The organism is Actinoplanes auranticolor (assembly GCF_018332655.1).
GTDB lineage: Bacteria > Actinomycetota > Actinomycetes > Mycobacteriales > Micromonosporaceae > Actinoplanes > Actinoplanes auranticolor.
Genome location: NZ_BOQL01000080.1, coordinates 54,219 through 111,329, shown reverse-complemented (window position 1 = coordinate 111,329; position 57,111 = coordinate 54,219). Strand labels below are relative to the sequence as shown.

The following is a 57,111-nucleotide window of genomic DNA, read 5'->3' as shown; positions in this document are numbered from 1 at the left end:
CGTCGACGTCAACCTGGTCATCGACGCCTGCAACACCCAGCCGTACAGCCACATCCACCGGCCGGGGATCGCGGTCGGCGGGCACTGCATCCCGGTCTACCCGCGGCTCTACCTGTGGAACGACCCGTCGGCCACGGTGGTCCGCTCGGCCCGTGAGGCCAACGCGGCGATGCCGGCGTACGCGGTCGACCTGCTCGCCGCCGCGGTCGGCGACCTGAACGGGCTCGGCGTGCTGGTGCTCGGGGCCGCCTACCGGGGCGGGGTCAAGGAGACGGCGTTCTCCGGCGTCTTCCCGGCCGTGGAGGAGCTGCGCCGCCGGGGCGCGAAGCCGTACGTGTCGGACCCGATGTACTCCACCGCCGAGCTGACCGCGCTGGGCCTGCCGCCGTGGAACGGCGAGGAGCTGGGCGCGGCGGTCGTGCAGGCCGACCACGCCGAGTACCGCACCCTCACCGCTGCGGACCTGCCCGGCGTCAAGGTGATCGTCGACGGTCGCCGCACCACCGACCCGGAGCGCCTCGAGGGCATCCGCCGGATCGTCATCGGCGGCTGAGCCCACCCGCGGCGGAAAACCCATGCAAGTTCGTTAGATGAGCCCACTCCCGGGGCGGCCGCGGCCGCCCCGGGAAGCTCCGGCCTCGTCAGCCCCGCTCGATCTCGCGGCTGACGATCTCCCCGGTCTCGTCCACCCAGCCCTTGGGCCGGGCCGGGTTGCCGGCCACCAGCTGGTAGGGCTGGACGTCCTTGGTCACCACCGAGCCGGCCGCGATCATCGCGTACTCGCCGACCTCGATGCCGCAGATCAGCGTCGCGTTGGCGCCGATCGAGGCGCCCCGGCGGACCAGCGTCGGGGTGATCTTCCAGTCCGGGTTCTGCGCCCGGGGCCGCAGGTCGTTGGTGAAGACCGCGCACGGGCCGACGAAGACCTCGTCCTCGATCGTGACGCCCTGGTAGACCGAGACGTTGTTCTGAATCTTCACGCGGCTGCCCACGACGGCGTTGGCGTCGAGGTAGACGTTGCGGCCGATCACGCAGTCGTCGCCGACCACGGCGGACGAGCGCACGTGCGCGAGGTGCCAGACCTTGGTGCCGGCGCCCAGCGTGGCACCCTCCTCCACGTCCGCGGAGGGGTGCACGAACGGCGGCCGGGCGCTGCCGGCGTCGGTGTCATTGTGGGTGTGATCCATCAGTGCAGTGTGAGCCCTGAGGAGCACACAGCCGAAATCGGGGAAACAATTCCGGAATATCACCGGTGCTAACCTGGGCTTTCTCCTCTGGCGGATCTCGTACGGACGGCCTACGCACTTCTATGACCATGATCAGCGTCGTCGTTCCCACGTGGGGCGTGCAGGGTTATCTCGCCGAGGCGCTGTCCTCGGTTCTCGATCAGCAGACGGTGGACGCCGAGGTGATCGGCGTCGATGACGCGTCACCGGACCACGGCGGCGAGGTGCTCGACGAGCGGGCCGCCCGCGACTCCCGGCTGACCGTGGTGCACCTCGCGACCACCGGTGGCCCCGGCCCGGCCCGCAACGCCGGCCTGGAGCGCGCCACCGGTGAATACGTCTGGTTCGTCGACGGCGACGACCGGATCGTGCCCGGGGCGCTGGCCGCGGTGGAGGCGCGACTGCGCGAGGAGAAGCCGGACGTACTGGTCGTCGGGGCCGCGCGGGAACGGTGGAACAGGTCCGTGTCGGGCTGGCGTACGCCGGAGTCCGCGAGCACCGGCGCCGAGCCGACCCCGCGGCGGAAAACCGAGGCAAGATCGTCACTTGAGGCGTTGACCCGGCCGGCACCTCCGCTCGGCGCGCTGATCGTGCGGCGGCAGTTCCTGATCGACTCCGGCATCCGTTTCCGGCCCGGCTGGTACGAGGACGTCGCGTTCGCGTACGCGGTCCTGACCGAAGCCGGCACCGCCGCGACGTTCGCACCCGCCTGTTACATCCACCGGCTGGACCGCGACCGCTCGATCCGCACGACCCGCTCGCCCCGGCACGCCGACGCGGTCGCGCAGTACGACGACGCCCTGAGCCGCGCGCCGGTCGCCGGCGCCCCGCCGGAGCTGCGCCGGCGCGCGCTGGACCGGGCGGTGACCGAGCTGCTGGCGATCGTCGAGGACGATTCGCGGGTGCCGCACGCCGCCCGCCGGGCGATGTTCACCGCGGTGTCCCAGTTGCTGCGCAAGCACGAGACCGGTGGCGCCGCCGGGCTGCGGCTCAAGCTGCTCGCCGCCGACTCCTTCGCGGCCTACCGGGCGTTGCGCGGTGTGACCGGCCTGGCGCGCTCGGCCCGCCGGGTGCCGCGCACTGCCAGGGCGCGCCTGCGGAAGCCCGCCCTGCGCTGGTACTACAGGTGGCAGCTGCGCCGCCCCATCGACGAGAGCCTGGCCGTCTACGCCGCGTACTGGTATCGCGGTTACGCCTGCAACCCGGCCGCCATCTACGAGAAGGCCAGGGAACTGGCCCCCGGCGTCCGGGGCGTCTGGGTGGTCAAGCGGGGGCACCGGCCGTTGCCCGCGGGCGTCGAGCACGTCGTGGCCGGCAGCCGGGCGTACTACCGCACCATCGCCCGCGCGAAGTATCTGATCAACAACGCCACCTTCCCGCCGGAAGTGGTCAAGCGCCCCGGGGCCGTCCACGTGCAGACGCACCACGGCACGCCGCTCAAGACCATGGGCTTGGACCAGCCGAAGTTCCCGGCGTCCACGGCCACCTTCGACGCCGAGCGGATGCGCCGCAACATCGCCAAGTGGGACTTCAGCATCACCGCCAACCGGCACACCACCCTGCTCTGGGACCGGCAGTTCCCGATCCGGGGCGAGACGCTGGAGACCGGCTATCCGCGCAACGACCGGCTGGCCCTGGCCACCGAGCGTGACGTCGCGGCGGCCCGCGCCGAGCTGGGCCTCGCGCCCGGCGAGCGGGTCGTGCTGTACACCCCGACGCACCGCGAGTGGCACGCGACCTTCACCCCGGTGCTGGACGTCGACGCCCTCGCCGAGGCGCTGGGGCCGGACACCCGGGTGCTGCTGCGCGGCCACTACTTCTACGGTCTCGCCGGCTTCCCGCCCCTGCACCCGCGGGTCGTCGACGTGTCCGCGTTCCCCGCGGTGGAGACGCTCTACCTGGCGGCCGACGCGCTGATCACCGACTTCTCCTCGGTGATGTTCGACTACGCCGTGCTGGACCGGCCGCTGATCATCTTCGCGCCGGACTGGGAGATCTACCGGGCGGTGCGGGGCGTCACGTTCGACCTGGAGAAGGAGCACCCGGGCACGTTCACCCGCACGTTCGACGAGCTGGTGGCCGCGTTCCGCACCGGCCAGGTGGACAGCCCGGAGGCGGCCGGGGCCCGGGCCCGGTTCCGGGCGCGCTTCTGTGCCCTGGAGGACGGCCACGCCGCCGAGCGTGTGGTCCGGCGGGTGTTCGCCGATGTCTGAGCGGATCCCCGGGCTGGTCAGCGTCATCGTGCCGATCTACGACGTGGAGCCCTTCCTGCGCGACTGCCTCGACTCGCTGCGCGCGCAGACGTACCGCGACCTGCAGGTGCTGATGGTCGACGACGGCAGCACCGACGGGTCGGCCACCATCGCCGCGGAGTTCGCGGCGACCGATCCCCGTTTCGAGCTCATCCGGCAGGCCAACGCCGGGCTGAGCGCCGCCCGCAACGTCGCCGTGCCGGCCGCGAAGGGCGAGTACCTGGCCTTCGTCGACAGCGACGACGTGCTCGCCGCGCACGCGTACGAGCTGCTGGTGCACGCCCTGGCCGGCGGGGCGGACTTCGCCAGCGGTGCCGTACGGCGGTACTCCTCACGCGGGACGTACCGGGGCGCGCCGCACAACGAGGCGATCGCCGCCACCGACCTGAACACGCACGTCACCCGCCGGCCGGAGCTGCTGCGCGACCGCACGATCTGGAACAAGCTGTACCGCCGTGACTTCTACGACGCGCACCGCTTCGAGTTCCCGGTCGGCCGGCTCTTCGAGGACGTGCCGGTCACCGTGCCGGCGCACGCCCTGGCCCGCAGCGTCGCGGTCGTCAACGAGCCGATCTACTTCTGGCGGGTCCGCGAGGGCGCGGTCCGCTCGATCACCCAGTCCAACAACGACCTGCGCAACCTCGTCGACCGCTTCTTCTCGGTCAACCTCACCCGCGAGCTGCTCCGTGACGCCGGCCAGGACGAGCTCCTGCGGGTGTACGAGGAGCAGGCGATCTGGGACAAGCTCAGCAGCTATCTCAAGTTCCTCCCGGCGGCCTCGCCCGAGTTCCGCGAGACGTTCCTGGAGCTGGCCACCGCCTATCTCGCCGAGGTCGACCCGGGCGCGGTCGACCGGCAGCCCGGCAAGGTCCGCCGGCACTGGCAGCTGATCCGCGACCGCCGCCTCGACGAGCTGATCGAGCTCATCGATCGCGGCTTCCGCAAGCCGAAGGTGCCACCGCAGCGGCCGCTGGAGTCGGCCGTCCGCAGTCTCGCCTGGCGTGACGGCCGGCTGGAGCTGACCGGCTACGCCTATGTACCGGGCGGCCCGCCGCGCCGATTCGGCTCGCTGCGGTTGCTGTGGCTCTCCAGCGACGGCGGCCGGCGCCGGATCCCGCTGCGGGCCCGGGCCCACCGCGACCCGGGGGCGAATCCCGCCGAGCAGGCGGCGGGCTTCGCCGTCACCATCGATCCGGCGGTCATGCGCAACGGCAAGGTGTGGCGCAGCGGCAGCTGGACGGTCGCGGTCGCCGCCGCCCGCGGCATCACGGTCCGCCGCGCGGGCCTGCGGATGTCCGAGGGCTGGGCCGATCCGCTGCCCCGACGGCAGCTGGCACCCGGCGTCTGGGTCGCCCCGGTCGAAACCAAGGGCCGGCTGCGGCTGCGGATCAGCAAGTCGGACGGCTGGCTCACCGCGAGCCACCTCGACGGCGACGACCTGGTGCTGCGGGGCCTGCTGCGCAGCAGGCCTGCGGGCCCGGTCCGGATCGAGCTGAGCCGGGTCCGCGGCGTCGTCACGCACCGGGTGCCGGCCGAGGTGAGCCAGGTCCCGGACGGCTTCGCCTTCACCGCGCGCCTCCCGCTGGCCGGCATCGCCCTCGACGTCACCGACGACAACCACGCCGCCGGCCTCTACACCCAGCGTTTCCAGGTCGACATCGTGGTCCGGGACAAGCCGGTCCAGCTCGTGGCCGACGACGGCTACGAGCCGGTGCGGACCGTGCGGGGCACCGACGAGGTCTACACCGCCGTCTCGGCCGCCGGGCACGTCTTCCTGCGTACCCGGCCGGCCGGTCCGGTGGTGACGTTCGCCGGCTGGCGTCCCGACGGGGCCCTGGTGCTCAGCGGCGACAGCCCCAGCGACGTCGAGGGGGAGCTGCTGCTGCGGCTGCGCGGCCGCCGCAAGGACCTCAGCCTGCCGCTGCGGGTCGTGGACGGGCGCTGGCAGGTGGTCGTCGACCCCGCGGCGGTGCCCGGCCTGGCCGGACCGTTGCCGCTGTTGGCGGGCATGTGGGACCTGTCGTTCCGGTCCGCCGGGGTGCATCACCTGACCACCACCAGCCTCGGCTTCACCGGCGCGGTCCTCGCGGGCCTGCCGGCCTCGGCGACCGTCGCGGACGGGGTACGCACCGTGCTGCGATCGGCCGGTGAGGAGCGCACGGTCCTGGTCGTCGAGACACCCGAGCCGGACCCGGCCGAGCAGGACCGGCTGCGGGCCGCGTACGCCCCGCTCGCCACCCGGCCCGCCCTGCGGGACGCCGTGCTCTTCGACGCCGCGCCGGACCGCCGCTTCACCGACGATCCCGCCGCGCTGCTCGCCGAGCTGATCCGCCGGCCCCAGGCTCCGGTGGCCCGTTGGACGATCGAGCGCGGCCGGCCGGTGCCGCCGGGCGCCGAGCCGGTCACCCACGGCAGCGAGGCGTGGTACGCCGCCCTGACCACCAGCCGCTGGATCGTCACCAACGACGACCTGCCGCGCTGGTTCCGCCCGCGCGAGGGTCAGGTGGTGCTCCGGCTGGCCGGGGGCTGGCCGGTCGCCCGCTTCGGCGCCACGGCGGTCGGTCACCCGCTCGGCCGGGAACTGATCGAGCAGCTCGACTCCGACGCGGCGAGCTGGACCGCCCTCGCCTCCCCGGGCCCCTCGGCCACTCCGCTGCTGCGCCGGGAGCTGCGCTTCGACGGCCCGGTGCTGGAGTACGGGCGCCCGGGCGACGACCTGCTCACCACCCTGGACGCCGACGCGGCCCGGGCCGGGGTCCTCGACCGCCTGGGCCTGCCCGCCGGCACCCGCCTGGTCCTGTACGCCCCCACCCGGCGCCCGATGGACCTGCGCAAACGCGGCTGGAGCGATCCCGGCAAGCTGCTGGACCTGCCCGCTGTCGTGGCGGCCCTGCCCGCCGGCCACGTGCTGCTGGTCCGCCGGCATCCGGCCCTCGGCGACGACGTGCTCGGCCTGGTGCCGGGGGTGCTCGACGTCTCCGGACATCCACGGGTGGCCGAGCTGCTGGCTGCCGCCGACGCGCTGATCACCGACTACTCGGCGCTGCTGGCCGACTTCGCGGTCACCGGCCGGCCGACCCTGCTCTACGTTCCGGACCTGACCGAGTTCGCGGCCTCCCCGGGACTGAACGTCGACCTGGCCACCGTCGCCCCGGGACCGCTGCTACGGACCTCCGCCGAGGTGGTGGCGGCGGTGCGGGCCATCGACACGCTCGCCGCCGAACACGCGGGGGCCGCCAAGGCGTTCGCCGAGAGCCACGCGACCACCGGCGACGGCCGCGCGGCCGAACGGCTGGTCGACTGGTTGCTCGCCGCCGGAGGAAAGGGAGTGGCGGTGGAGGCGGCGTGACTGAGGCCACTATCGTTTTGCCATGACCTCCATCGCGCTCGCTGAGGAACTCCTCCTCCTCGCGTACGACGACCAGACCGGCAAGGCGACCGGTTCCCGCATCGGGCTCGACCTCGGGATGTCCGCGGCCGTGCTGGTGGACCTCGCGCTGGCCGGCCGGATCGCCTACGTGAACGGGAACCTGGTCGTCAACGACCCGACACCGATCGGTGACCCGATCGCGGACCTGGTGCTGGCCAAGGCCGCCGCGGACGAGCCGCACACCCCGGCCCAGTGGGTGCAGCGGCTGCGGCACAACCTGCGCAACCGGGTCCTGCAGGACCTGATCGACCGCGGTGTGGTCCGCGACGTGGACGAGACCCAGATGGGTCACATCCACGTGCACCGCTACCCGACGGCCGACCCCGCCTACGAGGCCGAGATCCGTAAGCGGCTGGCCGAGGCGCTGATCACCGACGCGCCGCCGGACGAGCGGACCGCGGCCCTGGCCACCCTGCTCGTGGCGACCCGGATGGAGCCCGCGCTGCGGCTGCCGCCGGAGGAGGCCGCCCGGGCCCACCAGCGGCTGGAGCAGATCGCCAGCGGCGCCGGCTTCTCCGGCACCATGAACCTCGAGGACTCGATCGTGCGCCCGAGCGTTGCTCTGGTGGTGGCCACTCTGAGCCGCGCGATCAGCGCGGCCCTGGGCGCCCCGAAGGTGATCTGACGCGGGACCGGGGCCCTGGCGGCCCCGGCCACCAGCGTTCAGGCCAGGCCGAGGGCGGCGGAGATCTCTGGGCGCAGCCCGCTGTCCATCGCGGCCACCGCGCGCGACCGGGCCGCGGCCAGGTCACCGTCGGTCACCGGCTCGACCACTTCCAGGTACGCCTTGAGCTTCGGCTCGGTGCCGGACGGCCGGATGACCACCCGGGCCCGCGCCGTGCGCAGAGTCAGCACGTCGGCGTCCGGCAACCGGTCCTCGACCTCGGTCACCGCGTCGCCGAGCAGGCTCTTCGGCGGGTCCTGCCGGATCCGGGCCATGGTGGTGGTGATCAGGCTCAGGTCCTCCACCCGCATCGAGACCTGCCCGGTGCGGTGCACGCCGAACTCAGCGTCCAGCTCGTCGAGGCGGTCGGCCAGGGAACGTCCCTCGGCCTTGAGCGTGGCGGCCAGATCGGCGATGGTCACCGCCGCGGTGATGCCGTCCTTGTCGCGGACGAGGTCCGGCGCGACGCAGTAGCCCAGCGCCTCCTCGTAGCCGTACGCGAGCCCCTCGGCGCCCCGGACGATCCACTTGAAGCCGGTCAGGGTCTCCGCGTACGGCACGCCCCGGGCGGTGCACAGGGCCCGCAGCAGCGTCGAGGAGACGATCGTGGTCGCGTACGTGCCCGGCACCCCGCGGCGGATCAGGTGGTCGGCGAGCAGCACCCCCAGCTCGTCCCCGCTCAGCGCCCGCCAGCTGCCCGGCTCGCTGCCCGGGATCGCGATGGCGCACCGGTCGGCGTCCGGGTCGTTGGCGATGGCCAGATCGGCGCCGGCCCGCCCGGCCAGGGCCAGCAGCAGGTCCATCGCGCCCGGCTCCTCCGGGTTGGGGAACGCGACGGTCGGGAACGCCGGGTCGGGCTCGGCCTGCTCGGCGACCACGGCCGGGGCGGCGAAACCCGCGGCGGCGAACGTCGCGGCGAGCACCTTGCCGCCGACCCCGTGCAACGGCGTGTACGCCACCTTCAGGTCGCGGGGACCGGCGGCGACGACGGCGGCCGCGCTGTCCACGTACCCCTGGACGATCGTCTCGTCCAGGACCGTGCCGGGCTCACCCAGCGGGACCTCGGCGACGTGGCCCACCGTCTGAATGGCGGCCTCGATGCCCGCGTCGGCGGGCGGGACGATCTGCGCGCCGGCCCCGGCCGGACCGCCGAGCTGAGCGCCCAGGTAGACCTTGTAGCCGTTGTCCTGGGGCGGGTTGTGGCTGGCGGTGACCATGACCCCGGCCACGGCGTCCAGCTTCCGCACCGCGTAGGCCAGCACCGGCGTCGGCAGCGGGCGGGGCAGCAGCAGGGCCGTCCGTCCGGCCGCCGTGGCCACCCGCGCTGTCTGCTCGGCGAAGTCGCGCGAGCCGTACCGGGCGTCGTAACCGATGATCAGCGGTCCCTGCCCGCCCTGTGCGCCCAGCCAGCCGATCAGGCCGGCCGCGGCGCGGGTGACCACCGCGAGGTTCATCCCGTTCGGCCCGGCCCGCAGCCGGCCGCGCAGCCCGGCCGTGCCGAAGGTCAGCGGGCCGGCGAACCGGTCGGCGAGCTCGTCGGCGCTCTCCGGCAGCCGCGCGAGCAGCTCCCGGAGCTCGTCACGCGCGGCCGGGTCGGGATCGTCGGCCAGCCAGGTCTCGGCCAGCCTGCGGAGATCGTCAGTTGCCATGCTCAGTGGATAGCACGGCCCGGCGGGTCAGCTCGACTTGAGGGTGAAGGTCTTCGCCATCTCGTCGAAGTACTGCTTGCTGTCGGCGAACTTCGCCTCGGTGGTGGTGAGGTAGAAGGAGTACATCTTGCCGTCGGTCGTGGTCTGCCGCCAGATCCCGTGCCGCATCGTGTCGCCCTCGCCGCAGGTGTACTCGAACTGGGCAGCGGGCAGCCCGGACATCTCGACGTCCGTCGTGCCCAGGTGATTGAACGGCTTCGGGCAGGCCTTGGACTTCTTCAGCGTGCCGGGCGCGGTGGTCTCGGCGAACTTGCGGGGTGCGATCGAACCCTTCTCGACCAGCACCCGGACCTTCGTCGACTTGTCCTCGGGGTCGATGTAGTCGACCCAGTTGCCGGTCGCGGCGCGCTCCCAGGCCTTCGGCACCTTGACCGTGACGGCCTTGTCACCCCGGTAGTCCTGGGTGGCGAAGGAGGCCGGGACGACCTGGTTGGCCGGGGGCGGCTGGTTGGGCGGGGTGCCCGGGTCCTCGTCGCCGCCCAGGGCGACGACCAGGACCAGCAGCAGGACCACGGCCAGCGCGCCTCCACCGGCGGCGAGCTGGGTGTTGCGTGGCCAGCCCTTCACCGTGGTGACGGCCCGGTCGGTCGTCCGCCGCACGGTGGCGACCGTGTTGTCGATCATCGCGCGGCGCTTGGCCGCCGGGCTGCTCACCACCGTGCCGGGCAGCGGGTCGCGGGCCGCGCGGGCGCCGTCCCACTGCCGGCGCGGGGGCAGCACACTGGTCTCGTCGCTCTCCGAGCTGCCACCGGATGGCGGGATAACGCTGGTCCGGTTGTTGTCCATCGGCGGCGGCGGGGGCGGATAGGCGCCGGTCGGCGCGCTGGCCGCGGTGGGCTCGGCGGCGCGGCGCCGGCCGCCACCACCGCTGCCGCCGGCACTGCCCTGCTTGAGCTCGGCCAGGCGTCCGGTCAGCGACTCGCCGGGGGCGAGCATCGCCCGGCCGCCGATCTGGCCGGACGGCTTGGGCTGGGCGGGCGGGATCGGCTGGGTCTCGGCCGCCGGCGGCCGCTGCGCCGGGACCACCGAGTACGGGTCCGTCATCATGTGCGGCGGGGCCTTGCTGGCCAGCGGGCCGGCCAGCTGCTGGCGCAGCATCGTGCGCGCGGTCGGCACGTCGAAGCGGCGGGCCGGATCCTTCTCCAGCAGGCCCATCAGCACCGGCGTCAGCGAGCCGGCGCGCACGGCCGGGGTCGGCGGGTCCTCGACGACGGCGTGCATCGTCTCGATCGGGTCGCCCTTGTCGAACGGCGGCCGGCCCTCGATCGCGGTGTAGAGCGTGACGCCGAGCGAGAACAGGTCGCTGGGCGGCCCGAAGTCGCTGCCCATGGCCCGCTCGGGCGAGATGAAGTGCGGCGAGCCGAGCACCATGCCGGGCGTGGTGAGCTGCACGTCGGTGGGCATCCGGGCGACGCCGAAGTCGGTGAGCACGCAGCGGCCGTCGGTGCAGATCAGCACGTTGGCCGGCTTCACGTCGCGGTGCAGCACGCCGTGCGCGTGGGCCACCTCGAGCGCGCCGAGCAGGGCGATGCCGATCTTGGCCACCACCCGCGGGTTGACCGGGCCGTCCTCGATCACCATGTCGGCGAGGCTGCGCGCCTCCAGCAGCTCCATGACGATCCACGGCCGGCCGTTCTCGTGCACCACGTCGTAGACCTGCACGACCGCCGGGTGCTGCAGGGCGGCCGCGGCGCGGGCCTCGCGCATGGTGCGCTCGTACATCGAGTCACGGTCGCTGGGGGCCAGGCCGGGCGGGAGGATGACCTCCTTGATGGCCACGTCGCGGCGCAGCAGCGTGTCCGCTGCCCGCCAGACGGTGCCCATGCCTCCGTGCCCGACCGCGGCTCGGAGGGTGTACCGCCCGCCGATGAGCGTGCCCGGGGCTGCGCGTCCGCTGGTCGGGGCGGAGTTGCCACCGCTCCACGTCGGAATCTGAGTCACGAAGATGCCACCGAAGGGGGTGTAGGGGGCTGTCGGCCAACTCCGCTATCTTGCCGGTTCCCACCCCTTTTCGGAAAGTCGCTGGATGGGTGTTCTGGGGAACTCGACCGTGGGTAGCCGACCTGTCGCGTAGGGTGGAACTTTTCGGACGCTGAGTGCAAAATCCCCTACCCCGTCCAACCACCCCGCCACCACCCTTGAACGGACTGAAGGCTCTTCCGGACTTAACGCTGCTTTAGGATCGCCCTTGTGAACGCAGAATCCGGGTTCGAGATCAAGCCGGTGTACCACCGCGGCGACGTGGCACCGGATGTCGACGAGCGGCTCGGCGAGCCCGGTGCCTATCCGTACACCCGGGGCGTCTATCCGACCATGTACACCCGGCGCCCGTGGACCATGCGCCAGTACGCCGGTTTCGGCACCGCCGTGGAGTCCAACGCCCGCTACCACCAGTTGCTGGCCGCCGGCACGATGGGCCTGTCCGTCGCGTTCGACCTGCCCACCCAGATGGGTTACGACTCCGACGACCCGATCGCCCACGGCGAGGTCGGCAAGGTCGGCGTGGCCATCGACTCGATCGACGACATGCGGGAGCTGTTCGCCGGCATCCCGCTCGACAAGGTCTCCACGTCGATGACGATCAACGCGCCCGGCTCGCTGCTGCTGTTGCTCTACCAGCTGGTGGCCGAGGAGCAGGGGGTGCCCGGCGCGGCGCTGACCGGCACGATCCAGAACGACATCCTGAAGGAGTACATCGCCCGGGGGACGTACATCTTCCCGCCCAAGCCGTCGCTGCGGCTGGTCGCGGACACGTTCGCCTACTGCCGCGCCGAGATCCCGAAGTGGAACACCATCTCCATCTCGGGCTACCACATGGCCGAGGCCGGGGCCACGCCCGCCCAGGAGATCGCCTTCACCCTGGCCAACGGCATCGAGTACGTGCGCGCGGCGATCGCCGCCGGGCTCGCCGTGGACGACTTCGCGCCCCGGCTGTCGTTCTTCTTCGTCGCCCGCACCACCCTGCTGGAGGAGATCGCCAAGTTCCGCGCCGCCCGGCGGATGTGGGCGCGGATCATGCGCGACGAGTTCGGGGCCGAGGATCCCAAGTCGCTGATGCTGCGCTTCCACACCCAGACCGCGGGTGTGCAGCTCACCGCCCAGCAGCCCGAGGTCAACCTGGTCCGGGTAGCGATCCAGGCGCTCGGCGCGGTGGCCGGCGGCACCCAGTCGCTGCACACCAACGCCTACGACGAGGCCCTCGCGCTGCCCACCCGGAAGTCGGCCCGGCTGGCCCTGCGCACCCAGCAGGTCCTGGCCTACGAGAGCGGCCTGGTGGACACCGTCGACCCGTTCGCCGGCTCGTACGTCATCGAGGCCATGACCGACGAGGTGGAGGCGGCGGCGACCGCGCTGATCGAGCGGGTCTTCAGCTACGGGTCCTCGGTGGACGCCATCGAGCAGGGCTTCCAGAAACAGGAGATCGAGAGCTCGGCGTACCGGATCTCCCAGCAGATCGACAGCGGCGAGCGGGTGGTCGTCGGGGTCAACCGCTTCGCCGGCGACGAGGAGGAGAAGTACGAACCGCTGCGCGTCGACCCGGCCATCGAGGCCGACCAGGCCGCGAAGCTGACGAGGCTGCGCGCCGAGCGGGACTCCGCGGCGGTCGAGGCGGCCCTGGCCGACCTGCGCAAGGCGGCCGAGGGCACCGAGAACGTGCTGCCGCCGATGCGTGCGGCCTTGCGGCTGCGTGCCACCGTGGGCGAGGTCTGCACCACGCTGCGCGGGGTGTGGGGCGTGTACCGACCCGTGGAACACTTTTAACTGCGTCACCTCCGGTAATTGTCATCCGTTGGAGGAGATGGCGCCCGCACAGCGCTCTTATCAGGGCATTGGTAACACAGCGCGAGACGATCAATACGGGAATGGCGTTGCACAGCGTCACCGGAACAGGTCTAAGCTTTCGCGCGTTGCGGAAACCGGTTCAAATGACGAGAGCGATAGAGAATCCGACGTGACGAGTGCATTGACCGTGCCCGACAGCTCACCGCAGGCTCCTTTCCCGGGGCCGCCGCCCGGCGCCGACCCGCTGCCCGGCCAGCTGGACCGCTGGCTGGCCGCCCGGGGCGCCGAGCTGGTGGCCATCCGGCGGCACATCCACGCGCACCCGGAGCCGTCGAACGCGGAGTTCGAGACCGCCGCCCTGATCGCGCGTGAGCTGGCCGTGGCCGGCCTCACCCCGCAGCTGCTGCCCCGGGGCAACGGCCTGATCTGCGACATCGGCGAGGGCGACCGGGTGATCGCCTTCCGCGCGGACCTCGACGCCCTGCCGTTGCAGGACACCAAGGACGTGCCGTACCGCTCGACGGTGGCGAAGGTCGCCCACGCCTGCGGCCACGACGTGCACACCACCGTCCTGCTCGGCCTCGGTCTCGCCCTGGCCCAGCTCAACGACCAGGGCGAACTGCCCGGCCGGGTCCGCCTGATCTTCCAGCCCGCGGAGGAGTTCGTGCCCTCCGGCGCCCCCGAGGTGATCGCCTCCGGCGCCCTCAAGGACGTCGTCGGGATCTTCGCGCTGCACTGCTACCCGCAGCTGCCGGCCGGCCTGGTCGGAGTCCGCTCGGGCCCGTTCACGGCGGCCGCCGACACCGTCGAGGTGCGCCTCTCCGGCCCCGGCGGGCACACCGCCCGCCCGCACCTGACCGCCGACCTGGTGCACGCACTGGGCCGGGTCATCGTCGACGTGCCCGCCCTGCTGGACCGGCGCGTCGACCCCCGGGCCGGGGTCTCCATGGTGTGGGGCGCGGTGCAGGCCGGCGAGGCGTTCAACGCGATCCCCGGCGAGGGTTACGTCCGCGGCACGGTCCGCATCCTCAACCGCGAAGCCTGGCGCGAAGCACCGGAACTGATCACCAAGCTGATCCGCGACGTGGTCGCCCCGACCGGCGCCGAGGTCGAGGTCAAGTACAACCGGGGCGTCCCGCCGGTGATCAACGACCGGATGGCCGCCGCGGTGATCGCGGGCGCGGCGGGTGCGGCCCTGGGCGCGGACCGGGTGGTCGAGGCCGAGATCAGCATGGGCGGCGAGGACTTCGCCTTCTACCTGGACAACGTCCCGGGCGCGATGATCCGGCTCGGCACCGGGACGCCGGGCTCCGAGGTCAAGTACGACCTGCACACCTCGAACTTCGACGTCGACGAGAAGTGCATCGGCTACGGGGTGCGGGTGATGGTCCACACAGCGTTGGCGGCCTTGTCGACGGGCGCTTTTTAGGATCCAACCTTATTGCCACGGTCCGTGCGGATAACTGACCGTCGCTCCCGCGGGGACCGGGCGAGGGTGGCCAATCGCCCAGCGGCTCATGAGCGGCCACCCTCACCCTGCCAGGTCCGTGCTTTCTGGCCTTACTCCCCGGACTTCTGCTCACCCTCGGGAGGGGCGTCCTTGCTGGTTGAAGGCGGCTGCTGGGGCTGAGGGCGGGGTGGGTAGGTCGGTGGCGGGCCGGCCATGGCGTAGGCCGGCATGCCTTGTGGCCGTGGGGTGAGGGCTGGGCGGCGGGCGCGGTTGCGGCGGTAGAGCCAGAGGATTCCCCAGGCCGGCAGGGCCAGGACGATCAGCCAGGGCAGGAGCCAGCCCAGCACGGTCAGGACGACCCCCAGTGATGCCAGCAGGCCGTTCCAGCCGTTCTGCAGACCGGCCAGGAAGCCGGGTGCGCCCTCTTCCTCCTCGACTGCCACGGCGTCGGGGTCCAGCAGGACCACTGTGATCGTCGACAGGGCGGTGAGGTCGGCCAGGCGGCGCTTCTTCGCCTGCAGGGAGGCCAGGTCCGCCTCGCGGGTGGCCACCTCGCGTTCCAGCATCACCAGATCGTTGAGGGACTTGGCCTGGGCCAGCAGCTTGCGGCCGCTGTCCACCCGGGCCTGCTGGGTGGCGATCCGGGCGTCCAGGTCGATGGTCTGCTCGGTGACGTCCTCGGTGTTGATGCCGCGCTGCTCCTCCTTGCCGAGCCCGGCCAGCTGGTCCACCACGGGGGTGAACTTGGCGGCCGGGACGCGCAGCTCCAGGGTGGCGTCCTGGGAGCCGGAACCGCTGTTGCGCTTGTCGCCGCTGATGAAGCCGCCGGCCCCGGTGGCGATGCCGGCGGCCCGGGCGGCGGCGATGTTCACGTCCTCGACGCGGACCGTGATGGCGCCGGTGTAGACGATCGAGCGCTGGTCCACGCGCAGGTCCGGTGCCTCGGCCGCCTGGTCCTTGCCACCCTCGGCGGCCTGCGGCGCGCGCTCGGCGGTGTCCGCCGCACCGCCGGCGGGGGCCTCGGCCGGCGCGCCCAGGTCGGGGGCGCTGCCGGCTGACGAGGCGTTGGTGTCCGAGCTGTCGCCGCTGCATCCGGCGAGAGCCAGTGTCACGGCCAGTCCGGCAGCGCCGAGCGCCGCGGTGATCCTTCGTCGAGCATGCATGGATACTCCGTTCCCCGTTGAGGTCTGCCCCCTGGGACGTGCGGCGCGCGGGAGCCGGTTCCGGCAGACTGCGTGATGAGCGGTCACGATTCGGCACCGGAGGGCTCACGTGCGCGTCACGAAGTTCACGCATTCCTGTCTACGCGTCGAGGGCGGCGGCGCCGTCCTGGTCGTCGATCCGGGCGCGTTCAGCGAGCGGTCGGCACTGACCGGGGCCGACGCCGTGCTGATCACCCATGAGCATTTCGACCATCTCGACGTCGACGCGCTCGCCGACACCGTGGCGCAGCGGCCCGACCTGCGCGTCTACGCCCACTCTGACGTGTCCGCCAAGCTGACCGCGTTCGCCGACGTGGTCACCGCGGTCGAGGCGGGCACCGAGTTCACCGCGGCGGGCTTCACCGTCCGGGCGTACGGCGGCCAGCACGCCGTGATCCACCCCGAGATCCCCCGGATCGTGAACCTCGGCTTCCTGATCACCGACGACACCGGCTCGGTCTACACCCCGGGCGACTCGTTCGCCGTACCCGACGAGCACGTCGACACGCTGTTCGTGCCGCTCAACGCGCCGTGGCTCAAGCTCAGCGAGGCCATCGACTTCGTCCGGGCGGTCCAGCCCGGCCGGGCGTTCGCGTTGCACGACTCCCTGCTCACCGAGACCGGCGCGCAGGTCTCCGACGGCCACCTCGAACGTCTCGGCGGCACCCGCTACGCCCGGGTCGCGCCCGGCACGACGCTGGACTGACGTGCCGACCAGCACCGAGGACGTGATCCGGGCGCTCTACGAGGCGCCGCCGGACGGTTTCGTAGCGGGCCGGGCCGCCGCGATCGCCGAGGCGAAACGGGCCGGCGACAAGGAGACCGCCAAGCGGCTGGCCGCGCTGCGCAAGCCGACCGTGGCGGCGTGGCTGGTCAATCTGCTCGCCCTGCGCCGCCCGGAGCTGATCGACGAACTGGTGGAGCTGTCCACCGCGCTGCGCTCGGCCCAGCGCAGCCTGCAGGGTGAGCAGTTGCGCGAGCTCTCCACGCAACGCCGGCAGGTGGTGTCCGCGCTGGTCAACGCCGCGCAGAAACTCGCCGTCGAGGACGACCCGGGGTTGCGCTCGGTGAAGCTGCCGATGGCCGAGGTCGAGGCGACGCTGACCGCGGCCCTGGCCGAGCCCGACATCGCCGAGCAGGTACGCAGTGGACGGTTGGTCAAAGCAGCCACGTACGCGGGTTTCGGTGAGGTCCCCCGTCCACGGTTGCGTCTGGTCACCGCCGACGAGCCGGACGAGCAGGAGGAGGACGACGAGGACGAGGAGGCGCCGCCGAACCCGTTCGCTGTCGCCGCGGAGCCCGAGCGCTCAGCGCGGCCCACGGCGCTGGAGGAGCGCAAACGCCGCGCGGCCGAGAAAGCCCGGCAGGAACGCGCGGAGCGGCGCCGTGAGCTGAAGCGCCGGCTGACCAGCGCCCGGGCGGCCGAGGCGAAGACGCGGACCCGCCTGGAACGCGCCGAGGCGGCCGAGCAGGAGGCCGCCCACGCCGTCGACGAGATCGAGGAACAGCTTGCTGAGCTGGAACGACAGCGGATCGTGGCGCAGGCCGAGGTGTCCCGCCGCAAGCTCGCGCGGCGTTCGGCGGAGCGTGACGCGTCGGCTGCCCGGCGTGAGGTCGGGGACGTCGAGGCGGCCCTCGAGGACCTCGACGCCGATGAACCGGATCAATAGGCCATTTTCACGAACCGGTCAGGGAGAGCAGAATCGCTCAGGTGACCCCCGAACAGGCAGCCGCCAACGCCAAGCCGGGACTCGCCAACCTCGTCGGGGCGTTCGCCGAGTCCCCGCAGACGCTGCGCCGTGCGCGGTTGATGGGGTTGTCCGGGTGGGCGTACCACGTGTCGGCCCGGGCCGGCGCGCTCGGCGACGTACGCCCGGAGACGGTCGGCGCGGCGATCGGCTTCATCGCCCCCGAGGCGGTGACCGACGGCTGGGAGGCCGCGGCCAAGACGACCCCGCCGGTGGAGGTGGCCACCTGGCACCTGCACGAGCTGTGCCGGTGGGGAGTGGACGAGCTCGGCGGCTTCCCGCGGCTGGCCCGGCTGCTGGAGCTGGCCAAGCGCGTGGTGGACGCCGTGGACGCCGCCGGCCTGACGCTGTTCGCGGCGTGGCGGGCGATGCCGGTGCCGGACGCCTCGGCCGGGGCGCAGGCCGCGGTGATGCTGCACCTGCTGCACGAGCACCGGCTCGGCGTGCACCTGGTGGCGGTCCGGGCCAGCGGGCTCACCCCGCTGGAGGCGATCATCGCGGGCCCCGACGGTGAGACGGACGCGGTGGCGTTCGGCTGGCAGCCGCCGTACCCGTCGCCGGGGCCGATCGTGCGGCGGCTGATGTGGGCCGAGTCGGTGTCGGACTCGCTGGCCGGGCAGGCGTACGCGTGCCTCGACCGGGCCGAGCGGATCGAGCTGATCGGCCTGCTCACCTCGCTGTCGCACCGGCTGAGCCGGTGAAAAACGCTTGGTGGGGCCGCGCGGCTGTGCTCAGATGCTCCGGTGACGGAACTGCCCGAGGGCTGGCGTACCCGCCGGCCGACGCTGGATGACGTGCCGGAGCTGCTCCGGATGGCCCACGCGAGTGATATCGCGGCGGTCGGTGAGCCGGACTTCACCGCCGAGGAGGTGCGCGCGGCACTGACCGCGCCGCACACCGACCCCGCCCGGGACTGCTGGGTGGCGCTGGATGCCGCAGGCGAAATCGTCGGTTGGGCGTATCCGGACAACCCCTCGGGCGGCGCGCGCGAGTTCATCGAGGTGTACGTGTGGCCCGAGCGTGGCGTGCCCGCGCTGCGCCCGCTGCTGGCCCTGATCCTCGACCGGGTCGTCGAGCGGGGCCGGGAGTTCGGTCACGACCCGTACACGGTCCGGGCGGGCGCGGTCCCGACCGAGCAGCGGTGGATCTCGGCGCTGACCGACGCCGGTTTCGTCTTCCGCAAGCAGCACGCGCGGATGACCATCTCCCTGAAGGAGAGCCCGGTCACCGTCCCGCCGCCGGCGCCAGGTGTCACCGTCCGGCCGCTGCGCCACGACGACGAGGCCGAGCTGCGCCGGTTCCACGCCACTGTCGAGGAGGCGTTCCGCGACAGCGATCACGACGCCACCGAATACGACACCTGGCGGCAGCAGGTCGCCGGCGAGGCCAGCGTCGCCTGGGACGAGTGGTTCGTCGGTGAGGTCGACGGCCAGTGGGCCGGGGTGCTGCAGTCCTCCGACTCCGGGGCCGAGGACAACGGCGGATGGGTGCGGTCGCTGGCGGTGCTGCGGCCGTACCGTCGGCGGGGTGTGGGTGCGGCTCTGCTGCACCGGGCGTTCGCGGCTTATGCGGCCAAGGGGCGCACGACGGCCGGCCTGGGGGTTGATCTGGCCAACCCGACCGAGGCCGCGCGGCTCTACCGCGCGGTCGGGATGCGGCCGCTCTACGAGGTCAACATCTACCAGCGGACGGTCTGAGACCTACAGCTCCGGCGAGGCGGTCCGGGTGGGCCGCTGGCGCAGCTCGGCCACGTAGTCGTCCGGCGCGCCGGCCTTCTCGGCCGCGTTGGCGATCTCGGAGAGATACCAGGCCGTCGGCATGCCGCCCTCGTAGCCGTCGAAGACGTAGACCCAGGCGCTGAACTCGCCCTCGAGCGTGGAGACACGCACGGTGAGCTTCTGGTACGCACCCGCGGTCACCCCCTCGACCTCGTCGAGCTGGGCGGCGTCCCACGGGTGGACGTCGTAGAGCGAGACGAAGACCCGGTCGCCCGGGGACTCCACGATCGTGGTGACCGCGCCCTCCCAGCCCATGTCGCCCTCGCCGGCGAATGTCAGGCGCCAGCCTTCCACCCACCCGACGCCGACCATGGGCGAGTGCGGGCAGTAGGCCCGCATCCGGGCTGGATCGAGATTGGAACCGTACGCGGCGTAGTGACCCACGGCGATGACGATAGCCCGGACGGCCGGTGGTGGAGAATACGAGGTGTGCGTGTCGGCACATCTGCGGCACGAAAGCGACAAAACACTCAATGGAGGTCGGAGTATCGTGAGCCGGATCGTGATCATCGGCGGTGGGCCGGGCGGGTACGAGGCGGCTCTGGTCGCCGCACAGCTCGACGCGGAAGTCACCCTCGTCGAGGCCGACGGGGCCGGCGGCGCTTGCGTGCTCTCCGACTGCGTGCCGTCGAAGACCTTCATCGCCAGCTCGGAAGTGGTCACCGGGTACAGGCACAACGAGCGCTTCGGCATCCGCTCGGCCGGCCTGGAGGGCGTGACGGTCGACGCCAAGGCGGTCAACGACCGGGTGAAGCAGCTGGCGCTGGCCCAGTCCGGCGACATCCAGGCCAAGCTGATCAAGGCGGGCGTGGACGTGGTGACCGGCCGCGCCCGGATGGGCGAGGACACGCTGGGTCACACCCACCAGGTCCTGATCACCCCGGCCGGCGGCGACGAGTACGCGGTCGACGCCGCCACCGTGCTGATCGCGACCGGCGCCACCCCGCGGGTGCTGCCCACCGCGGTGCCCGACGGCGAGCGCATCCTCGACTGGCGCCAGGTCTACGACCTCGACGAGCTGCCCAGCCACCTGGTGGTGATCGGCTCGGGTGTCACCGGCGCCGAGTTCGCCAGTGCCTACCTGGCCATGGGCGTGCAGGTCACGCTGGTCTCCAGCCGCGAGCGGGTGATGCCGCACGAGGACGCCGACGCCGCCATGGCCATCGAGCGGGTCTTCCGCGAGCGCGGCATGACCATCCTCAACCAGTCCCGCGCCGACTCGGTGGTCAGCACCGGCGACGGGGTGCTGGTCACGCTCTCCGACGGTCGTACGGTCGAGGGCTCGCACGCCCTGATGGCCGTCGGCGCCGTGCCCAACACCGCCGAACTGGGCCTGCGCGAGTACGGCGTGGACGTGGCCAACGGCGGCTACGTGACCGTCGACCGGGTGTCCCGCACCAACGTGCCCGGCATCTACGCCGCCGGCGACTGCACCGGCGTGCTGCCGCTGGCCAGCGTGGCCGCCATGCAGGGCCGGATCGCGGTCTGGCACGCCATGGGCGAGGCCGTCGCGCCGCTGCGCCTGCGGACGGTCTCCGCCAACGTCTTCACCGACCCGGAGCTGGCCACGGTCGGCGTCTCGCAGAACGACGTCGACGCCGGCAAGGTGCCCGCCCGCCAGGTCATGCTCCCGCTGACCGGCAACGCCCGGGCCAAGATGGCCGGCCTCAAGGACGGCTTCGTGAAGCTCTTCTGCCGCCCGGCGACCGGCCAGATCGTCGGCGGCGTGGTGGTGGCGCCCAAGGCCAGCGAGCTGATCCTGCCGATCACGATGGCGATCGAGAACAACCTGACGGTGGACCAACTGGCCCACACGATCACGATCTATCCGTCGCTGTCCGGCTCGATCGCCGAGGCGGCCCGCCAGCTGATGCTGCACGAGCTGCAGTAGGCGCTGCGGTCGGAGCGTTCCGGCCGCCGCCCGGCGTGGCGGCCGGGGCCGTCGGGGCCGCGGCCGAGGGCTTGGGGCCCGGCGGCTCGGGACCTGGCGGCCTGGACCCGCGAGCTTGGGGCCCGCGAGCTTGGGGCCCGCGAGCTTGGGGCCCAGGGTCGGGCCCGCGAGCTTGGGGGCCGGGGCTTGGGGCCGGGGCTTGGGGGCCGGGGCTTGGGGGCCGGGGGCTTGGATGGTCGGGGGCTTGGCGGCCGGGCGTGCGGTCAGTGCCGCAGGCGGACCGGGCGGTCCGGCGGCGACGCCTTCCCGGTGCTCGCCTGCTCGGCGTCCGGGCCCGGCGCCGGGGCTTCGCCGGCCGTGGCCGCGGCCTCGCCGATCTCCTCGGCGTTGTCCTTGCGGCCGCCGAAGAGGGCCAGGATCCAGCCCGCCGTGCCGAAGATGAGCGCGGCGCAGGCGGCGATCGCGAACAGCCGCCAGGCCGACTGGGTGATCGCGGTGCCGCCGACGTGGCCGACCAGGCCGCCGTAGGTCGCCCAGCACAGCGCCGCCCCGCCGTCGTAGATCACGAAGAGCTTGATCGGATAGCCGCTGCGGCCGGCGTGGTAACCCGCTGCCATCCGGCCGCCGGGAACGAAGCGGCAGAGCAGCAGCACCAGCGGGCCGGGCTTGCGCAGTCCCCGGGTGAACCGCTCGGCGGCGCGCCTGGTCTTCGACTCCGACTTCTCCGCGTGCTCGTGGCGGGGTGCGAAGCGTTGTCGCAGGGCGCTCAGCCGTCCGCTGAGCCAGTGCCCGCCGACGTGCCCGGCGGTGCGGCCCAGTACGAAGGCGATCGTGTCACCGGTGAACATGCCCAGGGCGCCGACCGCGATGACCAGCGGCAGGCTCAGGTTGCCGTACACGGTGAGGGCGCCGGAGGTGATCATGATGGCCTGGATCGGCACCACGGGGACCATCGCATCGACGGCGAGAAACCCGAAAAGCGCAAGGTACGCCCATGCCGGTGTTGCCATCACGGTCAACAAATCGGTCATCGGTCGGCCACCTCACGGCTCCAGGGCTCACGGCATTCTCCGTGGGCGCCCCTGAGAATGAGCTGAGTACAGGATGCTCCCTGATCAGGCCCGGTTAAGGGTGATGCCCGCCACGCTACGTGCTGGACGCGCCCCGCGTGGCCCGTGACGCGAGGCATTTCTGCCAATCTCTGGCGATCTAGGCATGGTTAGCCGCTTCTGGTGCGAGCCGTACCCGCGTAGCCTGGGTCCAGTCCCCGACACGCCGGGTCCCCCGTTCCTGGTGTCTCGGGCGAGCGGCGCCGGCCCGGCTGCACGCCGGGCTCGCTGCGCCAGGGCCGTCGGTAGGTCCCGTGCCGGCGGCCCGCCTCATGCCTAGCTGGGAAAACAGCCAACTGCATCCGGCTCAGGCCGTCGCCAGGCCGTCAGGGCCTTCCTTGGGCCGAAACAGGTCGTCGATCGCCTTTCGGGTACGACCCTCGCTGGCCGGCATCAAATGGGTGTAGTACCGCAAGGTGAAACCCGGGCTGGCGTGGCCGAGGTACTCCGACAGGGCCTTGATGCTCTCGCCCGCATCCAGCAACGACGACGCGTCGAATTGCCGCAAGGCGTGCATGCCGGTCGATCGGGACGGCGTAACACCCGCGCTCCGCAGGGCAAGGTGCCAGCTCTTTAGCGTTGAACGTGTTCCGGTTGATCGCGCTCCGTCGAGTCGTGGTGAACGCCAGTCGGACCGCAACCAGCTCGTTGCTGGCTGGGTTCTCCCACGGCAAGGTGACCCTGACCGGAGGGAACTCCTCGAGATGCCCACGGAGAAGGTCAGTCACGCTGTCCGGGAGCGGCACCCGGCGGTCTCGGTCGCTCTTGGGAAGCCCGAACACCAGACGATCCCGAACGATCTTGACTTGCCGGACGATGTGCAGCCAGCCGCCATCGAAGTCAACGTCATCGGGCGAGAGTCCGAGGATCTCGCCTTGACGCATGCCGCACCGGCGAGTGTCGCTTCTCGTTGTTCTGTTGATCCATCATCGCGCTGCCCTGCCCTTCGCCACATGCGAGCCCGTCAGCGAACGGCGCTCGCTTCTCATCTGATCTGGCGGATTCCGTACCGTATGCAAGATCGGATTGGCTGACGGTCCAAAGACACTTCGGAGCGTCACTGGACGTCCGGGGTAACAGGCTCAGCCGAGCTGATGCGGCGCGTTCTCGGGCCGAAAGCCACGGATAGCGGCCTCGATTCGCAGTCCCGCCCCAGTGACCACGAGCAGGCCCGCGACAATCAGGTAACCCCGGGGCGCGTTGACGGCAACGAAACCCGCTACCAGACCGGCCACTATGAACCATGTGCCAGGCGAAGCTCGACGACGTCGTTCCCGCGAACCTTCACTGGCGGCGTCGCAGCATGACCGTTACGGCGCCGGCGAGCGCGCCGAGCAGCGCACCGAGAAATCCAGTTCCGATCATCGCGTCGTTGGCTTCGTAACCGCCGTGGGCCAGCCACGCGAACACGGCACCGGCGGCGGCACCGATCAGACCACCAAGAACGATCACGACCGTGGCGTTCAACCATGCCTCCTCCGTCGTGATGACATCAGTACAGCCACACCGACCAGGCCGAGCCCGCCCGCCGCGACCAGTTGGACGACGTTGCCTGAGGACCGAGCCGATTTTACTACCACGAGCACCACCGCGGTCGGCTGGTTGTAGCCGCCTTGCGCGGTCAGCCGGATCTGATACTGCCCGGTCTCGGCTGCGATCACCTGGAAGGATCCGGTCCGCCCAGTGCCGACCGACCCGTACTCGGTGTGTTCCCGGTTCAGCCGGATCGGCCCGCCAGCCGTTTCCGCCGCCACGGTCACCGGGCGGTCTGCGCGCTCGCCGCGTCGGCTCAATGCGTACGCGAGATCGACGGGTTCACCCACCCGGGCGTCGATCTGGGCCGGTGCCGAGATAGCGAGTTGCTCGGGATCGGCCGCAGTGCGGTAAAGGCCACTCGCCGGCTCGATCCGGATGTCCTGCACCAGAGCGCCGCGGTCCTCCAAGGAAATCTCGAACGAGCCTGTACCGGCCCGGATGCCTTTGGTCTGCACATAGTTTTCGTACACCACGTCGGTCGTCTGATCCCGAGTGACCGTGTTCCGTGGCCCGCCAAGGTAACCGTCGTGGAAAACCCGTACGCCGTCGGCCTGGGATCGCAGGGTGACCAATGCCGCCGCGCCCCCGTTCACCGATGCAGTGACGCGGGCCGATCCCCGGTCGGCGCCGCCCTCCGCGAACGTCACCCTGAAGCGTAAGGCGAAGGTGAACCAGGTAGTGGGTCCCTGGGCCGCGCCCGACGGGAGCGTGACCGGGACGGTGACCGAGGTGCGTTTCCGGTCCAGGACAAGCTGTCCGGCCGGCACCGCATCGGCGGTCCAGGATTTCATGGTGGGCTCGGGCTCACCGAGCCCCTTGGAGGCCCTAGCGCCTCCAAGGGGTCCGGCGAGCACGAGGAGCTCTCTTGGATGAGGATGTGGGCGCGTGGGCCGGCATTGCCTAAGCCCAGCAGGCCGTCGCTTCGCGCTGGCTGGTGGACTCCGGCCGAGCTTGATCCTCAGGGTGCGGTACCCCTGTATCAGCAGCTCGCCGCCGTCATCCGGACGCAGATCGAGACTGGAGAACTGGTACCCAACCGGCCGATTCCCAGTGAGCTACGGCTCCAGCAGACGTACGACGTCTCCCGCGATACGGCCCGGCACGCCTTGAAGGTGCTCCGGGAGGCCGGGCTCGTGGTCACCGTTCGGGGCAAGGGCACCTACGTCACCGAACGGGAGTAGCCCCGTCCCCTCGGGCTTCTGGGATAGGGGTTGCCCTCCCGCCCACCGACGACCCAGGCGAAGCCGAACGGCGGACGGTCCCGTACCGGCGGCCCGCCCCGCACGGCCGCCCGGATGTGATGGCCGGCCGCAGGTGAAGTGGCCGTGACGACTGTTACCCGCGCGCAACGAGTCGCCCGTAGGGTCAGGCCATGGCGGATCTTTTCGAGGAGTACCGCCTCGGCCCCGGCTGGGACGAGATGTTCGGCGAGCTCGGCATGCCTCGCGAGACCTACGAGGCCCTGCACGCGACGCTGCAGCCGCTGTCGAGCGCTGAGCTGGGCGTTCGTGCCGAGGTGCTGGCCCGGGCCTTCCTGGACCAGGGCATCACGTTCGCGCTCAAAGGCGTCGAGCGACCCTTTCCCCTCGACATCGTTCCGCGGATCATCGCGGCCGCCGAGTGGCGCACGGTCGAGCTGGGCGTCGCGCAGCGCATCCGCGCGCTGGAGGCGTTCCTCGCCGACGTGTACGGCGCCGGCCAGGTGCTCGCGGACGGCGTGGTGCCGCGGCGGATCATCGCCACCAGCGCCCACTTCCTGCGGGCCGCGGCCGGGATCAACCCGCCCAACGGCGTACGGATCCACGTCGCCGGGGTCGACCTGATCCGCGACGAGCAGGGCGCCTTCCGGGTGCTGGAGGACAACGTGCGGATCCCGTCCGGGGTCAGCTACGTGATGGAGAACCGCCGGGCCATGGCCCAGGTGCTGCCCGAGGTCTTCGCCGCCACCCGGATCCTGCCGGTGGAGTCGTATCCGAGCATGCTGCTGCGGGCCCTGCGCGCGGCTGCCCCGGTCGGCGTCACCGAGCCCACGGTCGTGGTGCTCAGCCCGGGGGTCTACAACTCCGCCTACTTCGAGCACGCCCTGATCGCCCGCGAGATGGGCGTCGAGCTCGTCGAGGGCCGGGACCTGGTCTGCGTCGGCAACGACGTGGCGATGCGGACCACCGCGGGCGAACAGCGCGTCGACGTGATCTACCGGCGGATCGACGACGACTTCCTCGATCCGGTGCACTTCCGGGCCGACTCGGTGATCGGCGTGGCCGGCCTGCTCAACGCGGCCCGGGCCGGGCGGGTCACCATCGCCAACGCGGTCGGCAACGGCGTCGCCGACGACAAGCTGCTCTACACGTACGTGCCCGACCTGATCCGGTACTACCTGGACGAGGAGCCGTTGCTGCCCAACGTGGACACGTACCGGCTGGACGAGCCGGGCGTGCTGCAGGAGGTGCTGCCGCGCGTCGGTGAGCTGGTCCTCAAGCCGGTCGACGGGGCCGGCGGGGCGGGCATCGTGATCGGCTCGCAGGCCTCGGCGGCGGAGCTGGCCGAGGTCACCGCGAAGATCGTCGCCGATCCGCGGGGCTGGATCGCCCAGCGTGAGGTGAAGCTGTCGATGGTGCCCACGCTGATCGGCAACCGGCTGCGCGGCCGGCACGTCGACCTGCGGCCGTTCGCGGTCAACGACGGCGACAAGATCTGGGTGCTGCCCGGCGGCCTCACCCGGGTCGCGCTGCCCGAGGGCGCTCTCGTCGTGAACTCCAGCCAGGGCGGGGGCTCGAAGGACACCTGGGTGCTGGCCGACGCCGACGACACCTCACCGTTCGAGGTGCCGCACCTGGCGGCCGACCCGGCGCCGCTGCCCTCGGCGTCCAGCCCCGAGCCCGGCCCGGGCGCCGGCGCCGCCGACTCCCAGCAGCAGCAACAGCAGCAACAACAACAGGGGAGACCGCGATGCTGAGCCGGATCGCCGAGTCGCTCTACTGGATCGGCCGTTACGTCGAGCGCGCCGAGGACACCGCCCGAATCCTCGACGTGCACCTGCAGCGCATCCTCGCCGACCCGTGGACCAGCGAGGACCAGGCCTGCCGGTCGCTGCTCGCGGTGATGGGCATGCCGATGGAGGACGAGCCGTTCACCGCGGCCCGGGTGGTCGGCCTGCTCGGCCTGGACGAGCGCAGCCCCAGCTCGGTGGTCGGTGCGCTGGCGGCGGCCCGGGAGAACGCCCGCGGCGCCCGCGAGACGGTCTCCTCGGAGATGTGGGAATGCCTCAACTCCACCTGGCACGGCCTGCCCAACGCCCGCCGCCGGGTCGAGCAGCAGGGGGTGCACTCGTTCTTCCGCTGGGTACGGGAACGGTGCGCGGTGATGACCGGGCTGACCGACGCCACCATGAGCCGGGACGAGGGCTGGCTGTTCCTGGTGCTGGGCCGCAGCGTGGAACGGGTGGACATGACCGCCCGGCTGCTGCGTACGCACGAGCGGGCCGGCGGGAGCATTCCGTCGTGGCTGACGCTGTTGCGTTCCAGCGGGGCCTGGGAGACGTTCCTGCGGACGTACCGGGGATCGCTGGACGACCGCCACGCGGCGGAGTTCCTGCTGCTGGACCGGCTCTTCCCGCGCTCGGTCTTCGCCGCGCTCTCCACCGCCGAGGGCTGCCTCACCGACCTGGAGCCGGACCCGGGCCGGGCCGGCGTGGCCACCGACGCCCAGCGGATCGTCGGGCGCGCCCGCACCAACCTGGAGTTCCGCGGCGCGGACGAGCTGATCGACGACCTCGGGCCGGTGCTGGCCAGCCTGGAGAAGACGTGCTCGCAGGTCAACGAGGCCGTCTCGCGGCGCTACTTCCGGCAGACGACCGCGGTCAACTGGGTTCGGGGAGCGGTGGTGGCGTGAGTATCGCGTCGGTGGACAGCTGGCGGCTGAAAATCCAGCACCGCAGCGGCTTCGACTACGCCGGGCCGGTGTCGTCGTCCTACAACGAGGCCCGGATGTGGCCGCGCAACGAGACCCACCAGGCGGTGCTGGACGCCCGGGTGGAGGTGTGGCCGCCGGCGCGCACGTACCGCTACGAGGACTACTGGGGCACCGTGGTCACGGCGTTCGACGTCCATGCCCGGCACGAGGCGCTGACCGTCACGGCCACGTCCACGGTGGAGACGCTGCCGCCGGGTGACCTGATCGAGCAGGGCGAGGGCGCGGCCTGGGACGAGCTGGCGGTGCCGGAGAACGTCGACCGCTGGTACGAGCTGCTGCTGGGCACCAAGCGCACCGGCCTGAACGACGAGCTGACCGGGATCGCGGCCGACATCCGCGCGGCGCACGCGACCCCGCATGCCGCCGCCCTGGCCGTCTGCGAGTTCGTACGCGGCGAGGTCACCTACCAGCCCGGCGCCACGGGCGTGCAGAGCGACGCCCTGCACGCGTGGGAACAACGCAAAGGCGTCTGCCAGGACATCAGCCACCTGACCGTGGGCCTGCTGCGTGAGATGGGACTGCCGGCCCGGTACGTCTCCGGCTACCTGCACCCGAAGCCGTCGGCGGCGATCGGGGACAGCGTGGTCGGCCAGAGCCACGCCTGGGTCGAGTGGTGGGTGGGCCGCTGGACGGCCTTCGACCCGACCAACGGCGTGCCGGTGGGGGAGCGCCATGTCGTGGTGGGGCGGGGCCGGGAGTACGGCGACGTGCCGCCGCTCAAGGGCGTGTACGCGGGCCCGGCCAGCACCGGCCAGGGCGTCGAGGTGACGATCACCCGGCTTCGCTGACCCGGCTCCGGCGACCAGGGGATCGCCGGGCCGGTTTCCGAGCCGCCGCCGGACCGGCTTCGGGCCTGCCTGGGGCCGCCCCCGACGGCCGCGCCCCCGACGGCCGCGCCCCCGACGGCCCGGTGTCCGGCCGACGGCCTGGCTGTCCGGCGCTCAGGCAAGTGCGACGGTCAGCGCTGCGGCCACGAACACTGCTTGTAGAGCGGTGCGCAGCGGCAGTGGGGTGGCGGGCTTGCCGGCCAGCTCCACGTGGTGCCGGGCCGCGTGCACGTTGGCCGGGAACATCACCAGCATCAGCAGGGCCAGGCAGCCCGCCGCGAGGCGGTAGGTCGCCGGCAGCAGCAGTCCCGCAGCGCCGGCCAGCTCCAGGACGCCGGTGACCGTGACCAGTAGCTCCGGCCGGGGCAACCGCGGCGGGACCATGGCGACCAGGCTCGCCCGCCGGCCGAGGCCGAAGTGGGCGAGGCCGGTCAGCACGAACATCAGGGCCAGCCCCACCCGCAGCCCGGGCAGCCAGCCGTCGAGAGCGTCCACGCCGAGCAGGCCGAGCAGCCGGGCCAGCAGCGTGCCGGCGAACAAAGTGACCAGGGGTGCCATCGCATGTCCTCCAAACTTGTCAATGCCAAGATGCCTCGGCCGCCCCCATCTTGTCAATGGAAAGTTATGCTGACGACATGGCGAAGGAGAGCTACCACCACGGGGATCTGCGGCGCGCGCTGCTGGCGGCCGCCGCCGAGGCGATCACCGAGGAGGGCCCGGCGGCGCTGAGCCTGCGTGACCTCGCCCGGCGGGCCGGCGTCTCCCACGCTGCGCCGGCGCACCACTTCGGGGACAAGCGCGGTCTGCTCACGGCGCTGGCGGCGGAGGGCTTCGACCGGCTGGCGGCGGCGCTGCGGGAGACCCGCGGGGCGACGGGCAGCTTCCTCGAGCTCGGCGTCACCTACGTACGGTTCGCGACGACGCACCGGGCGCACTTCGAGGTGATGTGGCGCCCGGACCTCTACCGCGCGGACGACCCGGCGCTGCTGGCCGCGCGGGACAGATCGAGCGCCGCGCTCTACTCAGGAGTCGCGGATCTGCCCGACGGTCAGGCCGGCGGGGACGTGCGGGAGACCGGGCTGGCGGCGTGGTCGCTCGCGCACGGTTTCGCGACGCTGTGGCTCAGCGGCGCGCTCCCGGACATGCCCGAGCTGCCCGACGAAGCGGCCCGCGCCGTGCTCCGGCACCTGACCCCCGCCGGCTGAGCCGGTCAGGCGATCAGGCGATCGTCCGGTCGTTTGCTGGGCCGGTCAGGCGATTGCCCGGCCGCGCCGGCTGAGCCGGTCAGGCGATCTCGCAGATCGTCGTGCCGGCGGTCACGGTGCCGCCGACCTCGACCGACAGGCCCGAGACCGTGCCGGCGCGGTGGGCCGGCAGCGGCTGCTCCATTTTCATCGCCTCGACGACCACGATGACGTCGCCCTCCGAGACGGTGTCACCGTTCTGGGCGGCGACCTTGACGATGGTGCCCTGCATCGGGGCGGTCAACGCGGCGGCGCCGCCTGCTCCCGCGGCCTGGGCTCCGGACCCCGAACGGCGAGCATGGGGGCGGGCTGGGGTGACTGTGCGCGTACCGGAAAGGTTGGCCGGGAGGCGCACTTCCAGGCGCTTGCCGCCGACCTCGACCACGACGGTCTCTCGCTCTTGATCCTGGTCGGGCACGGGGACCGGGGTGAAGGCGGGGACGCCACCCGCCCATTCGGTCTCGATCCAGTTGGTGTGCACGGTGAAGTCCACGAAGGCCGGGTCGCGCACGACCAGGCGGTGGAACGGGAGCACCGTGGCCAGACCCTCGATGACCGTCTCGTCGAGCACGCGGCGGGCGCGTTGCAGCGCCTCGGTGCGGTCGGCGCCGGTCACGATGATCTTCGCCAGCAGGGAGTCGAAGTTGCCGCCGATCACGCTGCCGGCCTCGACGCCCGCGTCCACCCGCACGCCCGGGCCGGACGGCCAGGTCAGGCTCGTGACCTGGCCCGGGGCCGGCAGGAAGTTGCGGCCGGCGTCCTCGCCGTTGATCCGGAACTCGATCGAGTGCCCGCGCGGGACCGGGTCCTCGGTGAACGGCAGGCGCGCGCCGTCGGCGATGCGGAACTGCTCGCGCACCAGGTCCAGGCCGGTGGTCTCCTCGCTGACCGGGTGCTCGACCTGCAGCCGCGTGTTGACCTCGAGGAACGAGATGGTGCCGTCCTGGCCGACGAGGTATTCGACCGTGCCGGCGCCGTGGTAGCCGGCCTCGCGGCAGATCGCCTTGGCGCTGGTGTGGATCCGCTCGCGCTGGTCGTCGCTGAGGAACGGCGCCGGGGCCTCCTCGACGAGCTTCTGGTGGCGGCGCTGCAGGGAGCAGTCGCGGGTGCCGACCACGATCACAGTGCCGTGGGTGTCCGCCAGGACCTGCGCCTCGACGTGCCGGGGGCGGTCGAGGTAACGCTCGACGAAGCACTCGCCGCGGCCGAACGCGGCCACCGCCTCGCGCGTCGCCGACTCGAACAGCGCTGGGATCTCCTCGGCGGTGCGGGCGACCTTGAGGCCGCGGCCGCCGCCGCCGAACGCCGCCTTGATGGCGACCGGCAGGCCGTGCTCGCGGGCGAACGCGATGATCTCGTCGGCGTCCTTGACCGGCTCGGGCGTGCCCGGCACCAGCGGCGCGCCGGCGCGCTGCGCGATGTGCCGGGCGGTGACCTTGTCACCCAGGTCGCGAATCGCCTGCGGCGTCGGGCCGATCCAGGTCAGACCCGCATCCTGTACGGCCTGAGCGAAGTCGGCGTTCTCCGACAGGAAGCCGTAGCCGGGGTGGACGGCGTCGGCGCCACTGCGGGCGGCGACCTCGAGCAGCTTGTCGATGCGCAGATACGTCTCCGCCGCGGTCTCGCCCTCCAGCGCGTACGCCTCGTCGGCGAGCCGCGCGGGCAGCGCGTCCCGGTCGGCGTCCGCATAGACGGCGACGCTGGTCAGGCCCGCGTCCTTGCAGGCCCGGATGACTCGGACGGCGATCTCGCCGCGATTGGCGATCAGTACCTTGCGCACGGGCTGAGCCTATCGCCCGGCACCGCCGGGCCGCTCAGTCAAGTTTGGCTATTAACCTGTGAGATATGTCGGCGACCCGCATGATGATCCTCGGTCTGGTCCAGTGGATGCAGCCGGTGCACGGCTACGAGGTGCGCCGTGAGCTGCTGAGCTGGAGTGCCGACAAGTGGGCCAACGTGCAGCCCGGCTCGATCTACCACGCGCTGCGCAAGCTGGCCGAAGAGGAGTTGCTGCGCGAGGTGGCGACCGAGCAGGTCGGTGCGCGTCCGGCCCGCACGACGTACGAGATCACCGAGAAGGGCGTCGCCGAGTTCCAGTCGCTGCTGCGCGGCAACTGGTGGTCGATCGCCACGCCGCCGGATCCGTTCATGGCCGCGTTCTCGTTCCTGCCCGCCCTGCCCCGCAGCGAGGCCGCTGCGGCCCTGCGCAACCGCGCGGTCCAGCTCACCGCCGGCATCACGCAGCTGCAGACGCTGATCGGCGCCGACTGGGCCGACAACAAGCCGGTCTACGTGAGCTGGATGTGGGAGCTGTCGATCGAGCGGGCCGAGGCGGAGATCCGCTGGTGCGAGCGCATCGCGGAGCAGATCGAGAAGAACGAGCCGTACTTTCCGGCCGCCGCCAAGGACTCACCCGGCAGGAATGATCTCTGATTAATCAAGTTTGACTAGCCGCGCCGGCCGGTCCTACGCTGCCTCACGACCGGTGGCGGGCGGCCGCCTGCCGACAACTGGGGGTCACCATGATCGAAACGCGGGGGCTGCGGAAGTCCTTCATGTCCCGCCAGGGCCGCGAGAAGAAAACAGTCGACGCCGTCCGGGGCGTCGACCTGACTGTGGACGAGGGCGAGATCTTCGGCTTCCTCGGCCCGAACGGCGCCGGGAAGACCACGACGCTGCGCATGCTCGCCACACTCATCCAGCCCGACGGGGGCGAGGCCACCATCGCGGGCGCCGATCTGCGCAAGGACCCGGGCGAGGTCAGGCGCCGGATCGGGTACGTGGCCCAGGGCGGCAGCACCTGGGACGACTCCACCGCCCGCGAGGAACTGGTCCTGCAGGGCCGCCTCTACGGCATCTCGAAGTCCGTCGCCACCGAACGGGCCAACCGCGTGCTGGAGGGTTTCCAGCTCAGCGAGTACGCCGACCGCAAGTGCAAGACCTACTCCGGGGGCCAGCGCCGCCGGGTCGACATCGCCCTCGGCATCATCCACGAGCCGAAGGTGGTCTTCCTCGACGAGCCGACCACCGGCCTCGACCCGCAGAGCCGCGCCCACATGTGGGACGAGATCCGCCGGCTGCGGGCCGAAGGCATGACCGTCTTCATCACCACGCACTACCTCGACGAGGCGGACGCGCTCTGCGACCGCATCTCGATCATGGACAACGGCGAGATCGTCGCCTCGGGCACCCCGGCGGCGCTCAAGCGCGAGATCTCCGGCGACGTGGTCCGCGTCGGGGTGTCGTCACCGGCCCGCGCGGCCGAGGCGCTGGGATCGGCCGACTTCATCAACAAGCTGGAGACCCACGACGACAGCGTCCGGCTCTACGTCGACGAGGGCGCGACCGCGATCCCGCTGATCCTGCGCGCCCTGGACAGCGCGTCGGTGCCGCTGGGCACGATCGAGCTGCACCGGCCCAGCCTGGACGACGTGTTCCTGACCAAGACCGGCCGATCGCTGCGGGAGAGCTGAGCTGTGAAACTGGTACGCGACACCTCACTGATCTTCCAGCGGCAGATGCAGCTGCTGCTGCGCAACCCGGTCTGGATCCTCGTCGGCATCTTCCAGCCGGTGATGTACCTGCTGCTGTTCGCCCCGCTGCTGAAGCCGGCGCTGGGCGTGCGGACCAACGCCGAGGCGTACGAGATCTTCGTGCCCGGCCTGCTCGTGCTGCTGGCCATCTTCGGCGGCCTGTTCCAGGGCTTCGGCCTGATCGCCGAGCTGCGCGCGGGCGTGATCGAGCGCTCCCGGGTCACCCCGGTCAGCCGGTTCGCCCTGCTGCTGGGACGCTCGCTGCGCGACACCGTGTCCCTGCTGGCCCAGGCGGTGATCATCACGCTGCTGGCGCTCGCCTTCGACCTGCGGGTGTTCATCGGCAACCTGATGCTGGCGTACCTGATGCTGGCTCTGATCTCGCTGATGACCTCGGCGCTGTCGTACGGGGTGGCGCTGGCGGTCAAGAGCGAGGACGCGCTGGCGCCGCTGATGAACACGGTGGCTCAGCCCGTACTGCTGCTGTCCGGGATTCTGCTGCCGTTGACCTTCGCCCCGGGGTGGTTGCAGGCGGTCGCGGACTGGAACCCGTTCTCCTGGGCGGTCAACGGGGTGCGCGCTCTGTTCCTGGGTGATCTGGGTGCGCCCGCGGTCTGGCAGGGATTGCTGATCATGGCGGCGCTGGCCGCTTTGGCGTTGGCGTGGGCGGCTCGGTTGTTCGCTCGCAGCGTGCGCTGACCTGGGCCTTCGGGTCCTTCTGGTCCTTCGGGTCCTTTGTGATCCGCCGGCTGGCCCGGCGTCCTTCGGTCCGCTGGCTTCCCTTTGGTCCGCCGGCTTCCTCAGGGGAGCCGGCGGGCGATGGTCAGGCCGTCGGCGATCGGGAGGATGACCAGCTCGACGCGCGGATCGTTGCGGGCCACCTCGTTGAAGCCGGTGATGAACCGGTCGGACTCGCTGCGCGGGTCGACGACCCGGCCGGACCACAGGGTGTTGTCGACCAGAATGACCCCGCCGGGCCGCACCCGGGGCACCAGCTCGTTCCAGTACGTCACGTAGCCGCCCTTGTCGGCGTCGATGAAGACCAGATCGAGGTACGGCTCGTCGGGCAGTTCCTTGATCCGCTCGGCGGCCCGCCCGAGCCGCAGGTCGATCCGGTCGTCGACCCCGGCCCGCTCCCAGTAGCGGTGCGCCAGCCGGGTGAACTGCTCGGAGATGTCGAAACAGACCAGCTTCCCGCCGTCGGCGAGACCCCGGGCGATGGAGAGCGCGGACAGCCCGGTGAAGGTGCCGACTTCAACCGCATGCCGTACGCCGAGCAGCGACGTCAGCATCCGCAGGAACGCGGCCTGCTCGGGCGCGACCTGCATGCTGGCATGCCCGGCCACCACGGTCCGCGTCTCGGCGATGAGCTCGGCGGCGATCTCGTCGACCGGCGTGCTGTGACTGAGCACGTAGTCGTGCAGCTCGGGGGTGAGGGGAAGTTCCTTGAAACTCACGCCTGAGCCCTCCACAGCTGAGGAACGGTGAGACCGAAAGTCATGAGCAACCGCCGCAGCAGCGGCAGGGACAACCCGATGACATTGCCGGCATCCCCCTCGATCCGTTCGACGAAGGCGCCACCCTTGCCGTCGATGGTGAAAGCTCCGGCGACGTGCAACGGCTCACCGGAGGCGACGTACGCCAAGATCTCATCATCGGTGAGATCGGCGAAATGCACCACAGTGGCGCCGACGTCCTCGGCCTGCTTCCCACTGACCAGGTCGGTGAGATGGTGCCCGGTGTGCAGAACACCGGACCGCCCCCGCATGGCCTGCCAGCGCCGGACGGCCTCGGCGGGACTGTGCGGCTTCCCGAGAATCTGCCCGTCGAACGCGAGAACGGAATCGCACCCGAGCACAAGAACCCCAGGATCAGCCGGCAGCGTGGCAGCGACGGCCCGCGCCTTCATCCGGGCAAGCGTCAGGCACAGCTCCGCGGCGTCATCAGCCTCTACTACGGACTCGTCAACGCCACTGACCTGGACATCAACGTCAATGCCGGCGGCGGCGAGAAGGGCCCGCCGGGCCGGGCTGGCCGAAGCGAGCACCAGATGGGGGGCGATGTCGGTCTGCACGGGAGTCAACGCTACAAGCCTGGATCATCCGGAGGTCGGGTGGGAGCGGCGGCGCGCTAGAAGAAAGGCGACGAGCCCGCCGAGGGCGACGAGGACGGCGACACCGCCGACTATGAGGGGTGTGTTGCTGCTGGCTGGTTCAGTTTCGGCTTGGGGGGCGGGTGCGGGGGCCGGTGCGGCGGTGGTTGCGGTGGGAGCCGGAGCGGCGGACGCCGCCGGAGAGGAAGCGGGATCACTGAGCGCAGCGACGATGTCGATGATGCCGTGCCCGTAGTCGGGATCGACGCCAGGCGCACCCTTGTCGACGGCGGTGGACTCAAGCCGCTCGACAACCTCGGCGGCGCTCATGTTCGGGTACTTGCTCCGTAGCAGAGCGGCCGCGCCAGAGACGATGGCCGCCGAGTCCGAGGTCCCGGTGCCTGTCTCATAATCCTGTCCCCGAGAAGCGCCTTCGATGCCCTCCCCTGGCGCCATCAAGTCCAAAGCAGCGCCGGAGACCGAAACGGCAGACTTCTTGCCAGACTTGTCCGTGGCGCCAACTGCTACGACTTCTTCAAAGACAGCGGGAGGCGTGATAGCGAAGTAATCAGGCTTATTGCCAGCAGAGGCAACCATTACTACATCCGCTCTGGCTGCTGCCTGCACGGCGTCCAACGTTCTAGGGTCCACGCCGCTTGAAAGTGAAAGGTTAATAACCTTTGCGCCCTGAGAGACGGCGTATTCAATTGCCTCTCCCACTTCGACGTTGTCTCGAGGCCTATCGTCGAAGACTCGAATGGGAAGGATCTGGGCATCCGGTGCAATGCCGAGAGCGCCTCGCCCGCCTTTTCCATGCGCAGCGATCAGGCTGGCCATTTTCGTACCGTGCCCTGCGTTATCTGTCCGGCCGTTCCCTCCGCGCTTTACATAATCGATGCCATTAAGCACGCTGCCGGCAAGGTCCGGATGGCTGGACACGCCTGAGTCAATGACAGCAACCGTTACGCCTCTGCCTGTGCTAATACGCTGAGCGTTGGCGATATCAAGAGACTTAAGGTGCCACTGCTTGTCTCTAACGGCATCAGTGGCAAGGGCCGGTGTGCCGCAGAGAGCGGCGCTGGCTCCCGCCAGCGCCGCTGCAAATGCCGCTATGACTTGACGATTCATCTCGAGTAACCGATGGCGGGTCCCGGATCGATGGGTCCTTGGTCACTTGGTGGGAGAACGATTGGGGTCACGCCTTCCTCAGTTACCCACGGATTGTCCGGATCCCACCGTGTCGATTCCGTATCGTCGCGCCTAGGGTGCCGGCCAGCCGTCTGGTTCGGGAACGGGGTGTTCGAACTGCTGATGCTGCGATTCGCGGGAGCGCTACCACATGCCGGTGACCCGCCCTGTTGGCCGATGACGCCACCAACGGGGTTAGGTCGCGCTGATCCGCCCGGACGTGTGCCCGGACCACCTGCAGGCATCTGTCCGATCATGCCGCTACCGGGGTTGGCGCCGATGACGCCGCCCGAAGGAATTGTCAGTCGACCCGCTGGCCCTGCCCCAATTCCGGGCTTGACCGAACCGCCCGGCACGACTTTGCTACCGTTCGGGGAAAATCCGCCGGGCGGTACGAGGCCTTGGCCTCCGTTCGGACCAATGATTCCTGGCAGAACGCCAGGAGTCGAAGGTGCCGGAAGGGTGGCCGGGCCAGTAATCGGTGGTGTTCCCGGAGTTGGTGGCGTGATCACCGGGGTGGTCCCGGTGCCTCCGAGGACTGGGCCAGTTCCGGTACCTACACCAATAGAACCCGGGCCGGCGGGGACATTGGTTGTCGGCTGTACGGGAATCGCATTGGAGTGAAGCGCCGAGTTGTTGCTTAATCCCACGGTTCCGCCACTGCTAGCGCCGGGCGGGGGGATGATAGGTGGAGTCGCGAATCCAGAACCGGACTCCGATCCCGAAGTACTGGACGTCTTGTCGTCTGCGAACTGGCCACTCGGATTGTACGGCTTTGGCTTCTGCAGAGCAGCCTGCCCGCTCAACAATGTGCTGCTCAGGTCGTACATGATCACCCGAGCCTGCCGGTTCAGCTCCTCCTGCTGCGCCGCCGATACCGGCGGAGTCAGGGCCGTCGGTGACGGCCCCGGCGACGGTGAAGGAGTCGGCGTAGGCGTCGGCGACGCCGCCGCAGCCGCCTGCTTCTGCTGCCAGACGTAGTTCTGCTTGGCGTTGCTCTCGTACTTCTCGTAGAGGGTCTTCAGCTTCTGCCGGGCCAGGCTCAGCGTCAGCGTCACCGTCGAGAACGCCGTGTAGTTGGCTGATGCCGCGTCGTGAGTCGCTTGCAGGTCGGCCATCAGCTTGTCGAGGCGGGCGATGTACGCCGCCGCGGCCGGGCTCTTGGACGGTGGCCACACGCTGGCCAGGTTGTCGCGGTAGACCCGGACCTGGGCGAGGTGGGCCAGCGTCAGGTCGGCCGTCTTGCTCCAGCCGCCGACCACCTGGAAGTGGGCTTCGGTGTCCTGGTTCGCGACGGCCGCCCACATGGCCGGGACTTCCTTGGCCGTCCAGTGGGTGCCGCCGTAGCCGCCGCCTCCGTCAGCGATCAGCATCAGCCGTTCTCCCCTGTTCCGGTCTCGCTCCTCAGCGGGTTGCTCGCCGCGTCGAAGCCTTCGTTGACGTCGCGGACCTGGGCCCGGGCGAAGGCGTCGCTGGAGGCGTACTCCTTGCTGATCGACTTTGCGACCACCGCGAAGTGGTGGGTGCCGTCGCGGAAGTTGAAAGTGTTGGAGAAGGTCTGCTGCTGGACCTCGTGGTGCAGCGTCAGGAAGCTCTCCAGTTCGGGGAAGTCCGAGTTCGCCCTGGGCAGCTTGGTCAGCATGGCCGGGATGACCTGCTGCAGGTGCGGGTCGTATCCGTTCTGGACCTCGTTGGCGAGCGTCGCGGCGAACTCCTCCATCGCGCGGATGTCCGTCTCGATCGAGCTTTCACTGCCGATCAGCGCCGGCGGTCCGTCGTCTGCGATCATGGTGCGAGCCCTCCCCCGAGAGTGCGAAATCTTCCGCGAGAGTAGTCTGTTACGGCTTGTCGCTGCAGCCCCTACCCAGCGCTATGGACAGTCGCAACGCTACCGAGACCCGTCGATGTCTAGCGGGGTTGCGCGGAGGATCGCCAGGACGGCCGGATCGCGGCCGGGCGGGCGCTTCTGGTCCACGGGGTCGGGGCCGGCGGGCGTGAACGTGAATCGCCGCTCACGGATCGGCCGGCCACGACGCACACCAGCGCGGCCAGCTCTTCCGGGGTCGGTGTGCCACGCACGACGCTGACCAGCGGTTCCTCATCCATTGATCAAGCTTACGGCCTTGCGGGAGGTTCTCGGTGACACGCGTCCCACACTCGGCTGATCGATTCGCTGCGGCTCGACAAGACCGGGTATTTTCTGCGTGATGTCTACTTCCCCTCCGCTCATTGTCGCTGACCGTTACCGGCTCGTTGCGCCGCTCGGTCAGGGCGGGATGGGTCGTGTCTGGCGGGCGACCGACGTCGTCCTGCACCGCGAGGTCGCCATCAAAGAGCTCGTGCCGCCACCGGGGCTCACCCCCGAGGAGCGGCAGGAGATGCGCGAGCGCTCGCTGCGGGAAGCGCGGGCCATCGCCCGGCTGAACAACATCAACGTGGTCCGCGTCTTCGACGTGCTGCGTACCGATGCCGATCCGTGGATCGTCATGGAGTACGTCCCGTCGCGGTCCTTGCAGGACATTCTCGCCGCGGACGGGCCGTTCGCCCCGGTCCGCGCCGCCGAGATCGGCCTCGGCGTGCTCAACGCCCTGCGCGCCGCGCACCGCGCCGGCGTCGTGCACCGCGACGTGAAGCCGGGCAACGTGCTGATCAGCGAGGACGGCCGCGTCGTCCTCACCGACTTCGGGCTGGCCACCGTCCCCGGCGACCCGAACGTGACCCGCACCGGCCTGGTGCTGGGCTCACCGGCCTACATCGCGCCGGAACGCGCCCGCGACGGCACCGCCGGTCCCGGCGCCGACCTGTGGTCCCTGGGCGCGACGCTCTACGCGGCCGTCGAGGGTGCCTCACCTTTCGCGCGGCCGTCCGCGATCGCCACGCTGGCTGCTCTGGCCACCGAGAATCCGCCGCCGGCCCGCAACGCCGGGCCGCTCAAGCCGGTGCTCAACGGCCTGCTGCGCAAGGATTCGGCCCACCGCATCAACGCCGAGGAAGCGGAGCGGTTGCTGCTGCGGGCGACCGGCCGCCGGTCGAAGCTGAGCTTCCCGATGAGCCCGACGATGCGCCGCCCCGGCGTCGGCCGCGAGCGTCCGTCCGCGGGCCTCACCCCGCCGGTCGTGCCCGGCGTGTCGGCCTCCGCGCCGGTCGTCCCCGGCCCGCGCCCGCCGGTCACCCCCGCGCGCCCGCCGATCACCCCGGCTCGCCCGCCGATCGTTCCGGCCCGCGCGCAGGACACCCCGCCCGGCCCTCCGGTCAATCCGGGCCGCCCGCCGGCGACCCCGCCCGCGGGCGGACGCGGGCCGATCTTCGTGCCGGGCAAGGCCTCGGTCGGCCGCCCACCGGCGGAAACCCCGACGCGGGTCGACGGCCAGAAGCCGCCCGAGCTGAATGCCACCAAGATCGAAAACCGCTTCGGTACGGGCACACCATCGTCCCCGCCCCCACGGGGAGATACATCAGCTTCGCGCCGTCCAGCCCTGGACGCGACGATGCGCGGGTCGGGCTCCGCTTTCGGCTCGATCACCGCCGACGAGGTGGCCGCCCACCGCAAGCGCCCAGCAACCCCACCGGGCCAACCCGCCACCCCGCCCACCACGGCACCGGAGTCCCGCCGGCCGACCACCCAGCCACCGAAGTCACCCCCGGCCGCGCCCCGCGCCGCAGCAGCCGCCCCCGCCGTGGCCGAACCCCGGTCGACCCCGACACCGCCCCCGGCCACCACACCACCACCCCGCACCACGGCCACCGCCCGGGTAACCGCAAAGCCCCCACTCCGCCACCCCGAGAAGCCGCTCTCACCGCCAGCAACGGCCACACCCCCGCCCACCAAGCGCCCCGCCACCACCCCAGACGCCGCCAAGCCAGGGGCTGCCACTCAGGGCACCTCAACAACGGACAGCGTCACGACAAGCGGCGCCGCGACGGACAACTCGACAACGGCTGGCTCCACGACGGGCACCTCCACGACGGGCACCTCTACGACGGGCACCTCCACGACGGCAGGTGCAGCGACGGGCAGCCCGACGACGGCAGGTGCAGCGACGGGCAGCCCGACGACGAGTGACGCTACGACGAGCAGCCCCGCGACGAGTGGCGCTACGACGAGTGGCGCTACGACGAGCAGCTCCACGACGAGTGGCGCTACGACGAGCAGCCCCACGACGAGTGACGCTACGACGGGCAGTTCCGCGACGGGCAGTTCCGCGACGGCGGGCGCAGCGACGGGTGGCGCTGCCGGAAGCTCGGCGACGAGTGACGCCCAGTCGGAGAGCTCTGCTACGACCGGCAGCTCCACGACGAGCGGCGCTACGACCGGCAGCTCTGCGACCGGTGGCGCCGCGACGGGCAGCTCAGCGGGGACCTCCACGACGAGTGGCGCCGCTACGGGCAGCTCCACGCTCGACAGCGCAGCAGCGAGCAGCACTACGCGAGATTCCGAAACTCATGACACGGCGACGCGCGAGAGCGGCGGGTCGACCGGCGAAGCGTCGACCTCGACAGCGAAGAAGGCGTCCAGCGCCCGCATGCCGTTCGGCCCGCGCCCGTCGCAGGCCGGCTCCTCGGTGTCGTCGACCAAGACATCCGCCGACCAGGACGCTGCGAAGTCGTCCACAAACGCAACACCGACAGACGGCGGCGAGGTGGGACAGCCACAGGCCGGAGCCGAGGGGACCGCAGTCGATGCGGCTGCGAACGCTACCGGCGCCACAGAGGCCGCTGACCTCAAGCGCACGGATGCGGATCCCGCAGATCGGACCAAGCAGTCCCCACCGAAGGCAAGCAAGGCAACGGCCGCGACAACAGCCACCAAGGCAGCCGAAGCGGCATCTGCCGCTGGCTTAACCGCATCCGAGGTAGCGACTCCGGAGGTCACAGCCGGCGCGGCCGAGCCCACAGCAGACACGCCCGACGCCGGGACCGGGGGCACCACCGCGCCGAGCGACGCGTCCGGCACCCAGAGCGACGCAGCCCGGCCGGAGGTCGAACCCGACACGGTCAAGGGCCGGACCAACGCGCCCGGGACGGCACCCGACGCCGCTGCAGCGGGAATCACCGCGGCCGAGCCGGGCACCGAGGCGCCGGACGCAGACACTGACGCGGCCAGCAAGGGAACCACCGCGTCTGAGGTGGGAAGCGGCGACGTCACCACGGGACCCACCGCGGCCAAGACGAACAGCGACGCTCCGGAAGGCGCGACGACCAGCGCACCAGGAGCGGGAGACACGGCCGGCAAGGCGGCGGCCGGCAGCCCCGCAGCGCAAGACTCCGCCGACAAGGTGACGGCCAACGCGCCAGGTGCGGACGACGCGGCCGACGGCGAAACGGCGGACGACGCGGCCGGCACCCCTGCTGCGGAAGACGTGGCCCAGAACGTAGCGGCCGACGCACCGGAAGCGGCCGACGGCAAGGCGGCGGCTGGCGCGCGCGGGGCGAACGGCGCGGCTGGCACGGCGGCGGACAACGCACGGGGTGCGGACGACGCGGCCGACGGCAGCGTGCCCCGAGCCGAAGACGCGACGACCGGCGCGCCCGGAGCCGGAAGCGATGCCGCCAAGGCGGGAAGCAGCACGCCCGAGTCAGGAAGCGTCGCCCCCGTCGCCGCGTATGACGCCTCGGAGACCGACAGTTCCAAGTCCGACGACGCTGGAGCCGAGGCAGGCAAGCAAGGCGTAACGGCCGAGCACGCCCCCGCAGACCAGGCGGACACCAAGCCTGCGACCGTCACCCGTGCGGGTACCACCAAGGCATCCCGGAAGAAGGGCAAGGGCCGCACAGCAGCAGCCAAAGCCTCCCAGACGGCCGGTACCGGCAAGGCGCCACAGACCACAGATGACGCCACCGCGACGCCGATGGTGACCGGTGCAGCAGCCCTGGCAGCCGCCGGGTCCGACACGGCAGCGAAGTCGACCACGGCCAGCGCTGACACCGTCGCCGAGCTAGGCAACTCCAAAGCCGACGTCAGCGGCAAGGCAGGCACCGCCGCGTCCGACGCCGGGCGTACCCGGATCATCAAGCCGACGCAGCCCCCCGCCAGGACCACGCCGACCCCGACCACCAAGATCCCGCGCACAGCCGCAGGCTCGAAGGCAGCTGCCAAGGCCGCCGTGCCGATCTCCGGCGCGCCCGGGTTCGGTCAGCCCGCCCGCCCGGCCTGGCAGCCGATGACCGTTCGTGCGCCCTCTTCCGGCGCTCGTGGCATCACTGTCTTCGGCACCACGCTCACCCGCCGCCAGACCGTGATCGCCATCGGTGTTCTGGTCGCCGTACTGCTGGCGCTTGTTGTTCTTGTTCCCCGGGCTTTCGGTGACGAGAACGATCAGGCGCAGGACAACGGCCGTAAGGGCGGGGTCGCCCCCGTTGCCAGCGGCAAGAGCGAGCCGTCGACTGCGCCCTCTTCGCCGGCCGCCGCCGCGCCCGTGCCCACGACCGCCGCGGCGGTGACGCCGTCGGCCAAGCCGTCGACGTCCCCGAGCAAGCCCGCGGCCGCCGCCAGGGTGCCCAAGGGCTGGTATCTCTACAACGGTGACGGCTACTCGGTGCCGGTGCCGGAGGGCGCCTCGGTCCGGCCGGACGGTACCGAGGTGTACTTCACCAAGAACAACCGGCTGCTCATCATCGATCACTCCGAGCGGCCCAAGGCCGATCCCGTCGCCGACTGGCGGCAGCAGGAGGCTGATCGGCGGGGGTCGAAGTATCGGAACTACCAGCGGATCAAGCTCGAGGGGCTCAACTACCTCGGCAAGGCCGCCGACTGGGAGTTCACCTACACCACGGCGAGCGGCAATCCCCAGCATGCGAACAAGCGGGGTTTCATCACCACGCCCGGCAAGCAGGCCTACAGCATCTCCTGGTACACCTCGCCGGAGGACTGGGCCGCTTCGCAGAAGGATCTTCAGGTCATCTACCAGGGGTTCAAGGCCGAACGATAAGCCTGGAGGGTGTGGGCGACGGGTGAATGGGTATTCATCGGGCACCACGGATGGAGGTGCAAGATGATTCGACGACACGGCAGTAGGCCCACTATCGCTTTGTGGATGCTCGTCGCGATCGCCGACGTCGCGCTTGTCGTGGCGACCGCCAGTGCGCTGGTCGTGATGATGGTGCTGGCCGGCGCGATGATCGTGGCCGGTGCGATCGCCGGCGGCCTCATGCTGCAACGGCGCGCCGTCCCGCAGCGGGAATCTGTGCTGCAGGGGTCTGTGCTGCGCCGCCGTGCCTAGTCATGCGCTGATCGACTACGCTCGCGGGCTGTGTCGATCGACTCGGTAAGTGACCTCTGGGACACCCTGCTCGGTGCCCAGCCGGACCCGCCCGGCCTGCTCGTCCTGGTGACGGCGGTGATCGCGCTGGCCGTGGTCGCCTTCCGGCCGCTGTGGCGGATCGCCCGCAACGCCGTCACCATCGCCCACGAGGGTGGCCATGCACTGGTCGCGCTGCTGACGGGCCGCAAACTGCGCGGTATCCGGCTGGAGTTCGACACGTCCGGGCTCACCCTCTCGGCCGGCCGGCCGACCGGGCCCGGCATGATGTTCACCTTGCTGGCCGGCTATATCGCTCCCTCGCTGGTCGGCCTGGGCGGTGCCTGGCTGCTGGGCGGGAACCGGATCACGCTGCTGCTCTGGGTGGCGGTGGTCCTGCTGCTGCTCATGCTGATCAACATCCGGAACGTGTTCGGCGCGGTCTCCGTGCTGGTCACCGGGGCGATCGTCTTCGGCGTCTCCTGGTACGCGACCCCGCAGGTCCAGGCCGCCTTCGCGTACGTCGGGGTGTGGTTCCTGCTGATCGGCGGCGTCCGCCCGGTCTTCGAGCTGCAGAAGCTGCGCAGTCGCGGCCGGATGCCGGAGTCGGACGCCGACCAGCTCGCCGGCGTCACCCACGTGCCCGCGCTGTTCTGGGTGGGCGTCTTCCTGGCTGTGGACGTGGCCGCGCTGGTGGTCGGCAGTTTCATGCTGGCCGGGCAGTGGCTACCCGCCGTCAGCAACACGCCCTGACTTCGAGTAGCCGAACGGTGACCACTTGAGTATTTGCTGGTGATGCGCGTCACGCCGAGCGGTCGATAGCGTCGCGTCATGGACCGTTCACTCGGCCTGGCATGGAGCACCGCCTTCGTCGGCTTCGTGGCCGCCGTGCCGTTCTGGAAGTTCACGAAGTGGACCATCGTCACGGCGCACGAGGGGTTCCATGCGGGCGCCGCGGTGGTTTTCCAGCAGAAGGTCAACGGCATCATCTTCGTGCCCGGCAAGGGCGGCGCCACCGCACTGCCGGAGAAGATGCCCTGGTTCGCGGACCTGGTGATCACCTTCGCCGGGTATCTCGGTCCGTCGGCGGTCGGTCTCAGCGGCGTCTGGCTGTTACGGCACGACCGCCCGGAGACGCTCCTGTGGATCAGCGTCGCTCTGCTGGCGGTGCTCCTGCTGAAGATGCGCAATCTGCTGTCCGTCACGGTGGCGGTCGGCACGGGGTTCGTCCTGTACTGGGTGGCGCGCCACTGGCCGGACCCCGCACAGCTGGCGTTTGCCTACAGCTGGGTGTGGTTCTTGCTGATGGGCGGGACCCGCAACATCACCGATCTCTTCTGGGTCACGCACAAGGGAAGCGCGACATCGGACGCCGCGGTGCTGCAGCGCCTGACCCTGCTGCCGGACGTCTTGTGGCTGGTCGTGTTCTGGCTCGCGACCATGTCGGCCCTGGTCTACGGCGGGGTCACCATGCTGCATCTGCAGCGTTGATCAGAGCGGGATGTTGCCGTGCTTCTTCGGCGGCAGGGTCTCCCGCTTGGTCCGCAGAGTCCGCAGCGCCAGCGTCACCTGCGCCCGGGTCGCGGACGGCGCGATGACGGCGTCCACGTAACCGCGTTCCGCCGCGATGTACGGGTTCGCGAGCGTGTCCTCGTACTCCTTGATCAGCTCGGTCCGCAGCGCCGCCGGGTCGTCCGCGCCGGCCAGCTCGCCGCGGTAGAGGATGTTGACCGCGCCCTGGGCACCCATCACCGCGATCTGCGCCGTGGGCCAGGCGAAGTTCATGTCGGCGCCGAGATGCTTCGAACCCATCACGTCGTACGCGCCGCCGTACGCCTTGCGGGTGATCACCGTGACCTTCGGGACGGTCGCTTCCGCGTACGCGTAGATCAGCTTGGCCCCGCGCCGGATGATGCCGTCCCACTCCTGGCCGGTGCCCGGCAGGAAGCCGGGCACGTCGACGAAGGTCAGCACCGGGATGTTGAAGGCGTCGCAGGTACGCACGAAGCGCGCCGCCTTCTCCGACGCCGCGATGTCCAGCGTGCCGGCGAAGTGCATCGGCTGGTTCGCCACGACGCCCACCGGCCGGCCCTCGACGCGGCCGAAGCCGATCACGATGTTCTGCGCGTAGAGCGGCTGGACCTCGAGGAAGTCGTCGACGACGGTCTCCACCACCTGCTTGATGTCGTAGGGCTGGTTCGCCGAGTCCGGGATCAGCCGGTCCAGATCGAGATCCGCTTCGCTCGGCGCGAGCTCGGCGGGCAGGTCGAAGGTGGTCGGTTCGTCCAGGTTGTTGCTGGGCAGGTACGACAGCAGCGCGCGCACGTAGTCGATCGCGTCGTCCTCGTCGCTGGCCAGGTAGTGCGCGTTGCCGCTGCGGGAGTTGTGCGTGCGGGCGCCGCCCAGCTCCTCCATGCCGACGTCCTCGCCGGTCACCGTGCGGATGACGTCCGGGCCGGTGATGAACATGTGCGAGGTCTGGTCGACCATGACGGTGAAGTCGGTGATCGCGGGGGAGTAGACCGCGCCGCCCGCGCAGGGGCCCATGATCAGGGAGATCTGCGGGATGACGCCGCTGGCCCGCACGTTGCGGAAGAAGATGTCGGCGTACAGGCCGAGCGCGACGACGCCCTCCTGGATCCGGGCGCCACCGGAGTCGTTGATGCCGATGATCGGGCAGCCGATCTTCATGGCCAGGTCGAGCACCTTGACGATCTTCTCGCCGAAGACCTCGCCCAGCGAACCGCCGAACACGGTGAAGTCCTGCGAGAACACGCACACCTGGCGACCGTCGACCGTGCCGTGCCCGGTGACCACGCCGTCGCCGTACGGGCGGTTCTTCTCCAGGCCGAAGGCGGTCGAGCGGTGCCGGGCCAGGCCGTCGAGCTCCACGAAGGAACCCTCGTCGAGCAGCATCTCGATGCGCTCGCGGGCGGTCTTCTTGCCACGGGCGTGCTGCTTCTCCACCGCGCGGGCCGAACCGGCGTGCACCGCCTCGTCGGTGCGCCGCTCCAGGTCGGCGAGCTTGCCGGCCGTCGTGTGGATGTCATCCTGCTGCGTCACGTCCCGCTGCGCCGTCACGATGCCCCGTCCTCCGCTCGCCCACGCATGCCCGCCGGCCAGGCGGCATTCACGCCGGAGAGATCGTATCCAGCCCTCGGCACACGCGACGCGGTGCCCGTACGCGGGGGTGCGGCAGATAGGACGTTTCGCACTCAATGCCCCATTCGTTACAACCCCCGTGACGACATGGATGACCCCCGTCGGCGTGGCGTTGATCGTCGGTGGCATCACCACGCTCATCGTCTTCCGCGCCGCCCTGTTCCGCAGCGCCCGCAAAGACCAGCGCGTCGGCGAGCACGGCGAAGCCCGCCGCCGCGCGGACGCGGAGGCGCGGTCGGCCGACCGGCGGCCGGAGCCCGAGGGCGCTGACGGTACGTCGTCAGGGGCGGGCGGGGAGGATGGCGCTGGGAGCCGGAAGCGGCGTCGGGGGCGGGCTGAGACCTCTGCGGCGCGCTCGGCGCCGGCCAAGAAGGCGACGCGTGCCAGGACCCGCAAGGCTGCCGGCGGGCGGGCGGGGGACGGTTCCGGCGCGGCCGTTGCCGGCCAGTCCGCTGACCCTTCCGGTACAGCCGTTGCCGGGGAGTCCGGAGTCCATCCCGGCCGGGCCTCAGCTGGGCGGTCCGTCGACCCGCGCGGCAGAGCGATTTCTGGTCAGTTCGTGGATCCTTCCGACCGGTCCGTTTCCGGGCGGACCGCGGGCAGGGATCGATCCGTGCCCGGGCAGTCCGTGAGCGGGGACCGGTCCGGCGAGGCCGGGGCGGGACCCGATCCGGTGCTTCCGGCGCCTCGCCGCGGTCGTCGTGGCCGGGCCGGTTCGGTGAGCGCCGAGCCCGGTGTCGCCGATGCCCGGGGCCCTGCCGACCCGGATCGACCTGCGTCGGGCGCGCGCAGCGGAAACCTCGTGCGCGGCCCGCGGAACAGTGACGGGCACACCACCTCGGGCCCGCCCAGGCTCGGGGAGGACGAGGCGGGGCCGGGTTCGCGGCGCTTCTGGCCCACCTCGGGTACGCCGGAGCCGGACCCGGTGGAGGACGTCCTCGCGCCGGACAGTGACCAGGTGTCCCGGTTCGATGCGGTGCCGGCTCCCGACCGCGCGGACCGCCGGGGCCGGTCCGTGTTCCGCCGGCTCGTGGCTGCGGAGGAGGCCGGCGTACCCGGAACTCCGGCGCCGGGCGGCGCGGTCCCCACCGACGTGCGGCTGGCGTCCCTGGGCCGGGCCGGGAGTGACGCCGGGACCGACGATCCGGGCGAGCCCGCGGACCAGGGCGGTGACCCCGAGCTGGACATCGACCAGGACCTCGACCGGGCCGCCGACACCGCCGAGGAGCCCGAACAGTCCCGCGCGCTGGATCTGCCGGGTCTGGGCCTGCCCGACGAAGGACTGCTGGGCTTGAGCGCCGGCCACGACGGGGACCTTTCCGGACCCTTCGACGCGGTGGAAGGCGCCGACGGCACCGGTACGTTCTCCGGGCTCTTCGCCGATGCGTCCCTGGACGACGCCGACGAGACCGGCTTTGTCCCCGTCACCGAGGTGGCGGCCGGGACCGGCTGGGCGGAAAGCGCCGACCCGCGGTACGGCGACCGGGTGGAGGGGTGGATCCGCCCCGAGTATCCGGACGAGCCCGAAGCGGTAGCCGGTGAGTACTGGACGCCCGTGCCGGAGGGCTCCTACGAGACCGAGTACGGCTGGCCGACCCCGGTGGAACGGCTCCCCGAGGTGCCGCCCTACCCGCCGTCGTCCGGGTTCGACGTACCGGCGGAGATCGAGGCGGAGCCGACCAGGCCCGTGCCGCAATGGCCACCGGCGCGCCCGGACGACCGGATCGAGCTGCCCCGCTCGTGGTCCCACCGCGGCGGTGAGACCGGGCCGGCCTTCCGCACCGCCGTGGACCGCGACAAGCCGGTGGTCCTGCGGCCGGCGACGAACCTGCCGATCGAGGACGCAGCGCCGGACCGCCTTGCCGCTGATCCGGCCGGGGTTCTCGCCGCGGCGGGAGATGTCACCGCAGGCGGCCACCCGCCGGAAGCCGCCTATCCGACCGAAGGTGGCCACGCAGCCGGACATCCCGACGAGAGCAGAGCGGCCTACCCGGCGGAAGACGTCTACCCGGCGGAAGAGGTACCCACCGGCCGCCGGCGCTTCGACGAACCGACGCCCGCCCCCGACGACCGCGTATTCCTCGGCAACGACGGCCTCACGCTCGCTCCCAACCCCTACGCCGACGACGAGACCGCACAACCGGGCCACACCTCGGGTGCTCAAGCAGCCCGCCGCCTGGCCGCGACCCCCCCGGCCCACCCGGCGGACCGGCGAACCGGCCGGACCCGCCGAGACACCGGTCCCCAGGAAGCCGGGCACCTGAACGACGCCCGCGACCGCCGAGCGAACCGCCCGGCCCCGGGCGCCTGGCCACCCCCGGCCCCCCACACCGATCCGCCCCAGCGACCCCGGAACTCCAGTGCCCAGCCGGCCGGCGGGAACGCCGCGAGTCGCGTACCGGCCCGGCGGGGCCCGGCCACCGGCCAGAGCGGCCCCTACGCCGAGAGCCTCGAAGGCCCGATCTGGACCGTTCCGGATCTGCCCGAGGCCGCCATGCCGGATCTCACCTGGTCTCCCGAGGAGGCGTCCGACGCCCGCCGGCAGCGCCGCCCCGCTGTCATGGTGCGGCGCCGGCGCGGTGCCGCTCCGGCCGCGGGGCCCGGTGCCGACGCCACCCAGGCCCTGCCGCCGATGGAGCCCGCCCGCCCCGATCAGCCGCGGGCCCGGCCCCGGCCGCGGCCGCGCCCGGGCAACGGTCAGCCCGAGCCGCGCAGCACCGTCTACGTGAGCCGGCACGCGGCCGAACCGAGCTGATCAGGCCGGGTCTAGGGTGGGTTGATGGCTTCCTCGCCCTACACGGATCTCGACCGGCCGCCGCTGGGGGAGCGGGCCCTGCAGCGGGCGCTGATCGTGCCCGGCGGGTTCTGGCAGCGGCTGGAGATCCGGGCTGAGACCGGGTCCACCAATGCCGATGCCGCGGCCGCCGGTCAGGCCGGCGCTGCCGAGGGGCTCGTCGTGGTGGCCGAGCGGCAGGTCGCCGGGCGGGGTCGGCGTGACCGGCAGTGGGTTTCGCCGCCGCGGGCCGGGCTGACGCTGAGTTTTCTGCTGCGGCCGGGGATCGCCGACGCCGAGCGGGGCTGGGCTCCGGCGCCGCAGCGGGCCTGGGGGTGGCTGCCGCTGCTGGCCGGGGTGGCTCTGCGGGAGACGGTGCAGCGCCTGGCCGAGGTCGACGCCGCGCTGAAGTGGCCCAACGATCTGCTGCTCACCGGCGGGTCCGGGGAGTCCAAGGCGGCCGGCATCCTGGCCGAGGTGTCCGGCGACGCGGTCGTGGTCGGCATCGGCCTCAACGTCACCACCCGGGCCGACGAGCTGCCCGAGACCACCGGGCTGCCGGCCACCTCGCTGCGCATCGCCGGGGCCAAGGCCACCGACCGCGATCCGCTGCTGCGGGCGCTGCTGCGCGGCGTGGCCCGGTGGTACGCCGGCTGGCGCGAAGCCGATGGCGACGCCGAGATGTGCGGGCTGCTGGCGGCGTACCAGCGGGACTGTTCGACGATCGGGCGGGACGTGCGGGTGCTGCTGCCCAACAGAAGTGAGTTCACCGGTACGGCGACCACGGTGGACGGTGACGGGCAGCTCGTGGTCCGTACGGCTGACGGCGAGCGGCGCGTCTCGGCGGGGGACGTCCTGCACGTACGCTGAGCCCGTGGCTTTCCCGGACGAGGTGCTGACCGACGAGGAAGAGGTTGTCCTCCATCTGCATCCGCACGCTCGGGCGGCCGTACGCCCGGTCCTGGTCCTGCTGGTGGCCCTGGCCGCCGTGCTCGGGGTCTGGATCATGTTGCCGCCGACGACCGGTGGCCTGATCGGGGTCTGCCTGGTCGGTGCCGTGGCCCTGTTCCTGGCGCTGACCCGCGGGGTGTGGCCGCTGCTGGTCTGGCGCGGCACCCACTACGTCTTCACCGACGAGCGGATCCTGCTGCAGGACGGGGTGATCGCCCGCGAGCGCCGTGATCTCCCGTTGAACAGGGTGAACGATCACGTGATGAGCCAGTCGCTGCTGGACCGGGTGCTGGGCAGCGGGACGTTGCGGATCGACTCGATCGGCGACCAGAGCGCGGTGCTCGTCGCGGTGCCGCACGTGCAGCAGGTGCAGACGCTGCTCTACCAGCTCATCGAGACGGACCGGGAGCTGCGCGGCGACGACGAGGACGACGAGGAGCCGGAGCCCGTGCGGGGACGGGCCCGGCGGCGGTGAGCCTCAGACGGCTCGCCGCTGGGCGTCGATCTCCTTGGCCAGCTCCTCGTCGAGGCTGCCGTCGGCCTCGGCGCTGAGCTCGGCGAGGCCGGCCACCACGTCCAGCTCGGTCACCACGGCCTCGTGACCGTCGACGGGCGGCTTGAGGAAGACGAAGGTCCGGTACGCCCAGAAGCGGAAGACCGTGGCGACCGCGATGCCGAGCAGGGTGACCCCCATGAACAGGATCTCGTCGTGCTCCTCGGTGAGGCCGAAGCCGTACTTGCCGATGGTCACCGCGCCGGACTGGATGATCATGCCGACCAGGTTGAAGCCGAAGAACAGGGTGTACTCCCGGCGCAGGGCGCTGCGGGTGTGCTTGCGGTAGGTCCAGTACCTGTTCGCCACGTACGCCAGGGTGGTGGTGACGATCGTGGCGACGACGCTCGCCTTGACCGCCCCGATGGGCAGCAGAGCCCAGGTGATCGCCATGTAGAGCAGCGTGTTGGCGGCACCGATCGCGCCGAACGCGAGCGCCTCGGGGGCGAGATTGCGCAGGCGTTCCGCCAGCGGGCGAGCTGAAGGCATTGGCCAACCTTACGGGGGAAAGGGCGAGGACAGCGGAGCCGGACGAGCGGTGACTCCGACGTCACATTCGCGGGACAGCGCGCGGGGCGGGCGGCGGCGCGGACGGCGGCGTGGCGGCGGGCTCCCGGGTGGGTGCCGTCACCGGCGGCGCGGGCGTCGGATCCGGGACCACGGTGTCGCCGAACACGAAGCGGCGGTACGACCAGAAGCGGAACAGTGTGCCCATGGCGGTGCCCACGAACTGGCCGGAGATGTTGTCCGCCAGCGGGGTCTGGAACTCGGGCCAGATCGCGCCCAGGCCGTAGTGGCTGATCGCCAGGCAGGTCAGCCCGATGCCCAGGCCGACCGCGTTGAGCAGGAAGAACACCGTGTACTGGCGGGCCATGTTGGTGTGCTCGCGGTGCCGCCAGGTCCAGTACCGGTTGCCGGCGAAGGCCACGGTGGTGGCCAGCACGGTGGAGATGGTCTTGGCCAGCAGCGACTCGAAGCCCTGGTGCAGCAGCACGTTGAAGATGGCGAAGTCGATCGCGAAGGCGATGCCGCCGACCGTGCCGAACTTGCTCAGCTCGCGCACGAGTGCCCCGAAGCGTGCCCGCAGTGCGGGCAGGAATGCGGCAGGCACGGACCCGAGAGTACCGGCGCGTGTCACTGTCCGCCGTTTTCGTGAGCGACTCTTAACCCTTCCACCGCAGCGTGGTCCCGCTGCTTGTACGGACGGTGACCCCGCTGGTTGATCTCGGTGATCTCGGCGTGCCGGCCCCGGCAGCCCGCGCAATAGGCCAGGTGGGCCTCCAGGCGGACGGCGACCCGCGGGGCGATCCGGCCGCGGACGTGCCCGCCGAGGCGGTCGCCGGTCCACCGGCACTCGGGCGGATCGGCCTCGGCCACGTGCTGCTGCAGGTAGAGCCGGCGCAGGCCCTCGCGGGCCCGGTGGGCGAGCACGGCGACGGCGTTCGGGGTGAGGCCGAGCTGCGGGGCCACCTCGGCCGGGCTGGCGCCCTCGACTTCCGTACGCCACAGCACGTCCCGCCAGCGGTCCGGCAGCGCCTCGAAGGCCCGGGCCGCATAGGTGCGTTCCAGCCGGTCGAGGGCGGGGTCCAGGAACGGCTCGCCCTCGTCGTAGCGGGTCAGGTCGTCGGTGAACTCCAGCCGCCGGTCGCGCCGGGCCCGGTGGTAGCAGACGTGCCGCAGGGTCGTGTGCAGGTAGGCGCGGAACGCCACCAGCGGCCCCCGTCCGGCCCGCAGGCTCGCGAACACCTTCGCGAACGTCTCGGCGACCAGGTCGTCGGCGTCGGCGGGGTCGTGCACGAGGCCGTACGCCAGCGCCCGGGCCGCGGCCCGGTGGCGCTGGTACAGGACGCCGTACGCGGCGGTGTCGCCCGCGCGGACGGCGGCCAGCAGGTCTGTGTCGGCGTCGCAGCCGCCGGCCGGGATCGTCATTCCTGCCTCCTGTAGCCGGGAGTGGGAGGAAAGCCCGAGTTGCGGCAAGCTTAGGACGTTTCGTCCGTTTTGTGAAAGCGGTGAGGGGAGGGCGGGGAGTGACGGCCCGGCGGCGGCATGCTCGGTTGTGCATCAAGCGGCGAAGAATCGGTCGTGATCGCGCACCGTGGCCGAAGTTTGTGCGGTTGTCCACAGGATCCACCGATGAACTGAACGTTCGCTCGGCTTAGGCTGATGTGACTCCCGTGACAGCGGCCGGTCCTCCGGCCTGCTTCGTCACAGGTCAGTGCCGACCGAAGGGAATCACCATGACCGTGCCCCCGACTGCTCACACCAAGCTCCTGACCTGGGTGGACGAGGTTGCCGCCCTGACCACGCCGGACCGCGTCGTCTGGTGCGACGGCTCGGACACCGAATGGGACCGGCTCACCGACGCGCTCGTCGACGCCGGCTCGCTCGTCCGCCTCGACCCCGGCAAGCGGCCGAACTCGTTCTGGGCCCGTACCGATCCCGGGGATGTCGCGCGGGTCGAGGAGCGCACGTTCATCTGCTCGGTGGACCCGGCCGACGCCGGTCCGACCAACAACTGGACCGCGCCCGCCGAGATGAAAGCGACGATGACCCAGCTGTACCGCGGCTGCATGCGTGGGCGCACGATGTACGTCGTCCCGTTCTGCATGGGCCCGCTCGACTCGCCCAACCCGATGTTCGGCGTCGAGATCACCGACAGCGCGTACGTGGTCACGTCCATGCGGATCATGACCCGGATGGGCGCCGCGGTGCTCGAGGCCATGGGCGACGACGCGGACTTCGTCCCGGCGCTGCACTCGGTGGGCAAGCCGCTGGCCGAGGGTGAGGCCGACGTGCCGTGGCCCTGCAACGAGACCAAGTACATCTCGCACTTCCCGGAGACCCGGGAGATCTGGTCGTTCGGCTCCGGCTACGGCGGCAACTCGCTGCTCGGCAAGAAGTGTTTCGCGCTGCGGATCGCCAGCGTGGCGGCCCGCGACGAGGGCTGGCTGGCCGAGCACATGCTGATCATGAAGCTCACCTCGCCCGCCGGGCAGGTCCGCTACATCGCCGGGGCCTTCCCCTCGGCCTGCGGCAAGACCAACCTGGCCATGCTCGAGCCGACGCTGCCGGGCTGGAAGGTCGAGACCGTCGGCGACGACATCGCGTGGATGCGCTTCGGTTCCGACGGCCGGCTCTGGGCCACGAACCCCGAGTACGGCCTGTTCGGCGTCGCGCCGGGCACCGACGAGCACACCAACCCGAACGCGATGCGCACCCTGGCCCGGGGCAACTCCGTCTTCACCAACGTGGCCCGTACCGACGACGGCGACATCTGGTGGGAGGGCATGGGCGAGCCGCCCGCGCACCTGATCGACTGGAAGGGCAACGACTGGACACCGGAGTCCGGCACGCCGTCCAGCCACCCGAACAGCCGCTTCTGCACGCCCATCAACCAGTGCCCGATCCTCGCCCCGGAGTACGACGACCCGCGCGGCGTACCGATCGACGCGATCCTGTTCGGCGGCCGGCGCAAGACGACGGTCCCGCTGGTCACCGAGGCCCGCGACTGGGTGCACGGCGTCTACTTCGGCGCGACGCTGTCGTCGGAGACCACCGCGGCCGCGGTCGGCCAGGTCGGCGTGGTGCGCCGGGACCCGATGGCGATGCTGCCGTTCATCGGCTACCACGCCGGTGACTACTTCAACCACTGGATCGAGATGGGCAAGGCCGCCTCCGGCGATGCCGAGAAGCTGCCGAAGATCTTCTACGTCAACTGGTTCCGCCGCGACGCCGACGGCGGCTTTCTCTGGCCCGGCTTCGGGGAGAACTCCCGGGTGCTCAAGTGGATCGTCGAGCGCCTGGACGGCACCGGCCAGGCGGTGGAGACCCCGATCGGGCACGTGCCGACGCCGGACGGCCTCGACGTCAGCGGCCTGGACATCAGCCGGGCCGACCTGGAGGCCGTGCTGCGCGTCGACACCGACGAGTGGCTGGCCGAGATCCCGCAGGTGGAGGAGTGGTTCGCCAAGTTCGGCGACAAGCTCCCCGCCGTGCTCTGGTCCGAACTGGATGCCTTGAAGTCCCGCTTGAACGCTGAGCCCGACCGCGGCGGAGAACCCAAGCAGAATCTGACGTGACGCACCGCGCCCGCCTCGGGAGTGAGGCGGGCGCGGCCTGGGTACTTCCAACTCGTGACCCCATCCGACCACCCCGCCGCCACCCTTGAACGGACTTAAGGCCATCCCTGACATCCGGCCGCCCGCGGTCCGCGTGCTGACCTGGCTGCTGGTCGCGACGGCGGCGGCCACCGCCGGGGTCGAGCTGCTCAATTTCTGGTACGCGCCCGAGCAGGGTTTCGGGCTCGCGGTCCGCACCGGCTGGGCGCTGCTGCGTACCCTCGGCTGGTTGATCCTGATCTGGCACGTGCGGCGCAGCCGCGCGGTCTCCCGGCCGCTGGGGCTCATCCTGGCCGTCACCACCATCTTCGCCGTCGGCCGCCTGATCGTGCCGCGCGACGGCGTGCCGCCGCTGGCCGGCCTGGTCGGTTTCGGCGCGCTGGCCACGCTCTGCCTCACCGTCGTCGTGCTGCTCTACCGGCACCCCACCGTGCGCGGCCACCTGGTCCGGTATCCGGCCAAGCTGGTCGCCACCCGCAAGGGCCTGGAGTGGCGCGAGTCCGCGCCGCGCCGCCCACCGGTGGCGGCCTGGGTGATCACCGCGCGGGTCGCCGCGTTCACCTACAGCCCGCTGATCCTGGTGCCGGCGGTGGTCTCGGTCGGCGAGCTGGGCCGTAAGCCGGAGTACATCCTGGCCGTGGTCTTCTGGATATTCGTCGGCATCGGCGCCAGCTATGCGGTGCTGCTCACCACGTTCTTCCTGCAGCGCGGCAAGGCCTGGGCCCGGCAGCTGATGGTCTGGGTCAGCCTGGGCGTGCTCGTGATCGACCTGCCGCTCTGCTACCTGCTGCTCGGCGCGGACGGGCTGATCCGCGACGGCGCGCCGCTGGTCGCCGCTGCGGGGCTGGCCTGCTACGCGGTGTGGCGAGCCGGCCGCACGGCCGCCGCCACTGAATCCGCCGCTGCCGCGGCACCGGCATGACCGCCCGCCCCGGATCCGCGGGCGAGGGGCACGAGCGCATGACCGCCCGCCCCGGATCCGCGGGCGAGGGGCACGAGCGCATGACCGCCCGGCCCATTTCCGCGGGTGAGTGGCAGGAGCGCATGATCGTCCGGGCCGCACCGCGGGTGAGCGGCACGAGTGGCGCGAGCGCCCGCGGTGGCGCGGCCCGGACTGGCCCGGGCGGATGAGCCTCGAGCGCGTCGATGTCGCGGTGGTCGGTGCCGGGCCCGCCGGGGCCGCCGCGGCGCTGGCCGCGTGCCGGGCCGGCGCGTCGGTGCTGCTGCTCGACAAAGCCGACTTCCCCCGGGACAAACCGTGCGGTGACGGCATCGCGGCCGACGCCGTGGACGTGCTGACCCGGCTCGGCGTCAGCGGCGTGACCGACGGCTATCCGGCGGTGGAACGACTGCGCCTGGTCGCACCCGGTGGCGGCGAGGTCGCCCGGCCGCTGCCGCGCCCGGCCTACACCGTGCCGCGCAAGGTGTTCGACGAACGGCTGGTGCGGGCGGCCGTCGCGCAGGGTGCCGAGCTGCGCCGGCACGCCGTGCGCAGCATCCGGCCCGACCGGGACGGCGTCATCCTCGACGACCGGATCCGGGCCCGGGTGGTGGTCGGGGCCGACGGTGCCGGTTCGGTGGTACGGCGGGCGCTCGGCCACCCGGTCAACCCGGACGGGCACCTGGCCATCGCGATCCGCGGTTACGCCCCCGCGGTCGGCACCGAGCAGCTCATCCGGACC

At 71.4% G+C, this 57,111-nt stretch carries 52 protein-coding genes and 1 pseudogene (2 of these 53 running past the window's edge); 30 read left to right on the top strand and 23 right to left on the bottom strand.

Going from position 1 to position 57,111, the window contains the following annotated elements:
• A protein-coding gene (locus Aau02nite_RS42255; protein ID WP_212994299.1) for a nucleotide sugar dehydrogenase crosses the window boundary here: on the top strand, positions 1-553 show its end. The gene continues 731 nt to the left of window position 1, outside the view; only the last 553 of its 1,284 coding nucleotides appear in the window; its start codon lies off the left edge, out of view; it ends in the stop codon at positions 551-553.
• Positions 554-641: 88 nt separating this feature from the next.
• On the opposite strand, the gene Aau02nite_RS42250 is transcribed toward Aau02nite_RS42255, so the two are convergent.
• Positions 642-1,187 carry an acyltransferase gene (locus Aau02nite_RS42250; RefSeq protein WP_212994298.1) on the bottom strand — a complete coding sequence of 182 codons (546 nt, stop codon included), beginning with the start codon at positions 1,185-1,187 and terminating at the stop codon, positions 642-644.
• Between the two features lie 122 nt (positions 1,188-1,309).
• On the opposite strand from Aau02nite_RS42250, the gene Aau02nite_RS42245 reads away from it, so the two are divergent.
• The 3 genes from Aau02nite_RS42245 to Aau02nite_RS42235 are packed head-to-tail and all read left to right on the top strand — an operon-like array spanning position 1,310 to position 7,533.
• A complete protein-coding gene (locus Aau02nite_RS42245; protein ID WP_212994297.1) occupies positions 1,310-3,439 on the top strand; it encodes a bifunctional glycosyltransferase/CDP-glycerol:glycerophosphate glycerophosphotransferase in 2,130 nt (709 codons plus the stop codon).
• Positions 3,432-6,827 carry a bifunctional glycosyltransferase/CDP-glycerol:glycerophosphate glycerophosphotransferase gene (locus Aau02nite_RS42240; protein ID WP_212994296.1) on the top strand — a complete coding sequence of 1,132 codons (3,396 nt, stop codon included), beginning with the start codon at positions 3,432-3,434 and terminating at the stop codon, positions 6,825-6,827. Before Aau02nite_RS42245 ends, Aau02nite_RS42240 begins: the two co-directional genes overlap by 8 nt.
• 22 nt (positions 6,828-6,849) lie before the next feature.
• Positions 6,850-7,533 carry a GOLPH3/VPS74 family protein gene (locus Aau02nite_RS42235; protein WP_212994295.1) on the top strand — a complete coding sequence of 228 codons (684 nt, stop codon included), beginning with the start codon at positions 6,850-6,852 and terminating at the stop codon, positions 7,531-7,533.
• A 38-nt stretch (positions 7,534-7,571) separates the two neighbouring features.
• On the opposite strand, the gene Aau02nite_RS42230 is transcribed toward Aau02nite_RS42235, so the two are convergent.
• Both Aau02nite_RS42230 and Aau02nite_RS42225 read right to left on the bottom strand, forming a co-directional pair.
• A complete protein-coding gene (locus Aau02nite_RS42230) occupies positions 7,572-9,221 on the bottom strand; it encodes a phospho-sugar mutase (RefSeq protein WP_212994294.1) in 1,650 nt (549 codons plus the stop codon).
• Between the two features lie 27 nt (positions 9,222-9,248).
• Positions 9,249-11,222, bottom strand: coding sequence for a serine/threonine-protein kinase (locus Aau02nite_RS42225; protein ID WP_212994293.1), 1,974 nt, complete (start codon positions 11,220-11,222; stop codon positions 9,249-9,251).
• 249 nt (positions 11,223-11,471) lie between these two features.
• Here Aau02nite_RS42225 and Aau02nite_RS42220 point away from each other — a divergent pair, with 249 nt between their 5' ends.
• Both Aau02nite_RS42220 and Aau02nite_RS42215 read left to right on the top strand, forming a co-directional pair.
• The gene (locus Aau02nite_RS42220) at positions 11,472-13,043 is read left to right on the top strand and encodes an acyl-CoA mutase large subunit family protein (protein ID WP_212994292.1); all 1,572 of its coding nucleotides are present in this window, start codon (positions 11,472-11,474) and stop codon (positions 13,041-13,043) included.
• A gap of 190 nt (positions 13,044-13,233) precedes the next feature.
• Entirely contained in the window at positions 13,234-14,493 is a 1,260-nt protein-coding gene (locus tag Aau02nite_RS42215; protein WP_212994291.1) for an amidohydrolase, read from the top strand.
• A gap of 131 nt (positions 14,494-14,624) precedes the next feature.
• Here the strand turns inward: Aau02nite_RS42215 and Aau02nite_RS42210 are convergent, their stop codons facing one another.
• The gene (locus Aau02nite_RS42210; RefSeq protein WP_212994290.1) at positions 14,625-15,677 is read right to left on the bottom strand and encodes a DUF4349 domain-containing protein; all 1,053 of its coding nucleotides are present in this window, start codon (positions 15,675-15,677) and stop codon (positions 14,625-14,627) included.
• A 109-nt stretch (positions 15,678-15,786) separates the two neighbouring features.
• Here Aau02nite_RS42210 and Aau02nite_RS42205 point away from each other — a divergent pair, with 109 nt between their 5' ends.
• From Aau02nite_RS42205 to Aau02nite_RS42190, 4 genes are read left to right on the top strand one after another with little or no spacing between them, the layout of a single operon-like run.
• Positions 15,787-16,422, top strand: coding sequence for an MBL fold metallo-hydrolase (locus Aau02nite_RS42205; RefSeq protein WP_212994289.1), 636 nt, complete (start codon positions 15,787-15,789; stop codon positions 16,420-16,422).
• A 1-nt stretch (position 16,423) separates the two neighbouring features.
• Positions 16,424-17,386: a hypothetical protein gene (locus Aau02nite_RS42200; RefSeq protein WP_212994288.1), complete on the top strand. Its 963-nt coding sequence runs from the start codon at positions 16,424-16,426 to the stop codon at positions 17,384-17,386.
• 41 nt (positions 17,387-17,427) lie between these two features.
• On the top strand, positions 17,428-18,165 hold the full coding sequence (locus Aau02nite_RS42195) for an SCO6745 family protein (RefSeq protein WP_212994287.1): 738 nt from the start codon (positions 17,428-17,430) through the stop codon (positions 18,163-18,165).
• A 42-nt stretch (positions 18,166-18,207) separates the two neighbouring features.
• Positions 18,208-19,161: a GNAT family N-acetyltransferase gene (locus Aau02nite_RS42190; protein ID WP_246595853.1), complete on the top strand. Its 954-nt coding sequence runs from the start codon at positions 18,208-18,210 to the stop codon at positions 19,159-19,161.
• Positions 19,162-19,164: 3 nt separating this feature from the next.
• On the opposite strand, the gene Aau02nite_RS42185 is transcribed toward Aau02nite_RS42190, so the two are convergent.
• The gene (locus Aau02nite_RS42185; protein ID WP_212994286.1) at positions 19,165-19,626 is read right to left on the bottom strand and encodes a gamma-glutamylcyclotransferase; all 462 of its coding nucleotides are present in this window, start codon (positions 19,624-19,626) and stop codon (positions 19,165-19,167) included.
• A gap of 106 nt (positions 19,627-19,732) precedes the next feature.
• Between Aau02nite_RS42185 and Aau02nite_RS42180 the strand changes: the two genes are divergently transcribed.
• Positions 19,733-21,133: an NAD(P)H-quinone dehydrogenase gene (locus Aau02nite_RS42180; protein ID WP_212994285.1), complete on the top strand. Its 1,401-nt coding sequence runs from the start codon at positions 19,733-19,735 to the stop codon at positions 21,131-21,133.
• A gap of 263 nt (positions 21,134-21,396) precedes the next feature.
• Here Aau02nite_RS42180 and Aau02nite_RS42175 read toward each other — a convergent pair whose 3' ends face one another.
• The 4 genes from Aau02nite_RS42175 to Aau02nite_RS42160 form a co-directional block, all read right to left on the bottom strand.
• Positions 21,397-22,164 carry a DedA family protein gene (locus Aau02nite_RS42175; protein WP_212994284.1) on the bottom strand — a complete coding sequence of 256 codons (768 nt, stop codon included), beginning with the start codon at positions 22,162-22,164 and terminating at the stop codon, positions 21,397-21,399.
• A 385-nt stretch (positions 22,165-22,549) separates the two neighbouring features.
• Positions 22,550-22,798, bottom strand: a complete 249-nt coding sequence (locus tag Aau02nite_RS42170; protein ID WP_212994319.1) for a site-specific integrase — start codon at positions 22,796-22,798, stop codon at positions 22,550-22,552.
• 728 nt (positions 22,799-23,526) lie between these two features.
• Positions 23,527-23,709: a hypothetical protein gene (locus Aau02nite_RS42165; RefSeq protein ID WP_212994283.1), complete on the bottom strand. Its 183-nt coding sequence runs from the start codon at positions 23,707-23,709 to the stop codon at positions 23,527-23,529.
• Positions 23,706-24,569, bottom strand: a complete 864-nt coding sequence (locus Aau02nite_RS42160) for a hypothetical protein (protein WP_212994282.1) — start codon at positions 24,567-24,569, stop codon at positions 23,706-23,708. The genes Aau02nite_RS42165 and Aau02nite_RS42160 overlap by 4 nt, the downstream gene beginning before the upstream one ends.
• Before the next feature lie 78 nt (positions 24,570-24,647).
• Here Aau02nite_RS42160 and Aau02nite_RS42155 point away from each other — a divergent pair, with 78 nt between their 5' ends.
• From Aau02nite_RS42155 to Aau02nite_RS42140, 4 genes are all read left to right on the top strand, one after another.
• Positions 24,648-24,959 (top strand): GntR family transcriptional regulator, encoded by a 312-nt coding sequence (locus Aau02nite_RS42155; protein ID WP_438841230.1) that lies wholly within the window; start codon positions 24,648-24,650, stop codon positions 24,957-24,959.
• Positions 24,960-25,150: 191 nt separating this feature from the next.
• Positions 25,151-26,734, top strand: coding sequence for a circularly permuted type 2 ATP-grasp protein (locus Aau02nite_RS42150; RefSeq protein WP_212994281.1), 1,584 nt, complete (start codon positions 25,151-25,153; stop codon positions 26,732-26,734).
• Complete coding sequence (locus Aau02nite_RS42145; RefSeq protein WP_212994280.1) at positions 26,728-27,669, top strand: alpha-E domain-containing protein; 942 nt, start codon at positions 26,728-26,730, stop codon at positions 27,667-27,669. The genes Aau02nite_RS42150 and Aau02nite_RS42145 overlap by 7 nt, the downstream gene beginning before the upstream one ends.
• Positions 27,666-28,538, top strand: coding sequence for a transglutaminase family protein (locus tag Aau02nite_RS42140; RefSeq protein WP_246595852.1), 873 nt, complete (start codon positions 27,666-27,668; stop codon positions 28,536-28,538). The genes Aau02nite_RS42145 and Aau02nite_RS42140 overlap by 4 nt, the downstream gene beginning before the upstream one ends.
• Before the next feature lie 153 nt (positions 28,539-28,691).
• On the opposite strand, the gene Aau02nite_RS42135 is transcribed toward Aau02nite_RS42140, so the two are convergent.
• Entirely contained in the window at positions 28,692-29,135 is a 444-nt protein-coding gene (locus Aau02nite_RS42135) for a DoxX family protein (protein ID WP_212994279.1), read from the bottom strand.
• Positions 29,136-29,212: 77 nt separating this feature from the next.
• On the opposite strand from Aau02nite_RS42135, the gene Aau02nite_RS42130 reads away from it, so the two are divergent.
• Positions 29,213-29,782, top strand: a complete 570-nt coding sequence (locus Aau02nite_RS42130; RefSeq protein WP_212994278.1) for a TetR/AcrR family transcriptional regulator — start codon at positions 29,213-29,215, stop codon at positions 29,780-29,782.
• Positions 29,783-29,861: 79 nt separating this feature from the next.
• On the opposite strand, the gene Aau02nite_RS42125 is transcribed toward Aau02nite_RS42130, so the two are convergent.
• On the bottom strand, positions 29,862-31,601 hold the full coding sequence (locus Aau02nite_RS42125; protein WP_212994277.1) for an acetyl/propionyl/methylcrotonyl-CoA carboxylase subunit alpha: 1,740 nt from the start codon (positions 31,599-31,601) through the stop codon (positions 29,862-29,864).
• Between the two features lie 65 nt (positions 31,602-31,666).
• Between Aau02nite_RS42125 and Aau02nite_RS42120 the strand changes: the two genes are divergently transcribed.
• The 3 genes from Aau02nite_RS42120 (at position 31,667) to Aau02nite_RS42110 (ending at position 34,053) form a co-directional block, all read left to right on the top strand.
• Complete coding sequence (locus Aau02nite_RS42120) at positions 31,667-32,254, top strand: PadR family transcriptional regulator (protein WP_246595851.1); 588 nt, start codon at positions 31,667-31,669, stop codon at positions 32,252-32,254.
• Between the two features lie 89 nt (positions 32,255-32,343).
• Complete coding sequence (locus tag Aau02nite_RS42115) at positions 32,344-33,294, top strand: ATP-binding cassette domain-containing protein (protein WP_212994276.1); 951 nt, start codon at positions 32,344-32,346, stop codon at positions 33,292-33,294.
• Positions 33,295-33,297: 3 nt separating this feature from the next.
• Positions 33,298-34,053: an ABC transporter permease gene (locus Aau02nite_RS42110; protein ID WP_212994275.1), complete on the top strand. Its 756-nt coding sequence runs from the start codon at positions 33,298-33,300 to the stop codon at positions 34,051-34,053.
• A 101-nt stretch (positions 34,054-34,154) separates the two neighbouring features.
• Here the strand turns inward: Aau02nite_RS42110 and Aau02nite_RS42105 are convergent, their stop codons facing one another.
• From Aau02nite_RS42105 to Aau02nite_RS42080, 6 genes are all read right to left on the bottom strand, one after another.
• Positions 34,155-34,811 carry an O-methyltransferase gene (locus tag Aau02nite_RS42105; protein WP_212994274.1) on the bottom strand — a complete coding sequence of 219 codons (657 nt, stop codon included), beginning with the start codon at positions 34,809-34,811 and terminating at the stop codon, positions 34,155-34,157.
• Positions 34,808-35,428 (bottom strand): Maf family protein, encoded by a 621-nt coding sequence (locus Aau02nite_RS42100; protein ID WP_212994273.1) that lies wholly within the window; start codon positions 35,426-35,428, stop codon positions 34,808-34,810. Before Aau02nite_RS42100 ends, Aau02nite_RS42105 begins: the two co-directional genes overlap by 4 nt.
• Positions 35,429-35,452: 24 nt before the next feature.
• Entirely contained in the window at positions 35,453-36,574 is a 1,122-nt protein-coding gene (gene mycP / locus Aau02nite_RS42095) for a type VII secretion-associated serine protease mycosin (protein WP_212994272.1), read from the bottom strand.
• Positions 36,571-38,007 carry a hypothetical protein gene (locus Aau02nite_RS42090; protein ID WP_212994271.1) on the bottom strand — a complete coding sequence of 479 codons (1,437 nt, stop codon included), beginning with the start codon at positions 38,005-38,007 and terminating at the stop codon, positions 36,571-36,573. Before Aau02nite_RS42090 ends, mycP begins: the two co-directional genes overlap by 4 nt.
• The gene (locus Aau02nite_RS42085; protein ID WP_212994270.1) at positions 38,007-38,423 is read right to left on the bottom strand and encodes a hypothetical protein; all 417 of its coding nucleotides are present in this window, start codon (positions 38,421-38,423) and stop codon (positions 38,007-38,009) included. The genes Aau02nite_RS42090 and Aau02nite_RS42085 overlap by 1 nt, the downstream gene beginning before the upstream one ends.
• A gap of 119 nt (positions 38,424-38,542) precedes the next feature.
• Positions 38,543-38,740 carry an acyl-CoA carboxylase subunit epsilon gene (locus Aau02nite_RS42080; protein ID WP_212994269.1) on the bottom strand — a complete coding sequence of 66 codons (198 nt, stop codon included), beginning with the start codon at positions 38,738-38,740 and terminating at the stop codon, positions 38,543-38,545.
• Positions 38,741-38,841: 101 nt separating this feature from the next.
• Between Aau02nite_RS42080 and Aau02nite_RS42075 the strand changes: the two are divergent.
• A pseudogene (locus Aau02nite_RS42075) lies at positions 38,842-39,975 on the top strand (serine/threonine-protein kinase); the annotation flags it as partial.
• 533 nt (positions 39,976-40,508) lie between these two features.
• On the opposite strand, the gene Aau02nite_RS42070 reads toward Aau02nite_RS42075, so the two are convergent.
• Positions 40,509-41,057: a hypothetical protein gene (locus tag Aau02nite_RS42070; RefSeq protein WP_212994328.1), complete on the bottom strand. Its 549-nt coding sequence runs from the start codon at positions 41,055-41,057 to the stop codon at positions 40,509-40,511.
• Positions 41,058-41,075: 18 nt separating this feature from the next.
• Positions 41,076-41,246, bottom strand: a complete 171-nt coding sequence (locus Aau02nite_RS42065; RefSeq protein ID WP_212994327.1) for a hypothetical protein — start codon at positions 41,244-41,246, stop codon at positions 41,076-41,078.
• A gap of 28 nt (positions 41,247-41,274) precedes the next feature.
• Between Aau02nite_RS42065 and Aau02nite_RS42060 the strand changes: the two genes are divergently transcribed.
• From Aau02nite_RS42060 to Aau02nite_RS42045, 4 genes are all read left to right on the top strand, one after another.
• Positions 41,275-43,563 (top strand): serine/threonine kinase C-terminal domain-containing protein, encoded by a 2,289-nt coding sequence (locus Aau02nite_RS42060; RefSeq protein WP_212994326.1) that lies wholly within the window; start codon positions 41,275-41,277, stop codon positions 43,561-43,563.
• Between the two features lie 105 nt (positions 43,564-43,668).
• Positions 43,669-43,854, top strand: a complete 186-nt coding sequence (locus tag Aau02nite_RS42055; protein ID WP_212994268.1) for a hypothetical protein — start codon at positions 43,669-43,671, stop codon at positions 43,852-43,854.
• 30 nt (positions 43,855-43,884) lie between these two features.
• The gene (locus Aau02nite_RS42050; RefSeq protein ID WP_212994267.1) at positions 43,885-44,625 is read left to right on the top strand and encodes a M50 family metallopeptidase; all 741 of its coding nucleotides are present in this window, start codon (positions 43,885-43,887) and stop codon (positions 44,623-44,625) included.
• 78 nt (positions 44,626-44,703) lie between these two features.
• A complete protein-coding gene (locus Aau02nite_RS42045; protein WP_212994266.1) occupies positions 44,704-45,363 on the top strand; it encodes a M50 family metallopeptidase in 660 nt (219 codons plus the stop codon).
• Here the strand turns inward: Aau02nite_RS42045 and Aau02nite_RS42040 are convergent, their stop codons facing one another.
• Positions 45,364-46,887, bottom strand: a complete 1,524-nt coding sequence (locus Aau02nite_RS42040) for an acyl-CoA carboxylase subunit beta (protein ID WP_438841231.1) — start codon at positions 46,885-46,887, stop codon at positions 45,364-45,366.
• A gap of 949 nt (positions 46,888-47,836) precedes the next feature.
• On the opposite strand from Aau02nite_RS42040, the gene Aau02nite_RS42035 reads away from it, so the two are divergent.
• Genes Aau02nite_RS42035 through Aau02nite_RS42025 form a run of 3 tightly spaced genes read left to right on the top strand, consistent with a single transcriptional unit; the run spans position 47,837 to position 51,233 of the window.
• Entirely contained in the window at positions 47,837-49,789 is a 1,953-nt protein-coding gene (locus Aau02nite_RS42035) for a hypothetical protein (RefSeq protein ID WP_212994265.1), read from the top strand.
• Between the two features lie 24 nt (positions 49,790-49,813).
• Positions 49,814-50,677 carry a biotin--[acetyl-CoA-carboxylase] ligase gene (locus Aau02nite_RS42030; RefSeq protein WP_212994264.1) on the top strand — a complete coding sequence of 288 codons (864 nt, stop codon included), beginning with the start codon at positions 49,814-49,816 and terminating at the stop codon, positions 50,675-50,677.
• A gap of 4 nt (positions 50,678-50,681) precedes the next feature.
• Positions 50,682-51,233 carry a PH domain-containing protein gene (locus tag Aau02nite_RS42025; protein ID WP_212994263.1) on the top strand — a complete coding sequence of 184 codons (552 nt, stop codon included), beginning with the start codon at positions 50,682-50,684 and terminating at the stop codon, positions 51,231-51,233.
• Positions 51,234-51,236: 3 nt separating this feature from the next.
• Here Aau02nite_RS42025 and Aau02nite_RS42020 read toward each other — a convergent pair whose 3' ends face one another.
• From Aau02nite_RS42020 to Aau02nite_RS42010, 3 genes are all read right to left on the bottom strand, one after another.
• Positions 51,237-51,800, bottom strand: a complete 564-nt coding sequence (locus Aau02nite_RS42020) for a GtrA family protein (protein ID WP_212994262.1) — start codon at positions 51,798-51,800, stop codon at positions 51,237-51,239.
• Positions 51,801-51,861: 61 nt separating this feature from the next.
• Positions 51,862-52,422: a GtrA family protein gene (locus tag Aau02nite_RS42015; protein ID WP_246595850.1), complete on the bottom strand. Its 561-nt coding sequence runs from the start codon at positions 52,420-52,422 to the stop codon at positions 51,862-51,864.
• A 23-nt stretch (positions 52,423-52,445) separates the two neighbouring features.
• Complete coding sequence (locus Aau02nite_RS42010; RefSeq protein ID WP_212994260.1) at positions 52,446-53,240, bottom strand: sigma-70 family RNA polymerase sigma factor; 795 nt, start codon at positions 53,238-53,240, stop codon at positions 52,446-52,448.
• Between the two features lie 308 nt (positions 53,241-53,548).
• On the opposite strand from Aau02nite_RS42010, the gene Aau02nite_RS42005 reads away from it, so the two are divergent.
• From Aau02nite_RS42005 to Aau02nite_RS41995, 3 genes are all read left to right on the top strand, one after another.
• A complete protein-coding gene (locus Aau02nite_RS42005) occupies positions 53,549-55,390 on the top strand; it encodes a phosphoenolpyruvate carboxykinase (GTP) (protein WP_212994259.1) in 1,842 nt (613 codons plus the stop codon).
• Positions 55,391-55,523: 133 nt separating this feature from the next.
• Entirely contained in the window at positions 55,524-56,351 is an 828-nt protein-coding gene (locus Aau02nite_RS42000; protein ID WP_246595849.1) for a hypothetical protein, read from the top strand.
• A gap of 205 nt (positions 56,352-56,556) precedes the next feature.
• Positions 56,557-57,111, top strand: partial view of an NAD(P)/FAD-dependent oxidoreductase gene (locus Aau02nite_RS41995; protein ID WP_212994258.1) — the 5' portion only. Its footprint extends 573 nt past the window's final position; the window shows 555 of its 1,128 coding nt (coding positions 1-555); the start codon lies at positions 56,557-56,559; its stop codon lies off the right edge, out of view.

Excerpts from the sequence above, each read along its gene's own strand:
- Aau02nite_RS42085 (WP_212994270.1), bottom strand. The coding sequence starts at position 38,423 with ATGATCGCAGACGACGGACCGCCGGCGCTGATCGGCAGTGAAAGCTCG.
- Aau02nite_RS42045 (WP_212994266.1), top strand. The coding sequence starts at position 44,704 with ATGGACCGTTCACTCGGCCTGGCATGGAGCACCGCCTTCGTCGGCTTC.
- mycP (WP_212994272.1), bottom strand. The coding sequence starts at position 36,574 with ATGAATCGTCAAGTCATAGCGGCATTTGCAGCGGCGCTGGCGGGAGCC.
- Aau02nite_RS42175 (WP_212994284.1), bottom strand. The coding sequence starts at position 22,164 with ATGACCGATTTGTTGACCGTGATGGCAACACCGGCATGGGCGTACCTT.
- Aau02nite_RS42115 (WP_212994276.1), top strand. The coding sequence starts at position 32,344 with ATGATCGAAACGCGGGGGCTGCGGAAGTCCTTCATGTCCCGCCAGGGC.
- Aau02nite_RS42090 (WP_212994271.1), bottom strand. The coding sequence starts at position 38,007 with ATGCTGATCGCTGACGGAGGCGGCGGCTACGGCGGCACCCACTGGACG.
- Aau02nite_RS42030 (WP_212994264.1), top strand. The coding sequence starts at position 49,814 with ATGGCTTCCTCGCCCTACACGGATCTCGACCGGCCGCCGCTGGGGGAG.
- Aau02nite_RS42210 (WP_212994290.1), bottom strand. The coding sequence starts at position 15,677 with ATGCATGCTCGACGAAGGATCACCGCGGCGCTCGGCGCTGCCGGACTG.
- Aau02nite_RS42055 (WP_212994268.1), top strand. The coding sequence starts at position 43,669 with ATGCTCGTCGCGATCGCCGACGTCGCGCTTGTCGTGGCGACCGCCAGT.
- Aau02nite_RS42080 (WP_212994269.1), bottom strand. The coding sequence starts at position 38,740 with ATGGATGAGGAACCGCTGGTCAGCGTCGTGCGTGGCACACCGACCCCG.
- Aau02nite_RS42230 (WP_212994294.1), bottom strand. The coding sequence starts at position 9,221 with ATGGCAACTGACGATCTCCGCAGGCTGGCCGAGACCTGGCTGGCCGAC.
- Aau02nite_RS42120 (WP_246595851.1), top strand. The coding sequence starts at position 31,667 with ATGTCGGCGACCCGCATGATGATCCTCGGTCTGGTCCAGTGGATGCAG.
- Aau02nite_RS42135 (WP_212994279.1), bottom strand. The coding sequence starts at position 29,135 with ATGGCACCCCTGGTCACTTTGTTCGCCGGCACGCTGCTGGCCCGGCTG.
- Aau02nite_RS42235 (WP_212994295.1), top strand. The coding sequence starts at position 6,850 with ATGACCTCCATCGCGCTCGCTGAGGAACTCCTCCTCCTCGCGTACGAC.
- Aau02nite_RS42155 (WP_438841230.1), top strand. The coding sequence starts at position 24,648 with ATGAGGATGTGGGCGCGTGGGCCGGCATTGCCTAAGCCCAGCAGGCCG.
- Aau02nite_RS42150 (WP_212994281.1), top strand. The coding sequence starts at position 25,151 with ATGGCGGATCTTTTCGAGGAGTACCGCCTCGGCCCCGGCTGGGACGAG.
- Aau02nite_RS42145 (WP_212994280.1), top strand. The coding sequence starts at position 26,728 with ATGCTGAGCCGGATCGCCGAGTCGCTCTACTGGATCGGCCGTTACGTC.
- Aau02nite_RS42005 (WP_212994259.1), top strand. The coding sequence starts at position 53,549 with ATGACCGTGCCCCCGACTGCTCACACCAAGCTCCTGACCTGGGTGGAC.
- Aau02nite_RS42240 (WP_212994296.1), top strand. The coding sequence starts at position 3,432 with ATGTCTGAGCGGATCCCCGGGCTGGTCAGCGTCATCGTGCCGATCTAC.
- Aau02nite_RS42250 (WP_212994298.1), bottom strand. The coding sequence starts at position 1,187 with ATGGATCACACCCACAATGACACCGACGCCGGCAGCGCCCGGCCGCCG.
- Aau02nite_RS42245 (WP_212994297.1), top strand. The coding sequence starts at position 1,310 with ATGACCATGATCAGCGTCGTCGTTCCCACGTGGGGCGTGCAGGGTTAT.
- Aau02nite_RS42160 (WP_212994282.1), bottom strand. The coding sequence starts at position 24,569 with ATGAAATCCTGGACCGCCGATGCGGTGCCGGCCGGACAGCTTGTCCTG.
- Aau02nite_RS42010 (WP_212994260.1), bottom strand. The coding sequence starts at position 53,240 with ATGACGATCCCGGCCGGCGGCTGCGACGCCGACACAGACCTGCTGGCC.
- Aau02nite_RS42130 (WP_212994278.1), top strand. The coding sequence starts at position 29,213 with ATGGCGAAGGAGAGCTACCACCACGGGGATCTGCGGCGCGCGCTGCTG.
- Aau02nite_RS42020 (WP_212994262.1), bottom strand. The coding sequence starts at position 51,800 with ATGCCTTCAGCTCGCCCGCTGGCGGAACGCCTGCGCAATCTCGCCCCC.